The sequence below is a fragment of the Nonomuraea sp. NPDC050733 genome (assembly GCF_040654215.1).
GTDB lineage: Bacteria > Actinomycetota > Actinomycetes > Streptosporangiales > Streptosporangiaceae > Nonomuraea.
This window is the reverse complement of record NZ_JBFAHO010000018.1, coordinates 1-55,639: the sequence shown is the minus strand read 5'-3', so window position 1 is coordinate 55,639 and position 55,639 is coordinate 1. Positions and strand designations below refer to the sequence as shown.

The 55,639-nt window shown below is 72.5% G+C and carries 56 protein-coding genes and 2 pseudogenes (1 of these 58 cut by a window edge); 35 read left to right on the top strand and 23 right to left on the bottom strand.

The genetic code is table 11. The features are described 5' to 3' along the window. Positions 1-565, top strand: partial view of an aspartyl protease family protein gene (locus AB0H64_RS25860; protein ID WP_357629379.1) — the 3' end only. 626 nt of this gene lie to the left of the window's left edge; only the last 565 of its 1,191 coding nucleotides appear in the window; its start codon lies beyond the left edge, outside the window; its stop codon occupies positions 563-565. 16 nt (positions 566-581) lie between these two features. Here AB0H64_RS25860 and AB0H64_RS25855 read toward each other — a convergent pair whose 3' ends face one another. Next, positions 582-1,115, bottom strand: a complete 534-nt coding sequence (locus AB0H64_RS25855) for a CGNR zinc finger domain-containing protein (RefSeq protein WP_357629168.1) — start codon at positions 1,113-1,115, stop codon at positions 582-584. Positions 1,116-1,184: 69 nt separating this feature from the next. Between AB0H64_RS25855 and AB0H64_RS25850 the strand changes: the two genes are divergently transcribed. Next, complete coding sequence (locus AB0H64_RS25850; RefSeq protein WP_357629165.1) at positions 1,185-2,045, top strand: arginase family protein; 861 nt, start codon at positions 1,185-1,187, stop codon at positions 2,043-2,045. Between the two features lie 6 nt (positions 2,046-2,051). Here the strand turns inward: AB0H64_RS25850 and AB0H64_RS25845 are convergent, their stop codons facing one another. After that, the gene (locus AB0H64_RS25845) at positions 2,052-3,251 is read right to left on the bottom strand and encodes an ROK family transcriptional regulator (protein ID WP_357629162.1); all 1,200 of its coding nucleotides are present in this window, start codon (positions 3,249-3,251) and stop codon (positions 2,052-2,054) included. Between the two features lie 79 nt (positions 3,252-3,330). On the opposite strand from AB0H64_RS25845, the gene xylA reads away from it, so the two are divergent. The 5 genes from xylA to AB0H64_RS25820 all read left to right on the top strand — a co-directional run bounded on the left by xylA (position 3,331) and on the right by AB0H64_RS25820 (position 7,575). Continuing rightward, complete coding sequence (gene xylA / locus AB0H64_RS25840) at positions 3,331-4,494, top strand: xylose isomerase (RefSeq protein WP_357629159.1); 1,164 nt, start codon at positions 3,331-3,333, stop codon at positions 4,492-4,494. Next, on the top strand, positions 4,491-5,237 hold the full coding sequence (locus tag AB0H64_RS25835; protein ID WP_357629156.1) for a sugar phosphate isomerase/epimerase: 747 nt from the start codon (positions 4,491-4,493) through the stop codon (positions 5,235-5,237). Before xylA ends, AB0H64_RS25835 begins: the two co-directional genes overlap by 4 nt. Further along, on the top strand, positions 5,234-6,337 hold the full coding sequence (locus tag AB0H64_RS25830) for a Gfo/Idh/MocA family oxidoreductase (protein WP_357629153.1): 1,104 nt from the start codon (positions 5,234-5,236) through the stop codon (positions 6,335-6,337). Before AB0H64_RS25835 ends, AB0H64_RS25830 begins: the two co-directional genes overlap by 4 nt. A gap of 136 nt (positions 6,338-6,473) precedes the next feature. Further along, a complete protein-coding gene (locus AB0H64_RS25825; protein WP_357629151.1) occupies positions 6,474-6,776 on the top strand; it encodes an antibiotic biosynthesis monooxygenase family protein in 303 nt (100 codons plus the stop codon). A gap of 46 nt (positions 6,777-6,822) precedes the next feature. After that, positions 6,823-7,575: an AraC family transcriptional regulator gene (locus AB0H64_RS25820; RefSeq protein ID WP_357629149.1), complete on the top strand. Its 753-nt coding sequence runs from the start codon at positions 6,823-6,825 to the stop codon at positions 7,573-7,575. 27 nt (positions 7,576-7,602) lie between these two features. Here AB0H64_RS25820 and AB0H64_RS25815 read toward each other — a convergent pair whose 3' ends face one another. Beyond that, entirely contained in the window at positions 7,603-9,618 is a 2,016-nt protein-coding gene (locus tag AB0H64_RS25815) for a DUF4434 domain-containing protein (protein ID WP_357629146.1), read from the bottom strand. 241 nt (positions 9,619-9,859) lie between these two features. Between AB0H64_RS25815 and AB0H64_RS25810 the strand changes: the two are divergent. Continuing rightward, positions 9,860-10,030: pseudogene (locus AB0H64_RS25810) on the top strand (helix-turn-helix domain-containing protein); the annotation flags it as partial. Between the two features lie 150 nt (positions 10,031-10,180). On the opposite strand, the gene AB0H64_RS25805 reads toward AB0H64_RS25810, so the two are convergent. Continuing rightward, on the bottom strand, positions 10,181-10,528 hold the full coding sequence (locus tag AB0H64_RS25805) for a hypothetical protein (RefSeq protein ID WP_357629384.1): 348 nt from the start codon (positions 10,526-10,528) through the stop codon (positions 10,181-10,183). A gap of 275 nt (positions 10,529-10,803) precedes the next feature. Here AB0H64_RS25805 and AB0H64_RS25800 point away from each other — a divergent pair, with 275 nt between their 5' ends. Beyond that, positions 10,804-12,153, top strand: a complete 1,350-nt coding sequence (locus tag AB0H64_RS25800; RefSeq protein ID WP_357629143.1) for a protein kinase — start codon at positions 10,804-10,806, stop codon at positions 12,151-12,153. Between the two features lie 37 nt (positions 12,154-12,190). Here AB0H64_RS25800 and AB0H64_RS25795 read toward each other — a convergent pair whose 3' ends face one another. Next, positions 12,191-14,209 carry a family 10 glycosylhydrolase gene (locus tag AB0H64_RS25795; protein ID WP_357629376.1) on the bottom strand — a complete coding sequence of 673 codons (2,019 nt, stop codon included), beginning with the start codon at positions 14,207-14,209 and terminating at the stop codon, positions 12,191-12,193. A gap of 228 nt (positions 14,210-14,437) precedes the next feature. On the opposite strand from AB0H64_RS25795, the gene AB0H64_RS25790 reads away from it, so the two are divergent. The 13 genes from AB0H64_RS25790 (at position 14,438) to AB0H64_RS25730 (ending at position 30,211) form a co-directional block, all read left to right on the top strand. Continuing rightward, on the top strand, positions 14,438-15,952 hold the full coding sequence (locus tag AB0H64_RS25790) for an N-acetylmuramoyl-L-alanine amidase (protein ID WP_357629140.1): 1,515 nt from the start codon (positions 14,438-14,440) through the stop codon (positions 15,950-15,952). 123 nt (positions 15,953-16,075) lie between these two features. Further along, positions 16,076-18,217, top strand: coding sequence for an ATP-dependent RecD-like DNA helicase (locus AB0H64_RS25785; protein WP_357629139.1), 2,142 nt, complete (start codon positions 16,076-16,078; stop codon positions 18,215-18,217). Between the two features lie 80 nt (positions 18,218-18,297). Then, complete coding sequence (locus AB0H64_RS25780; RefSeq protein WP_357629136.1) at positions 18,298-20,298, top strand: heparinase II/III family protein; 2,001 nt, start codon at positions 18,298-18,300, stop codon at positions 20,296-20,298. Beyond that, positions 20,295-21,743 carry a substrate-binding domain-containing protein gene (locus tag AB0H64_RS25775; protein ID WP_357629134.1) on the top strand — a complete coding sequence of 483 codons (1,449 nt, stop codon included), beginning with the start codon at positions 20,295-20,297 and terminating at the stop codon, positions 21,741-21,743. Before AB0H64_RS25780 ends, AB0H64_RS25775 begins: the two co-directional genes overlap by 4 nt. Before the next feature lie 186 nt (positions 21,744-21,929). Beyond that, positions 21,930-22,937, top strand: a complete 1,008-nt coding sequence (locus tag AB0H64_RS25770) for a hydroxyacid dehydrogenase (RefSeq protein ID WP_357629131.1) — start codon at positions 21,930-21,932, stop codon at positions 22,935-22,937. 39 nt (positions 22,938-22,976) lie between these two features. Continuing rightward, on the top strand, positions 22,977-24,284 hold the full coding sequence (locus tag AB0H64_RS25765) for a sugar ABC transporter substrate-binding protein (RefSeq protein WP_357629129.1): 1,308 nt from the start codon (positions 22,977-22,979) through the stop codon (positions 24,282-24,284). Positions 24,285-24,390: 106 nt separating this feature from the next. Then, a complete protein-coding gene (locus tag AB0H64_RS25760; protein ID WP_357629126.1) occupies positions 24,391-25,311 on the top strand; it encodes a sugar ABC transporter permease in 921 nt (306 codons plus the stop codon). Further along, entirely contained in the window at positions 25,308-26,210 is a 903-nt protein-coding gene (locus tag AB0H64_RS25755; RefSeq protein ID WP_357629123.1) for a carbohydrate ABC transporter permease, read from the top strand. The genes AB0H64_RS25760 and AB0H64_RS25755 overlap by 4 nt, the downstream gene beginning before the upstream one ends. Further along, positions 26,207-26,917 (top strand): hypothetical protein, encoded by a 711-nt coding sequence (locus AB0H64_RS25750; protein ID WP_357629120.1) that lies wholly within the window; start codon positions 26,207-26,209, stop codon positions 26,915-26,917. Before AB0H64_RS25755 ends, AB0H64_RS25750 begins: the two co-directional genes overlap by 4 nt. A 127-nt stretch (positions 26,918-27,044) precedes the next feature. Continuing rightward, positions 27,045-28,496, top strand: coding sequence for an MFS transporter (locus tag AB0H64_RS25745; protein ID WP_357629119.1), 1,452 nt, complete (start codon positions 27,045-27,047; stop codon positions 28,494-28,496). Between the two features lie 34 nt (positions 28,497-28,530). Next, positions 28,531-28,719 (top strand): hypothetical protein, encoded by a 189-nt coding sequence (locus tag AB0H64_RS25740; protein WP_357629117.1) that lies wholly within the window; start codon positions 28,531-28,533, stop codon positions 28,717-28,719. 10 nt (positions 28,720-28,729) lie between these two features. Further along, on the top strand, positions 28,730-29,140 hold the full coding sequence (locus AB0H64_RS25735; protein WP_357629115.1) for a metalloregulator ArsR/SmtB family transcription factor: 411 nt from the start codon (positions 28,730-28,732) through the stop codon (positions 29,138-29,140). An 84-nt stretch (positions 29,141-29,224) separates the two neighbouring features. Next, on the top strand, positions 29,225-30,211 hold the full coding sequence (locus AB0H64_RS25730) for a cation diffusion facilitator family transporter (RefSeq protein WP_357629113.1): 987 nt from the start codon (positions 29,225-29,227) through the stop codon (positions 30,209-30,211). Here the strand turns inward: AB0H64_RS25730 and AB0H64_RS25725 are convergent. Then, positions 30,202-31,116: an SDR family oxidoreductase gene (locus AB0H64_RS25725; RefSeq protein WP_357629110.1), complete on the bottom strand. Its 915-nt coding sequence runs from the start codon at positions 31,114-31,116 to the stop codon at positions 30,202-30,204. The genes AB0H64_RS25730 and AB0H64_RS25725 overlap by 10 nt on opposite strands. A 106-nt stretch (positions 31,117-31,222) precedes the next feature. Here AB0H64_RS25725 and AB0H64_RS25720 point away from each other — a divergent pair, with 106 nt between their 5' ends. The 4 genes from AB0H64_RS25720 to AB0H64_RS25705 all read left to right on the top strand — a co-directional run bounded on the left by AB0H64_RS25720 (position 31,223) and on the right by AB0H64_RS25705 (position 34,820). After that, on the top strand, positions 31,223-32,140 hold the full coding sequence (locus tag AB0H64_RS25720; protein WP_357629108.1) for a hypothetical protein: 918 nt from the start codon (positions 31,223-31,225) through the stop codon (positions 32,138-32,140). Positions 32,141-32,213: 73 nt separating this feature from the next. After that, complete coding sequence (locus tag AB0H64_RS25715) at positions 32,214-33,458, top strand: hypothetical protein (protein ID WP_357629105.1); 1,245 nt, start codon at positions 32,214-32,216, stop codon at positions 33,456-33,458. Positions 33,459-33,669: 211 nt separating this feature from the next. Then, entirely contained in the window at positions 33,670-34,455 is a 786-nt protein-coding gene (locus AB0H64_RS25710; RefSeq protein ID WP_357629103.1) for a hypothetical protein, read from the top strand. A gap of 41 nt (positions 34,456-34,496) precedes the next feature. Next, positions 34,497-34,820, top strand: a complete 324-nt coding sequence (locus AB0H64_RS25705; protein WP_357629100.1) for a putative quinol monooxygenase — start codon at positions 34,497-34,499, stop codon at positions 34,818-34,820. A 39-nt stretch (positions 34,821-34,859) separates the two neighbouring features. Here the strand turns inward: AB0H64_RS25705 and AB0H64_RS25700 are convergent, their stop codons facing one another. Beyond that, positions 34,860-35,162, bottom strand: coding sequence for a 4a-hydroxytetrahydrobiopterin dehydratase (locus AB0H64_RS25700; RefSeq protein ID WP_357629098.1), 303 nt, complete (start codon positions 35,160-35,162; stop codon positions 34,860-34,862). A gap of 172 nt (positions 35,163-35,334) precedes the next feature. Between AB0H64_RS25700 and AB0H64_RS25695 the strand changes: the two genes are divergently transcribed. Continuing rightward, positions 35,335-36,135 (top strand): alpha/beta hydrolase, encoded by an 801-nt coding sequence (locus AB0H64_RS25695; protein ID WP_357629095.1) that lies wholly within the window; start codon positions 35,335-35,337, stop codon positions 36,133-36,135. A 16-nt stretch (positions 36,136-36,151) separates the two neighbouring features. Here AB0H64_RS25695 and mltG read toward each other — a convergent pair whose 3' ends face one another. Then, a complete protein-coding gene (gene mltG / locus AB0H64_RS25690) occupies positions 36,152-37,159 on the bottom strand; it encodes an endolytic transglycosylase MltG (RefSeq protein ID WP_357629092.1) in 1,008 nt (335 codons plus the stop codon). Next, on the bottom strand, positions 37,156-37,668 hold the full coding sequence (locus tag AB0H64_RS25685) for a SigE family RNA polymerase sigma factor (RefSeq protein WP_357629089.1): 513 nt from the start codon (positions 37,666-37,668) through the stop codon (positions 37,156-37,158). Before AB0H64_RS25685 ends, mltG begins: the two co-directional genes overlap by 4 nt. Before the next feature lie 225 nt (positions 37,669-37,893). Between AB0H64_RS25685 and AB0H64_RS25680 the strand changes: the two genes are divergently transcribed. Genes AB0H64_RS25680 through AB0H64_RS25660 form a run of 5 tightly spaced genes read left to right on the top strand, consistent with a single transcriptional unit; the run spans position 37,894 to position 40,790 of the window. Next, complete coding sequence (locus AB0H64_RS25680; RefSeq protein ID WP_357629086.1) at positions 37,894-38,574, top strand: SDR family oxidoreductase; 681 nt, start codon at positions 37,894-37,896, stop codon at positions 38,572-38,574. Next, the gene (locus AB0H64_RS25675) at positions 38,571-38,765 is read left to right on the top strand and encodes a hypothetical protein (RefSeq protein ID WP_357629083.1); all 195 of its coding nucleotides are present in this window, start codon (positions 38,571-38,573) and stop codon (positions 38,763-38,765) included. The genes AB0H64_RS25680 and AB0H64_RS25675 overlap by 4 nt, the downstream gene beginning before the upstream one ends. After that, positions 38,762-39,328 carry a cysteine hydrolase family protein gene (locus tag AB0H64_RS25670; protein ID WP_357629080.1) on the top strand — a complete coding sequence of 189 codons (567 nt, stop codon included), beginning with the start codon at positions 38,762-38,764 and terminating at the stop codon, positions 39,326-39,328. The genes AB0H64_RS25675 and AB0H64_RS25670 overlap by 4 nt, the downstream gene beginning before the upstream one ends. A gap of 46 nt (positions 39,329-39,374) precedes the next feature. Continuing rightward, positions 39,375-40,529, top strand: a complete 1,155-nt coding sequence (locus AB0H64_RS25665) for a diaminopropionate ammonia-lyase (protein WP_357629078.1) — start codon at positions 39,375-39,377, stop codon at positions 40,527-40,529. A gap of 30 nt (positions 40,530-40,559) precedes the next feature. After that, positions 40,560-40,790 (top strand): hypothetical protein, encoded by a 231-nt coding sequence (locus AB0H64_RS25660; RefSeq protein WP_357629075.1) that lies wholly within the window; start codon positions 40,560-40,562, stop codon positions 40,788-40,790. 64 nt (positions 40,791-40,854) lie between these two features. Here the strand turns inward: AB0H64_RS25660 and AB0H64_RS25655 are convergent, their stop codons facing one another. From AB0H64_RS25655 to AB0H64_RS25630, 6 genes are all read right to left on the bottom strand, one after another. After that, complete coding sequence (locus AB0H64_RS25655) at positions 40,855-41,013, bottom strand: hypothetical protein (protein WP_357629072.1); 159 nt, start codon at positions 41,011-41,013, stop codon at positions 40,855-40,857. Positions 41,014-41,152: 139 nt separating this feature from the next. Further along, a complete protein-coding gene (locus AB0H64_RS25650; protein ID WP_357629070.1) occupies positions 41,153-41,539 on the bottom strand; it encodes a VOC family protein in 387 nt (128 codons plus the stop codon). Positions 41,540-41,604: 65 nt separating this feature from the next. After that, positions 41,605-42,249, bottom strand: coding sequence for a phosphatase PAP2 family protein (locus AB0H64_RS25645; RefSeq protein ID WP_357629068.1), 645 nt, complete (start codon positions 42,247-42,249; stop codon positions 41,605-41,607). A gap of 115 nt (positions 42,250-42,364) precedes the next feature. Beyond that, positions 42,365-43,798 (bottom strand): MFS transporter, encoded by a 1,434-nt coding sequence (locus AB0H64_RS25640; RefSeq protein ID WP_357629065.1) that lies wholly within the window; start codon positions 43,796-43,798, stop codon positions 42,365-42,367. Positions 43,799-43,929: 131 nt separating this feature from the next. Next, on the bottom strand, positions 43,930-44,205 hold the full coding sequence (locus tag AB0H64_RS25635; RefSeq protein ID WP_357629062.1) for a heavy-metal-associated domain-containing protein: 276 nt from the start codon (positions 44,203-44,205) through the stop codon (positions 43,930-43,932). A gap of 386 nt (positions 44,206-44,591) precedes the next feature. Next, a complete protein-coding gene (locus AB0H64_RS25630) occupies positions 44,592-45,587 on the bottom strand; it encodes a helix-turn-helix domain-containing protein (protein ID WP_357629060.1) in 996 nt (331 codons plus the stop codon). 52 nt (positions 45,588-45,639) lie between these two features. Here AB0H64_RS25630 and AB0H64_RS25625 point away from each other — a divergent pair, with 52 nt between their 5' ends. Next, positions 45,640-46,035: a cupin domain-containing protein gene (locus tag AB0H64_RS25625; RefSeq protein WP_357629058.1), complete on the top strand. Its 396-nt coding sequence runs from the start codon at positions 45,640-45,642 to the stop codon at positions 46,033-46,035. A 125-nt stretch (positions 46,036-46,160) separates the two neighbouring features. Here the strand turns inward: AB0H64_RS25625 and AB0H64_RS25620 are convergent, their stop codons facing one another. The 7 genes from AB0H64_RS25620 to AB0H64_RS25590 all read right to left on the bottom strand — a co-directional run bounded on the left by AB0H64_RS25620 (position 46,161) and on the right by AB0H64_RS25590 (position 50,832). Then, entirely contained in the window at positions 46,161-46,589 is a 429-nt protein-coding gene (locus tag AB0H64_RS25620) for a hypothetical protein (RefSeq protein WP_357629055.1), read from the bottom strand. 348 nt (positions 46,590-46,937) lie between these two features. Then, positions 46,938-48,185, bottom strand: a complete 1,248-nt coding sequence (gene fmdA / locus AB0H64_RS25615) for a formamidase (protein ID WP_357629053.1) — start codon at positions 48,183-48,185, stop codon at positions 46,938-46,940. A gap of 79 nt (positions 48,186-48,264) precedes the next feature. Beyond that, positions 48,265-48,930 (bottom strand): AmiS/UreI family transporter, encoded by a 666-nt coding sequence (locus tag AB0H64_RS25610; RefSeq protein ID WP_357629374.1) that lies wholly within the window; start codon positions 48,928-48,930, stop codon positions 48,265-48,267. Between the two features lie 175 nt (positions 48,931-49,105). After that, the gene (locus tag AB0H64_RS25605) at positions 49,106-49,384 is read right to left on the bottom strand and encodes an FmdB family zinc ribbon protein (protein ID WP_357629051.1); all 279 of its coding nucleotides are present in this window, start codon (positions 49,382-49,384) and stop codon (positions 49,106-49,108) included. Positions 49,385-49,670: 286 nt separating this feature from the next. Then, entirely contained in the window at positions 49,671-50,045 is a 375-nt protein-coding gene (gene crcB, locus AB0H64_RS25600; protein WP_357629048.1) for a fluoride efflux transporter CrcB, read from the bottom strand. Next, entirely contained in the window at positions 50,042-50,386 is a 345-nt protein-coding gene (locus AB0H64_RS25595) for a DUF190 domain-containing protein (RefSeq protein WP_357629045.1), read from the bottom strand. Before AB0H64_RS25595 ends, crcB begins: the two co-directional genes overlap by 4 nt. Beyond that, on the bottom strand, positions 50,383-50,832 hold the full coding sequence (locus AB0H64_RS25590; RefSeq protein WP_357629043.1) for a CrcB family protein: 450 nt from the start codon (positions 50,830-50,832) through the stop codon (positions 50,383-50,385). Before AB0H64_RS25590 ends, AB0H64_RS25595 begins: the two co-directional genes overlap by 4 nt. A 327-nt stretch (positions 50,833-51,159) precedes the next feature. Here AB0H64_RS25590 and AB0H64_RS25585 point away from each other — a divergent pair, with 327 nt between their 5' ends. Beyond that, positions 51,160-54,318, top strand: a complete 3,159-nt coding sequence (locus AB0H64_RS25585; RefSeq protein ID WP_357629040.1) for a BTAD domain-containing putative transcriptional regulator — start codon at positions 51,160-51,162, stop codon at positions 54,316-54,318. A 62-nt stretch (positions 54,319-54,380) separates the two neighbouring features. Here AB0H64_RS25585 and AB0H64_RS25580 read toward each other — a convergent pair. Beyond that, a pseudogene (locus AB0H64_RS25580) lies at positions 54,381-54,563 on the bottom strand (ATP-binding cassette domain-containing protein); the annotation flags it as partial. A 184-nt stretch (positions 54,564-54,747) separates the two neighbouring features. Between AB0H64_RS25580 and AB0H64_RS25575 the strand changes: the two are divergent. Continuing rightward, a partial coding sequence (locus AB0H64_RS25575) for a cytochrome P450 (RefSeq protein ID WP_357629037.1) occupies positions 54,748-55,639 on the top strand: 892 nt, incomplete at its 3' end.

The following is a 55,639-nucleotide window of genomic DNA, read 5'->3' as shown; positions in this document are numbered from 1 at the left end:
CGTCTGGTACGACCTGAGAATGCCGGACCTGCCGGACGGCTCTCGCCCGTCGGGTGTCATCGGGACCACGCTGCTCTACCACTTCCTGGCCACGATGGACTACGCGAACCAGGCGCTCGTCCTACGGCGGAAGACGGGAGCACAACTGCGCGACCTCCGGGCGGAGGCCGGGCGCGCAGGGGCCGACCGCCTGCCGTTGTGGCTGGCCGGCGACCACGTGCCCTGCACGCTGGGGAGCCTCAACGACTACGGGCCACGGGTGGCCTCCCTCGACACGGGAGGCATGGGCATGGGCGTCATGACGACCGAGGAGAACGCCAAGAAGGCGGGCATCGAGATCGACTACGCCCATCCGGACACGGGTGGCGGGATGACGGTCTACCCGATCACTCCCGCCAGGATGAGCCTCGGCAAGACCGTCGGCCGGAACGTCCCCGGTGTCGTCGGCGGGTGGCCCTGGCTCCAGCTCTTCGGGTTCGAGACGATCGCCAACTTCACGCACGAGTTCTTCAAGCCCCACGCCATCACCTTCGACTACGCCGGCATGAACGTCTACATCGCCTGAGTCGCCCAAACAGGTGTCAGGGGCGGTGGCGGGCGCGGGAGGCGGCGGCGTGGGCGCGGTTGGCGCAGCGGGTGGAGCAGAACTGGCGCTTCCCCGGGCGGCTGCGGTCCACGAACGCGTCCCGGCAGGGGGCGGCGGCGCACATCCGGACGCGGTCCCAGGCACCCTCCGCCGCGAGGTCGAGCAGTTCCTGGACGGCGCGTACGGCGAGGCGGTCGGCGAGCGGGGCGCCGGGTGCGGGGGCCAGGCGGAGCCGGGGGGCGCCGTCCGCGTCCTCGACGGCCGGGCGCAGCGGGAGGTCGGCCGCCCAGCGCGCGAGGGCGTGCGCTCGGTCCTGGGCATCGGCGGAGAGCACGGCGCGTAGCCGCTCGCGTGTCGATCGGACCGCCTCCAGGTCCTCCGGCCCGTACGCGTCCCCGTCCACCCGCAGCGCCGCGCAGAAGCGGCGCAGCGCGTCCGCGTCCGGCAGGCGCTCCGGGTCGTCCAGGTACGCGTCCCAGGTGTTGGCCAGGTCGAGGGCCACCAGGCCCGTTTCCGCGAAGTCCCGCATTCCGCCATCCCGTCATCCCGTGCTACCGTCAGGAGTATGAGCAGTATAACAACTGACAGAAGCCTTGTCGTGCTCGACGCCCCGTCCAACCTCGGTCTGCGGCCGCCCGCGCCCGACACCGTCCCCGGCTGCTACAAGGCCCCGTGGGCGTTGCGTGACGCCGGGCTGCTCCAGCGGCTCGGCGCGAGCGACGCCGGCGCCGTGGTGCCGCCCCGGTACGTGGCGACCTGGCAGCCGGGCGACGGCGTGCGCAACGGCCGGGCCATCGCCGCCTACACCCTGAAGCTGGCCGGGCGCCTCGCCGGGCTGCGCGGCGAGGGCAAATTCCCCGTGGTGCTGGGCGGCGACTGCTCGATCGTGCTCGGGGCCGCCCTGGCGCTGCGGCGCGAGGGCCGGTACGGGCTGGCCTACCTCGACGCGCACGCCGACTTCCGGCACCTGGGCAACTCCCCGCACGTCGGCGCGGCGGCCGGCGAGGACCTGGCGCTGGTGACCGGGCGGGGCGACGACCACCTGACCGACATCGACGGGCTGCGGCCGTACGTGCGGGACGAGGACGTGGTCGTGCTGGGCGTCCGGGACGACGAAGATCTGCGGGACATCGCCGGCTCCGGCATCGCGTACGTGCCCGCCGGCGAGGTTGCGTCCCGGGGCGAGGAGGCGGCGGCGGAGGTGCTGGCCCGCGCGGAGCTCGACGGGTTCTGGATCCACGTGGACGCCGACGTGCTCGACTCGTCCGTGCTGTCGGCCGTCGACTCCCCCGCACCCGGCGGCCTCTCCCCCGACGAGCTGGTACGGCTGCTGCGCCACCTGCTGTGCCTGCCGGGCGCGGCGGGCCTGCAGCTGACGATCCTCGATCCCGACCTGGACGAGGACGGCTCGCAGGCGGCCCTGCTCGCGGACGTCCTCACCCAGGCACTGGCCGCCTGAACGAGATCAGAGGGCGAGGGCGCCCGCCGGGTCCGCGATCACCCGCTGCATGGCCAGGCCCGCCGCACCCAGGATCGCCGCGTCCGCGCCGATCGCCGAGACCGCGAGCCGCGGCGCGGTGCGCCGCATCTGCCGGAGCCGGGCCGACAGGACGTCCGAGACGGGCCGTTCGAGCCAGGGGAACAGCCGCGCGAACGCCCCGCCCAGCACGATCGTCCCCGGGTCGAGCAGGTGGACCGCCGAGGTGAGCGCCAGGCCGAGCGCCTCCCCCGCCTGGCCGGCCGCGGCGAGGGCCGACCGGTCGCCCGCCTCCAGCAGTGACACGAGCCCCTCGATGGAGGCGGAGGCCGCGGGCATGGCCGCCGCCGCGCCGGGCAGCGCCGCGACGCGCCCGCGCATCGGCACCACGGCGCCGAGCAGCGCGTCCTGCCCCGCGTACACCTCCAGGCAGCCCCGGCCGCCGCAGCGGCAGGCGGGACCGTCGGGCACGACGACGACGTGCCCCAGCTCGCCGGCCAGCCCGTACGTGCCGCGGAACAGCGATCCGTCGACCACCAGCCCCGCGCCGATGCCGATCTCCCCCGAGACGTAGAGGAAGTCGGTCTCCCCGGAGCCGAACCACAGCTCGCCGAGCGCCGCCAGGTTGGCCTCGTTGTCCACCTCGCACGCCAGGTCGTGCAGGCCCAGCAGGCCGGCCACGCCGAGGTCGCGCCAGCCGAGGTGGGGCGCGTTGCGCAGCAGGCCGTCCTGGACGGGGCCGGGCACGGCCAGGGCGGCGCCGGTGATGCGCAGCCCGGCGCGCTCGGCCTCGGCGACGGCCTGCGCGGCCAGCTCGCGCAGGTCGGCGAGGATGGCCTCCGGGCGGGAGCCGCGGTTGTCGGCGAAGCGGGTGCGGCGCACCCGGACCGCGCGGGTGAGGTCCACCACACAGGCGGCGAGGTAGTCGACGTTGATCTCCAGGCCGAGCGTGGCGACCCGGTGGCCGCTCAGGCTCACGGCGACGCCCGGCCGGCCGCGCTCGCCGTCGCGGACGGCGCCGTTCTCGACGACCACACCGGAGTCGAGCAGGTCGGAGACCAGCTTGGACACGGTGGTCTTGGTCAGCCCGGTCAGCTCGGCGAGGGCGGCCCGCGTGAGCGGACCCGCCGCGCGGATCTCACCGAGCACGACGGCGAGATTGCGGGCGCGCATGGAATCGTGCCGCACGCCTCTTGACGATGCCACATCTGCCTCCGAGGATTATGTGCAGATTGTGGACTTAATCCTAGACCGGCGAGAGGGCACCATGAGCTCGTTCAATCCAACCCCCGATGATCGCTTCACCTTCGGCCTGTGGACGGTCGGATGGCAGGCTCGTGACCCGTTCGGTGACGCCAGCCGGCCCGCGCTCGACCCCGTGGAGACCGTACACCGCCTGGCGGAGCTCGGCGCCTACGGCGTCACCTTCCACGACGACGACCTGCTGGCCGTCGAGCCCGACCGGGACAAGGCCATCGAGGCGTTCCGCAAGGCCCTGGGCGAGACCGGGATGAAGGTCCCCATGGCCACCACGAACCTCTTCACCCACCCGGTGTTCCGCGACGGCGCGTTCACCAGCAACGACCGCGACGTCCGCCGGTACGCCCTCCGCAAGGTCATGCGCAACATCGACCTCGCCGCCTCGCTGGGCGCGACGACGTACGTGTGCTGGGGCGGGCGCGAGGGCGCCGAGTCCGACGCGGCCAAGGACGTGCGCGCGGCGCTGGCCCGCTACAAGGAGGCGCTCGACCTGCTCAGCCAGTACGTCATCGAGCAGGGCTACGACATGCGCTTCGCCATCGAGCCCAAGCCGAACGAGCCCCGCGGCGACATCCTGCTGCCGACCATCGGGCACGCGCTCGCGTTCATCAACGAGCTGGAGCACCCCGAGATGGTCGGCCTCAACCCCGAGGTCGGGCACGAGCAGATGGCCGGCCTGAACTTCGTCCACGGCATCGCGCAGGCGCTGTGGCAGGGCAAGCTGTTCCACATCGACCTGAACGGCCAGCACGGGCCGAAGTACGACCAGGACCTGGTGTTCGGCCACGGCGACGTCAAGAGCGCGTTCTTCCTGGTGGACCTGCTGGAGCACGGCGGCTACGACGGACCGCGCCACTTCGACTACAAGCCGCTGCGCACCGAGGACCCCGAGGACGTGTGGGTCTCTGCCGCGGCGAACATGCGGACGTACCTCATCCTGCGCGAGAAGGCCCGCGCCTTCCGCGCCGACCCGGAGGTCCAGGCGGCGCTGGCGGCCTCCCGCGTGGACCAGCTCGCCGTGCCCACGCTCGCGCCCGGCGAGACGCTCGCCGACCTGGCCGCCGACGAGTTCGACCCGGAGGCGGCGGCCGAGCGCGGCTACCACTTCACCCACCTCAACCAGCTCGCGCTGGAGCACCTGCTCGGCGTGCGCGGCGGGGTGGCGCGATGACGAACCCCCTCGCCTTACAGCTCTACACCGTCCGCGACGCGATCGCCGCCGACCGCGACGGCGTCCTGCGCCGCGTCGCCGAGCTCGGGTACGGCGCCGTCGAGCCGTTCGACCCGACCACCGACCCGAAGGGGTTCCGCCGGGTGGCGGACGACCTCGGGCTGTCCGTGCCGATCACGCACGCGTACGCGCTGCTGAGTGAGGAGCCGGCGGCGGTGTTCGACGCGATCGCGACGATCGGCGCGGAGCTGGTGGTCATCCCGGGCGGCATCGCGCACGAGGAGTTCACCACCCGCGACGGCCTGGCCCGCACCGCCGACCTGCTGAACGGGCTGGCCGAGCGGGCCGCCGCCCACGGGATGCGGCTCGGCTACCACAACCACTGGTGGGAGATCGAGCCGCAGGTCGGCGAGCGGCACGCGCTGGAGGAGCTGGCCGGCCTGCTGGCGCCGGAGGTGTTCCTGGAGGTGGACACGTACTGGGCGGCGGTCGGCGGCGCGGACGTGCCCGCGCTGCTGCGCCGCCTCGGCGACCGGGTCAGCGCGCTGCACGTCAAGGACGGGCCGGGCGGCAAGGAGGCGCCCCACACCGCGGTCGGCGCGGGCGTCATGCCGGTGCCGGAGATCCTGGCGGCGGCGCCCGCCGGGGCGTGGCGGATCGTGGAGCTCGACCACTGCGCGGGTGACGTGTTCGAGGCGCTGGCGGCCAGCCACGCCTACCTGCGCTCCTTGGACCACGCGTGAGCGGCGGGCCGGTCGGCGTCGCCCTGGTCGGCGCGGGTGTGATCAGCGGCCAGTACCTGCGCAACCTCACGGCGTTCCCCGACGTGCGGGTGCTGGGCGTCGCCGACCTCGACGAGGGCCGCGCGGCGGAGGTCGCCGGGCAGTACGGCGTGCCGGTCTCGGGCGGCATCGACACGGTGCTCGCGCTGCCCGAGGTCGAGATCGTCGTCAACCTCACCGTCCCGGCCGCGCACGCCGCGGTGGCGCTCTCCTGCTTACGGGCGGGCAAGCACGTGTACGGCGAGAAGCCGCTGGCGCTGGACGCCGAGGAGGCGGCCAAGGTGCTGGCCGTGGCCGCCGACCTCGGGCTGCGCGTGGGCAACGCCCCGGACACGTTCCTCGGCGCCGGCATCCAGTCGGCGCTGCGGGCGCTGCGCTCGGGCCTCATCGGCGAGCCGGTCGCGGTCACCGCGGCCACCCAGGGGCTCGGGCCGGAGTCGTGGCATCCGAGTCCCGAGTTCTTCTACCAGCGGGGCGGCGGGCCGCTGTTCGACCTCGGCCCGTACTACCTGACCACGCTGGCCGCCCTGTTCGGCCCGGCGGCGCGGGTCTCGGCGCTCACCAGCCGGGCCCGGGACGTGCGGGTCGTCGGGTCGGGGCCGAAGGCGGGCACGATGATCCCGGTGGAGGTGCCGACGCACGTCGACGCCCTCATCGACTTCGCGGGCGGCGCGGGGGCGGGGGCGACGTTCAGCTTCGACTCACCGGTCCCCAAGCGGCTCATCGAGATCGTCGGCACCGAGGGCGCGCTGTCGCTCCCCGACCCCAACACCTTCGAGGGGCCGCTGCTGGCCCGCGGGCTCCACGACGCCGACTGGCGGGAGCTGCCGGTGGAGGGGACGGTCGCGGGGCGCGGCATCGGCGTGCTCGACCTCGCCCGGTCGATCCGGGCGGGCACGCCGCACCGCGCGTCCGGCGAGCTGGCGCTGCACGTCCTGGAGATCATGACGGCCGTCACGGAGTCCGGGGAGCGGGGTGAGTTCCGGCGGGTCCGCTCGGCCCCCGCCGTGCCGGAGCCGCTCCCGCCGGACTGGGACCCTCACGCCGCGACCCTGAGCTGATCCGGGGGACGCCGGCGGTGGGCGTGTCCGTTGGAAGCGTGAACGCGTCCGGCTGACGGAAGCCGGCCGGACCGGGTCGGCGCGAGGATCGGGACATCACCTCGCGGCAGCCGCCGCCCCGATCCAGGAGAATCACATGATCATTGCCATGGTCGACTTCGACACCGCCGCTTCCGACCGCGCGGCGGCCCTGGCCCACCTCGACGGCGGCCGCGACCAGGTGCGCGCGATGCCGGGCAACCTCGGCTTCCGGGTGTACGCCTCCAGGGAGGACGAGACCCGGGTGACCGTGATGCACGAGTGGGACGACGAGGAGTCGTTCGCCGGCTACCTGAAGTCCGACCTCTTCGCGCGCTCCGGCGCGGTGCTCCGGCCGATGATGACCGGGTCGCCCGTGAGCCGGCGCTTCCGCGCGGAGCTGATGGAGACCGTCGCCTGACCGGCGTCATGGCGGCTCCCTACGATGGGCTCATGCGAGAGCGCGGATGACCCGGAAGGCGTACAGCTTCGTCCGCGCGTTCCCGCGCGAGCCCGCCCGCGCGTTCACGGTGGACCGCCACTACCTGCTCTGCGCCTCGGCCGGCGCCCTCCGGCTGGAGGCGCAGGGTCAGGCGTGGCTGCTTCCGCCGGCACGGGCCGCGCTGATCGAGGCGGGCACGGCGATACAGGTGAGCGTCCCGCAGCCGGCCACGACCGCGTCGGTGCTGTTCGACACCGGATTCGTCCCGGCCCCGCCGGCGCCGCTTACCGTGTTCGACCTGAGTCCCCTGGCCCGCGCGCTGGTGAGCGAGTGTGGCGCCTGGGGCGAGAGCGACGAACCTCTTCCGGCCTACGCCGAGACGCTCTTCACCGCGCTCGCCGCGGTGAGCCGGCGGCTCGCCGAGCAGCCGAGCCCGGTCGTCGTCCCGGCGGGACGGTCCCCGGAACTGCGCCGGGCCCTGCGGCTGACCGAGCAGCGGCTCGGCGGGGACATCCGCTTCGAGGACGTGGCGGACGAGGTGGGGCTGGCACCACGGTCGCTGGCCCGGCGCTTCGAGGACGAGACCGGCATGACGTGGCGGGCGGTCCTGCGCCGGATGCGGGTGCTGCACGCGATCGAAGAGCTGGCCGCGGGGGACGCCCCGATCACGCAGATCGCGTTCACGGTCGGCTACACCTCGCTGTCGGCGTTCAACGCCGCGTTCCGGCAGCTGACCGCGCGCACGCCCACGGAGTACCGCGCCAGCTTCCGGCCCTGACGCGCGGTGGGCCCGCGCGTCCCGCGCTCACCGGAAGGTGAAGCCCGCGCTGCTGGTACGGCCCGCGCCGTTCACGGCCGTGACCATGAGCCAGGGCCGGTCAGGGGCGATCCCGGCCGGGTCGAACGGCGCCCAGACCGTTTCCCGGGCCACCCCGCCCGACCGGTCGTCCCGGCCCTCGCCGTCGTGGTCCGACCGGCCGTCGTGGTCCGACCGGCCGTCGTGGTCCGACCGGCCGTCGTGGTCCGACCGGCCGTCGCCTCGCGCGTCGTCTCCGGGCTCGGAGGTGTCGCCTCGACCGCCGGCTCCGGGCTCGGGGGTGAGGGTGGCCGTCCTCACCGCTCCCCCGGCCTCCTGATAGGTGACCCGCAGCGTGCCGCCCCCGACGTTGAGCCCCCGTACCTCGATGCCGTCGCGCCCTCCCACCGTCCTCCGCGTCGCGTCCATGACGAGGGGGTCGTTCCACCCGGCCGTGATCGCGTCCGCGAGCGAAGGCGCGCCGGGCCGGTCCTGGCAGGTCAGGAACGGGTCCCAGCCGTAAGAGATGATCTTCGTGGCGTACCGGCCGACGGCCATGACCTGCCGGTCCACCCGGCTCTTCGCGGCCCGCCCGCGCAGCGGCAGCGGGTCGGTCCTGCCGCACTCGCCCGCCACCGGGGTGGGCTCGAAGACCTCGACGTTCACCCACAACTCGACGCCGTGTCCCGCGCGGCGGGCCGCGGCGGCGACGTAGTCGGCGGTCGAGCCGTAGTACGCCTGCCGGTACGGCATGGCGCCCACCACGGGAACGAGCCGGGCGTCGACCGGATCGCCCTCCCGGCCCGCGTCGTACACCGGGACCTTGCCGACGCCCCGGCCGTCCTGGATGGCGATGACCATCGGCAGGCCGGCCCGGGTGGCCGTGATGTCCGCGAACCCCTCGCCCACCACACTCGGCGGGAAGCCCCGCGACCGGCGCGCGTCCCAGTATGGGCTGACCGCGATCGTCCGGCCCGGCAGCACGGAGGCGACCACGGTGTGCTGCGCCCGGTAGAGCGCGAGCACCGGGTCCCGGGGTCCCCGGTCCCGCATGGCCAGCTCGAACGACTGGTAGACCCCGGCCAGCGCCGGCGACGTCCCGAACCGCTGCCGGTAGCCGGTCAGCACCCGCTCGGTGAAGGCGTTCAGCGCGTCGGTCAGGGCGGCGTCCGGCTGCCACGGCTTGGCCGGGTCCTGCGGCGCGGCGGGCAGCCCGGGGAAGACCCGCATCCCGTACGCGGCGGCCTCCTCCAGCAGGTTGCCCACGCCGTCGCCGTCGGTCGCGACCAGCACCAGGTCGTACGGCCCGCTCTGGCACGACGGTCCCAGCAGCAGCCGGTAGTAGACGCGCTCGCCGCCGTCGATCCGCCGGTCGAGCGCGGGGCAGCGCAGCGCGCCCGGCCCGAGGCTCTCGCTGGTCACGTACGTGAAGACGCGGCGGATCTGCTGACCCCGGGCGGCGTCCCGGGCGGCGAGGTAGCACGGCCGCCTCTGCTCGACGCAGCCGGCGAACACGGGGTCGACCGCTCCGGGACCGCCGGACGACACGGGGGCGCCGGACGCGGGAGCACCCGACGCGGACGTGCCGGACGCGGGCGTTCCGGATGCGGGCGCTGTGGATGCGGGCGTTCCGGACGCGGGATCGCCGGACGGCGGGTCGGACGGCGGGTCGTCGGACGCGGGGTGGGGGCGCTCGCCGCTCCCGGCCGCAGCCAGCACCCGGCCCTCGTCGTCCACCCGTGCGGCGCTGAAGCGCGGCCCGAACGTGATGATCGTGTCGCCGCCGGCCGCGTGGATCGCCTGGAGGGTGCGCCGTGTGTCGCACCGGTCGGCACGGGGGTCCATCCAGTAGCCGCTGATCGCGTACGGCGCGGTCACGCGGGTGTCGCGGACCGGACAGGCGGGCGCCGGAGCCTCGCGGCCGGCGCCGAGACCCCAGGCCAGGCCGGCCACCGCCACCACCGCCACGGCCGCGCAGGCCGCCACCGACTGGAGGACGAACCGAGCCCGGTGCCGCACAGCCACCCCGCATCCCACCGCGCCCCTCCGCGTTGCCGCCCGCGCCGAGGTCGCCCATCACCCTATCCACCGGCACTCCGGAAATGCGTTGGTTGGTCTCGGAGGTCGGGAGGATTTCGGTGGCGGGGTCGCTGGGGTTGTTGTTCAAGACCCTGGGAGGGTTCCGCCCGCGCCCCGGACGACCACCTCGGCCGTCTGTGGACTTCACCTCCGGGCAGCCCCATCGCCACGGGACCACGGGGCGCCCGTGGTCCCGTGGACCGCGTCGGCCACGCTGGACTGCGGCAACGCATGCCTCGACCAGATCACCGTCATCGGAGGACGACGCGCCGCTGTGCTCGGCATCGACCGCGGCGCCGTCTACGACGCGGTCCGCCGCGGCGAGCTGCCCGCGCTGCGTATCGGCCGCAAGATCCTCATCCCGACGGCGCCCGTCCGGGCCATGTGTGGCCACGACCCGTGCCCGCTCCGAGCCTCTCCCCGGCCCACGCGGAGAGAGGCGTCGAAGGGACTGCGATCGACGAGGCCCAGATGCTGGACCTGGACGATGTCCGCTGGGATCCCGGAGTTACCACTTCTCCCACTCGCTGGTCTCGAAGCACTTGTGCACCCACCACGTGAGCTTCGCCATGCCCGTCCAGCCCAGGTAGGGCCCGTGCCCTTGCAGGCATCGCGCCTGCTTGGCCACCCTTGGTTCCCATCTCTTGCCGTTGGAGCACTGGGGGATGTACTTCTTCACGATCGGCTTGTCGCAGAGCCACTTGATGTTGGGGGTCGGCCTGCTCATGGACCCGACGGCGCTGGATGTCGCTGCGGGGGTCATGGCCTCGGTTGCCGCCTGCGCCGTCCCGCCGGCGAGCACCAGGGCGAACGTACCCGCCGCGACTACGGTGCTGAACTTGGCGATGGCCTTCATGTCGTCTCCTTCGCTCGTGAACCCGCTCGTATCCGAACGGGGTTGCAGGAGTGAAGCTATGCCGCGCCTCGTTGAGGTTCTGTTGAGGATCCGTGAAGCGGCATGGAGACCGCCGGCACCCACGAGGACCGGCCGAAGCTACGCGCCACCATCGAGCGGATGCACGCCGGCGACACCCTTGTCTTCCTGCGATCCTTGATCGCGAGGGCGGGACATCCCGACCGCCGCGCTGGTAGCTTCTTACCCCTGCCTGTTGACGCGTTCGGGGGGCCCGGGTGATCCAGCCGTTGGTGGAGGACGATCCGCGTCGGCTGGGCCCGTACGACATCGCCGGACGTCTCGGGCAGGGCGGCCAGGGCGTCGTCTACCTGGGGCGGACGGCGTCCGGCGAGCAGGTCGCCGTCAAGCTGCTCCACCACGGCCTGCTGGCCGAGCCCGACGCGAGGAGCAGGTTCCTCCGCGAGGTGGAGATCGCCCGGCGGGTGGCCAGGTTCTCCACCGCGCCCGTGCTCCATGCCGACCTCGCCGGCCAGCGGCCGTACATCGTCAGCGAGTACGTGCCCGGCCCCTCGCTGCGCGACCTCGTCACCGTCGAGGGGCCGCGGCGTGGCGCCGCGCTCGACCGGCTGGCGATCAGCACCGCCACCGCGCTGGCCGCCATCCACCGCGCCGGGATCCTGCACCGGGACTTCAAGCCCGCCAACATCCTGATGGGACCGGAGGGTCCCGTCGTGATCGACTTCGGCATCGCCCGCGCGCTGGACGCGCCGGGCACCAGCACCTCGGCCGGATCGCTGATGGGGACGCCCTCCTACCTCGCGCCGGAGCAGCTCGGCGGGGAGACGGTGACGGAGGCGGCCGACGTCTTCGCGTGGGGGGTGACCATGGTGTTCGCCGCCTCGGGGCGGCCCGCGTTCGGCGCGGACTCCACCCCCGCCGTGATCAACCGCATCCTCAACCAGGAGCCGGTGCTCTCCGGGCTGGACGGGCCGCTGCTCGACCTCGTCACCGCGAGCCTGTCCAAGGACCCGGCCCGGCGGCCGAGCGCCGACGACCTGGTCGCCACGCTGACCTCACAGCCCTCGCGACCCTCGCACCCGCCCCAGCATCCGCCGGCGCGCGGGCGCCGCCGTCCGGTGGTCCTGACGATCGCCGGCTGCGCGGCGGCGGCGCTGCTCGTCACGGGCGGCGTGCTGATCAACGTGGGCGGCCACCCGGCGGTGACACCCGCCGAGGGGGAAGCGACATCCCTCTCGACCGTCCGCCCGACTGCCGCTCCTACCGGGGCTCCCACCACGGTCCCCGCCCTCGCCACGGCACTCGACACGTCCCGCACGACGTCCCGCACCACGTCCGGCACCGCAGCGCCGTCGCCGAGCAGGGCAGCCGGGCGGCGGACGTCGCCCCCGGCCGCCGAGCCGACGCCCCGCCGCAGGACGTCGGCGCCGACCGCCAAGCAGGTTCGCACCGGCAACCCGGCGGGCACGCCGGTCGGCCAGGAGCCGAGGAAGGAGCCGGCGCCCGACCCGGGCGACGAGTCCACCCCGCAATCAGCCGAGACGACCTCCCTGCCCTACCCGACCCCTCCCCCGAACCCTTTCACCTGCATTCCCTCGACGTGCTGACCCCGAGGGCGGCCGGCGGACCGGCCGCCCGGGGTGTTCACACCTTGGTGATGCGGACCGCGTCGGCGATGACGTAGCCGGTCGTCGTGGTCCAGCGGCTGACGCCGACGACGTCGTACGTGCCCGCGTTCAGCGTGTACGTGCCGAGCGTGCGCCACGCCCCGCCGCCCGTGCGCTGGTCCACCGCCACCGTCTGGTTGCCGCCGCTCGCGGCCACGATGTACGGCGTCGCGCTGTTGTACCCCGCGTTCGAGGGGTACCAGACCTCCACCTTGTAGCTGCCCGCGCTCGGGATCGCGGCCTTGAACCAGGCGGGGTCGCTGGCGGAGACCGGGTCGGCGAAGCGGTAGTCGGTGCCGTGGAGCTGCGAGGAGTACGTGGAGGTGCCCCAGGACGAGCCGGCCGTGAAGCCGGCGTCCGCGTTGTCCACCGTCACGGTGAACGACGTGCCGCTCCCGGCCACCGCCTTGCCGGCGCTCGGGCCGCTCTCCTGGTGGGTGCGGGTGAGGGCGGTCACGTAGTAGGTGTAGGCGGCCGTGGCCGAGGCCGTGGCGTCGGTGAAGGTGGTCCTGCGGGTCGTGGTGAGCAGGTTGCGGGCGTCGGCGAAGGCGCACGGGTCGGCGGACGTGGGTGAGCCGTCCACGCGGTAGACGGCGTACGCGGTGCCCGAGCCCTGCCAGGTGAGGGCGACGCCGCCCGAGCCGCGCGTGGCCGCGCTGATCGTCGGCGCGGAGGGGGCCGCGGCCGTGCCGCGCGCCGTGAGCAGCGCCGGCCTGGTGTAGTGGGTGGCGACGACCTTGGTGAAGCTGCCGATCCGGTCGGCCTTGACGTCCTTGGCCGAGAAGTAGACGTCGCCGGCCACCTCGGGCCGGGTGCGGTTGTAGGTGAGGTGGTCGCTCAGCTCGGCGGCGTCCTGCCAGGCCGCGTCCTGGCCGGAGGCGCCCGCCCGGTAGGCGGCCTGGCCGATGACGAGCTGCACGTCCGTGCCGCGCACCACGTCCGCCCACCAGGCGGTGAGCACCTTGTAGTCGGCCGCGCTGTTGCCGATGTGCCAGTAGATCTGCGGCGCCAGGTAGTCGACCCAGCCCTGCTTCACCCACTGCCGGCTGTCGGCGTAGATCGAGTCGTACGCCTGGAGGCCGGAGGTGGCCGAGCCGAGCGGATCGGTGGAGGAGTTGCGCCAGATGCCGAACGGGCTGATGCCGAACGTCACCCAGGACTTGGCGGCGTGGATGCGCTGGTCCATCTCGCGGACGAGCTGGTTGACGTTGTCGCGCCGCCAGTCGGCGATGCCGGAGAACCCGCCGCCGTACTGCGCGTACGTGGCCGAGTCGGGGATCGTCTGGCCGCTGACCGGATACGGGTAGAAGTAGTCGTCCAGGTGGACGCCGTCGAGGTCGTAGCGGGTGACGGCGTCCATGACGGCGTCCTCGATGAAGGCGCGCACGGCCGGGATGCCGGGGTTGTAGTAGAGCTTGCCGCCGTACGCGAAGCGCCAGCTCGGGTTCTGGCGGGCGGGGTGGGTGGAGACGAGCTTGGTGGGATCGTCGTGGTTGGCGATCCGGTACGGGTTGAACCACGCGTGGAACTCCAGGTTGCGCGCGTGTGCCTCGGCGACCATGAACGCGAGCGGGTCGTAGCCGGGGTTCTTGCCCTGGGTGCCGGTCAGCCACTGCGACCACGGCTCGTACGACGAGGGCCAGAACGCGTCGGCCGTGGGCCGGACCTGCACGACCACGGCGTTCATCCGCTTCCGCACGGCCAGGTCGAGCCAGGCGCGGAACTCCGCCTGCTGGGTCGCGACGCTCAGGCCGGGCGCGCTGGGCCAGTCGATGTTGGCCACCGTGGAGATCCACATGGCGCGGAGCTGCCGCTTCGGCCTGGCCGGGTCTGTGGTGCAGGCGGCGGTGACGGCCGTGCCCGTCGCAGCGGCGGAGGCCGGCAGCACGGGTACCAGCAGGGCGGCGACGGCGACGACGACTGCCACGGCGGCGTGTAACGAGCGGGGGGCGGGGGGCGACGCGGTGAGCCGGCTTGACAGGCTCCCGTAGTGCATGGTCACGAAGAGAAGTTTCAGCGACCGCATCTCGGAGCGCAATAGTCTTCACCGATCCGAGGGGGCCCAACTTCGGGCCGTCCCTGGCGCGGACAAGATCCCCCAAATCCTGACAAGTCCATCGCACGGGCGAAAAGTTTCTTCTAACCGACAAGTAATGTCAATTATCGACATTGGGGATGGAATGCGTTTACTGTGCGACCGTCACCCCCAACGAGGGAGCCCCCCATGACGTTCGCTCGCACGCGATTAGTCGCTCTCGTCACCTCAGTCCTCCTCGTGACCCTCACCCTCGGCGCCGGCCCCGCACTGGCCGCCAAGGACACCCCCCTCCAGGCGGCCTTCGCCAAGGCCGCCGCCCAGCACGACGTCCCCCGCGACCTGCTCATCGCCCTCGGCTACGCCGAGACGCACCTCGACAACCACAAGGGCGAGCCCAGCGCCAGCGGCGGCTACGGCGTCATGCACCTGGTCAGCAACCCGACGAACCACAGCCTGGAGAAGGCCGCCGAGCTCACCGGGCTGCCGGTCGAGAAGCTGCGCGCCGACGACGAGGCCAACATCCTGGGCGGCGCCGCCGTCCTGCGCTCCCTCGCCGACGAGCAGGGCCTCGACGAGGCCGCCCGCAAGGACGCCGGCCGCTGGTACAAGGCCGTGGCGGCGTACGGCAACGCCTCCTCCCCCGAGCTGGCCCGCCTCTACGCCGACGCCGTGTACGAGCTGCTCGGCCTGGGCGTCCAGGCCAAGGGCGTGAGCGTGAAGCCGCAGGAGGTCACCGCCGACCGCGGCGACCTGGCCAAGGCCCGCGACCTCAGCGCCCAGGCCGAGGCGGCCAGCCCCGACTACCCGAACGCCACCTGGGTCGCCGCCAACTCCGGCAACTACACCGCCTCCAGCCGGGAGTCCTCCTACGCCATCGACCGGGTGATCATCCACGTCACCCAGGGGTCGTACGCGGGCACCATCTCCTGGTTCCAGAACGCCAGCGCCAACGTCTCGGCCCACTACGTGGTCAAGTCCTCCAACGGCGCCATCACCCAGATGGTGCGGGACAAGGACATCGCCTGGCACGCCGGCAACTGGGACTACAACACCCGCTCCATCGGCATCGAGCACGAGGGCTACGTCAGCGAGGCCTCGTGGTTCACCGACGCCATGTACCGGTCCTCGGCCGCGCTGACCCGCTACATCTGCGACAAGTACGGCATCCCGAAGGACCGCACCCACATCATCGGCCACAACCAGGTGCCCGGCTCCGACCACACCGACCCGGGCCAGTACTGGAACTGGACCACGTACATGAACTACGTGACCGGTGGCACCGGCACGCCGTCGTGGACGACCACCGTCGACAACTCGACCTCCGGCCAGTTCACCGCCAGCGCCAACTGGGGCACCTCTACCTACTCCAGCCAGCGTTACGGCGCCGACTACCGCTTCGCCGGCCCCGTGGCCTCCAGTGACGTCGCCTGGTACCAGGCGAACATCCCGAGCGCGGGCAGCTACAAGGTCGAGGTCTACTACCCGGCCGACGCCGGCTACAACAGCTCGGCGCCGTACATCGTGGCGACGTCGAGCGGCAACCAGACCGTGTACGTCGACCAGCGCTCAGGCGGCGGAGCCTGGCGCAGCATCGGGACGTTCTCCCTGAACGCCGGCACGGCCAACGTGGTCGGGGTGAGCCGGTGGACCTCCGGCACCGGCTACGTCATCGCGGACGCGGTCCGCATCAGCCGGTCCTGACGACGGCTCCAGCGGTCCGGGCCGGGCGTCGTGCCCGGCCCGGACCGCCTCGCGTCCACGGCACGATCTGTCGGTCCCTTCTCCTAAGCTGCCAAGCGGTACAGGGATGATTGGATCTTTGCCGTGGAAGCCTCGGTCGAGCAGCTCGTCTACGTCCGCGACGACGGCTACACCGTCGCCCGGATGAGCTCCGACACCGGTCCCGACACCGGTCCCGGCCCCGTCGCGGCGACCTTCGTCGCGTCCGGCCGGGCGCTCGCCGGCGTGCAGCCGGGCGAGACGCTGCGGCTGGCCGGCGAGTGGGGCGAGCACCCGCGCCACGGCGGCCGGTTCCAGGTCAAGGAGTGCGAGCGGATCGTCCCGTCCACCGTGCGGGCCATCCAGCTCTACCTCGGCTCGGGCCTGATCCGCGGCATCGGCCCGCGCCTCGCCCACGCCATCGTCAGCCACTTCGGCGAGCAGACCCTGACCGTCGTCGACACCGCCCCCGAGCGGCTGACCGAGGTGGTCAACATCGGCAGGACCCGCCAGGCGCAGATCGTCGAGGCGTGGCGGGAGCAGAAGGCGATCGCCGGGCTGATGGTCGTCCTCCAGGGCTACGGCGTCAGCCCGCTGCTCGCCGCCAAGATCTACCAGGTGTACGGCGCCGACTCGGCCGGGATTCTCGCCTCCGACCCGTACCAGCTCATCGGCCGGGTGCGGGGCGTGGCGTTCCACACGGCCGACCGCATCGCGCTCCAGTCGGGGGTGCCGCGCGAGAGCCCGCAACGGATCAAGGCGGCGCTGCTCGACCGGCTGGAGAACGCCGCGGCCGGCGGCGGCCACTGCTACCTGTCCATGACCGCTCTCGTCACCCAGGCCGCCGAGCTGGTCGAGCAGGACCCCGACCTGGTCCGCGCGACGGTCGACGCGCTCACCGCCGAGCGGCGGGTGGTCGTCGAGGCCGGTTCCGACCAGGTCGTCGTCTACGCCAAGGAGCTGCACGCCCGCGAGGTCAAGCTGGCCGGCGAGCTGGCCCGGCTCTGGCGGGCCCGCTCGACACTGCCCATGCGGCACTTCACCGAGGACCCGGAGCTGCACGACGACCAGCGGGCGGCCGTCACGATGGCGTTGACCAGCACCGTGTCCGTCCTGACGGGCGGCCCGGGGTGCGGCAAGAGCCACACCGTGCGGGTGATCGCGGCGACCGTGCGCGCGATGGGCGGCACGGTCACGCTGGCCGCGCCCACGGGCAAGGCCGCCAAGCGGCTGTCGGAGCTCACCGGCCTGCCCGCGATGACCGTCCACCGCATGCTGGCCCACGAGCCCGACCCCGACGCGCTGTTCGACCAGGCGCCGGCGCAGGCCGACCTCGTCGTGGTGGACGAGGCGTCCATGCTCGACCTGCACCTGGCGACCCGGCTGTGCTCGGCGATCCCCTCGGGCGGCCACCTCCTGCTCGTCGGCGACAGCGACCAGCTCCCCAGCATCGGGCCGGGCAGCGTGCTGGCCGACGTGCTGCGCGTGGAGGACATCCCGCGCGTCCGGCTCACCCACGTCTTCCGGCAGGCGGAGGACAGCGGCATCATCCGCAGCGCCCACCGCATCCGCGCGGGCGAGCTGCCCCCGCTGCCCGGGGGCGGCGGCTTCTGGTTCGAGGAGCTCGACGACCCGGCGGCCGTGGCCGAGCGCGTCGTCCACCTCGCGACGGTCGCCATCCCCCGCAAGCAGGGGGTCGAGCCGGGCCAGGTGCAGGTGCTGTGCCCGATGCGCAAGGGCGCCGCCGGCACCGCCGAGCTGGGCCGCCTCATCCAGGAGCGCCTCAACCCGGCCCGCGACGGCGCCCCGGAGCACTGGTCGGGCTCGTCGGTCTACCGGGTCGGCGACCGTGTCATGCCGATCCGCAACAACTACGACAAGGGCGTCTTCAACGGCGAGACGGGCACCGTCACCCGCGTCGTCCCCGAGGAGCGCCTGCTGGAAGTCCGCATCGACGACGGCGACACGGTCACGTACGGGTTCGACGAGCTCGACGACCTGACCCACGCCTACGCGATCAGCGTGCACCGGTCGCAGGGCAGCGAATACCCGTTCGTGGTGGCGCCGATCGTGGTGGAGGCGGGGGGCGTCATGCTGCGCCGTCGGCTGCTCTACACGCTGGTGACGCGGGCCCGGTCGTGGGTGGTGCTCGTCGGGGAGCGCAAGGCGCTGGAGCTCGCCGTCCACCGCCTGGGCGGACGCCGCAACACCGCCCTCCCCCGGCGCCTGTCCTTCGCGATCGCCTGACCGCGCTCCGGTCCCCAAAGGGCTAATTGATTCAACTTCGATCACTTTCGATCGCTACTATGGGGGCGGCGAGGAGGACTATGACCAACACCGTGACCGGTCCGGGGCGCTCCGACCGGAAGGCCGGACCCCTGCTGGCGGCCTGGGGCGCGGCGGCGACGCCGGACGCGCTGGCCGGGACACTGCTGCCCCCCGACGCGGCCCTGCCCGTGCCAGGCGGTGGAGGCTCCGCGGGCTTCGGGGAGCTGCTTCGGGCGTACGGCGCGCGGGCGCTGCGGGCCGTACGGGAGCGGGCCGAGGCCGAGGCGGGCACGCCGTGGCCGCAGCCGCTGGCCTCGCAGTACACGCGCTACTTCCGCGACGGCAACCGGACCGCGTACGAGGCGCAGGTGTTCGAGCGCCAGGACCGGCTCACCCGCGCGGTCCTCATGGCGCTGGACTCACGCGGTGGTACCAGGGCGGCCCATGGTGACGGCGGGGCGACGGACGGCGACGGCGGGGCGGCCGAGCGGTGGCTGGACGAGGTGGCCGACGGCATGCTGCTGCTGTGCGAGCAGAGCTCGTGGTGCTGGCCCGCGCACGAGGACACGTGCCGGCCGCGCGGCACGGTGCTGCCCGACCCGGCCGCGCCGTGTCTCGACCTCGGCGCGGCCGACGTCGCCGCGCAGCTCGCCTGGGCCGACCACGTGCTCGGCGACCGCCTGGACGCCCGCTACCCCGGCCTGCGTGAGCGGGTCCGCCAGGAGGCGCGGGCGCGGGTGCTGCGGCCGTTCATGGAGCGGCGCGACTGGCACTGGCTGGGGCTCGACGGCGACGTCCACAACTGGTGCCCGTGGATCTGCGGCAACGTCCTGGTCGCCGCGCTGCGGTTCGGCGTGCCGGGCGAGGAGCGGGCGTCCCAGGTGGCCTGGGCGGTGGCGGGCCTCGACCGCTACCTGGCGGCCCTGCCGGAGGACGGCTCGATCGACGAGGGGTACGAGTACTGGTGGAACGGGGCGTGCCGGGCGCTGGAGGCCCTGGACGTCGTCGAGCACGCCACCTCCGGCGCCCTGACGGCGGCCGCGGTGCCGGTGGTGCGCGCGACGCTGCGCTTCCCGCACCTCATGTGGCTCGGCGGCCCCTGGTACCTCAACCTCGCCGACGCGCGGGCCCGCCCGCCCGCCGACCAGCCCTGGCACGTGCCGTACCGGTGGGGGGCGCGGCTGGGCGAGCGCGACGCGGTGCGGCACGCCCGGTCGCGGCGCTCCGGCGAGATCGCGGCCACGGCGGAGCTGGGCCGCGCCCTCCTGGAACTCGCCGACCCGCAATGGCACTCACCAGGGGGTGATCCGGCTCCGGGCGGTGAGCCGCTGGTGGCGGCCGTGTGGCTGCCCGGCACGCAGGTGGGGCTCGCCCGTGAGGTCGCCGGCGGCGCCCGCGGGCTCACGCTCGCCGTCAAGGGCGGCCACAACGCCGAGAACCACAACCACAACGACGTCGGCTCCGTCGTCGTCGCCGTGGACGGCGTGCCGGTGCTCGTGGACGCCGGGCGGCCGACGTACACGGCGCAGACCTTCGGGCCCGACCGCTACGCGATCTGGACGATGCAGAGCTCCTGGCACAACGTCCCCGAGGTCCGGGGCACGCCCCAGGGCCAGGGCCCCGGGTTCCGCGCCCGCGCCGTCGAGGTCGCCGACGAGTCGGCGCGCTTCGCTGCCCGCATGGACCTGGCCGCCGCCTACCCCGTCCCCGGGCTGGAGCGCTGGTGGCGCACCGCCCGCCTCGACCGCCGGGCCTCGCTCGTGACCGTCGAGGACGCCTGGGCCTTCACCGCCGACGGAGAGCCGAGCGTGCTCCACTACCTGCTGGCGGGACAGGTCGAACGGCACGAGGACGGGCAGGTCCTCGTACGACCGCCGGACGGCGCGCGGGCCGCGCTCGTCACGTGGGACCCGGCGGTCGCCGCGTCCGCCCTCACCGTCCGCGCGCTGGACGATCCGATGCTCTCGGAGGTGTGGGGCGAGCGCCTGACCCGGCTGGAGCTGCGTCTCCCCGGCATCGCGCGCGGCTCCTTCGAGCTCCGGGTGGAGGTACACCCATGACCGTCCACGACGACCCGTCACTCGACGCCCCCGCGCCCGGCGTCTCCTCCGCCGTTCCGCCGCAACCGGGGCCGGGTCCGGCCGGGCCGGAGTCCGCCGAGCGGCGCGCGCAGGCCGTTGAGCTGCTGCCCGACGAGCGGCGCGCGCAGGTGGTGGAGCTGCTGCGGCGGCGCGGCGTCGTGCGCGTGAACGAGCTGGCGGCCGAGCTGGACGTCTCGGTCATCACCGTCCGCCGCGACATCGCGCTGCTGTCCTCCCAGGGCCTGGTGCGCCGGGTGCGCGGCGGCGCCGTGCTGCACGACGGCCCCGTGGCCGACACCCTGGCCGGGCGCGCCCCCACCGGCCCGCCGGGAACCGTCCCCGGAACGGGCCCCCTCCCGGCCCCGGGCATCGCTCAGCTCGCGGCGCCCGCGCCCGCCCCGGCCCACCGCGCCGGACCAGGCGCCGGACCAGGCGCTGGACCAGGCGCCGAGGCGAGCATCGAGGCGGCTGCGGCGGTCGCGGTGGGCGCGGGTGCCGCCGGCGCCAGACCGGGAGGAACGCCCTGGAACTCGGGTGCGCGTCCGGGTGGGGAGGAGGCTCAGGTCACGTTCGGCATGGTGGTGCCCTCGCTCGACTACTACTGGCCCGACGTGATCCGCGGCGCCCGTGAGGCCGCCGCCGCGTCCGGGGCGCGGCTCGTGCTGCGCGGCGCCAGCTACCAGGCGGCCGACGAGCGCCACCAGCTCGCCCGGCTGGTCGAGACGGCCGGGGTGGACGGCCTGCTGGTGGCGCCGACCACGACCGGCGACGAGGGCGAGCAGCTGGTGCGCTGGCTCCAGGGCGCCGGTGTGCCGGTGGTGCTCGTGGAACGGGCGGCCACCGTCGGCCCGCACCAGGAGGCGATGGAGTCGGTGGTCAGCGACCACGTGTTCGGCGCGGCGATGGCCGTGCGGCACCTGGCCACGCTCGGCCACCGGCGGATCGGCGTGGTGACCACGACGCAGAGCCCGACGGCCCCGCACGTGCGGCGCGGCTGGCGGCAGGCGTGCGTGGAGCTGGGCCTTCCCTTCGGCGACAGCCTTGACCTGACGACCGTGGACCAGCGCGATCCCGGCTGGCCGGAGGCGCTCGACGCCGTCCTGGACGTGTGCGCCGCCTCGGGCACGACCGCGCTGCTCGTCCACTCCGATCCGGAGGCGATCCGGCTGGTGGAGCGCTGTCAGGAGCGCGGCATCCGGGTTCCGGGCGATCTGTCGGTGGTGACGTACGACGACGAGGTGGCGGAGCTGTGCGACCCGCCGCTGACGGCGGTCCGGCCGCCGAAGGCGGCGATCGGGCGGGCCGCGTACCGGCTGCTCGCGGAGCGGCTGGCCGACGAGGACCCGCAGCGTCCGACGCACCGCGTCGTCATCGAGCCCCGGCTGATCGTACGGGCCTCCTCGGCTCCCCCGGCGAACGCGTGACCCGCGAGCCGGAGATTGTCGACCGCGGACGGTCCGCGTGCCCGGCATGCCACCGATACCGCACAGGAACGATCAATATCGATCAGATAAACGTGATCGACATGATTAACAAGGTATTGACGTGATCGTAACGATCGGACAGGATCGGCGGCACTGGTAAGCGCTTGCCGCCGAAAGGGACGCCGAGTGAGACGGCCACACGCCCTGCTGGTCATGGACCCCACCACGTTCAGCACGATGTTCGAGGAGCCACAGCTCCACCGGTTGCGACAGCTCGCCGAGCTCGGCGAGCCCGTCGTCACCGACGACCTCGACACCCCGCTGGTACGGCGGCGGCTGCGCGAGGTCGAGGTGCTGGTGACCTCCTGGGGCTGCCCGCAGCTGACGGCGGAGCGGCTGGCCGACGCGCCGGGGCTGCGGGCGATCTTCCACTGCGCCGGCACCGTCCGCACGTTCGTCACCGACGAGGTGTGGCGGCGCGGAATCCTGGTGACCAACGCCGCCGACGAGAACGCGGTCCCGGTGGCCGAGTTCACGCTGGCGGCGATCATCTTCGCCGGGAAGAAGGTCCCGTTCCTCGCCCAGGACGCGCGGCTGCACCGCGCGGACTGGTCGTACGCGACGAGCCGCGGCGAGCTGAGCAACCGGGGCCGTACGATCGGCGTCGTCGGCTACTCCCGCGTGGGCCGCCGGGTCGTCGACCGGCTGCGGGACCTGGAGGTCGACGTCCTCGTCGCCGACCCGTACGCCGACCCGGACGAGGTGGCCGCGGCCGGCGCCCGCCTCGTCGAGCTGCCCGACCTGCTGCGGCGCAGCGACGTGCTCACCCTGCACGTCCCCGCGCTCCCCTCCACCCGGCACCTGATCGGTGCCGCGGAGCTGGCGCTGCTGCGCGACGGCGCGACGGTCATCAACACCGCGCGCGGCGCCGTCCTCGACACGGCCGCGCTGGAGCGCGAGTGCGTCAGCGGCCGGCTCGACGCGATGCTCGACGTCAGCGACCCCGAGCCGCTGCCCGCCGAATCACCCTTGTACGACCTGCCCAACGTCATGATCACCCCCCACGTCGCCGGGTCCCTCGGATCGGAGACCCGGCGGATGAGTGAGAGCGCGCTCGACGAGCTCGAACGCTACCTGGACGGCCGGCCGCCCCGCGCGGCCGTCACAGCCGATGAGTTCAAGGTCAGCGCCTGAGCCCCGCGACCGGCTCGACAGGAAAGGAGACCGGATCACATGATCTCTTCTGACACCTCGGCGAGGGCCAGAGGGCGACGCCACCTCATGAAGTCCCTGGCGGCCGTGGCGGCACTGTCGCTGGCGGCAGTGGCCTGCGGCTCGGGCGGTGACTCCGCGAAGGAGTCGGGCGACGGGAACGTCACCCTCAGCGTCACCGTCTGGAACATGGCCAAGACGCCTGAGTTCAAGGCCATGTTCGACGCGTTCGAGCAGGCCAACCCCGGCATCAAGATCAAGCCGGTGGACATCCTCGCCGACGACTACGCCGACAAGATCACCACGATGCTGGCCGGCGGCGACCACACCGACGTCATCACCATGAAGAACGTCACCGACTACTCCCGCTACTCCAGCCGCGGCCAGCTCGCCGAGGTCACCGACCTGGCCAAGACGCCCGACGCGGCCACGCTCGCGGGCCTGGACGCGTACGACGTCGGCGGCAAGTACTACGCGCTGCCGTACCGGCAGGACTTCTGGCTGCTCTACTACAACAAGAAGCTGTTCGACCAGGCGGGCGTCAAGTACCCCGGCGCGCTGACCTGGGACGAGTACGCCAAGCTGGCGCAGCAGCTCACCAAGGAGGAGGGCGGCAAGAAGGTCTACGGCACCTACCACCACACCTGGCGGTCGGTGGTGCAGGCCATCGCGGCGGCGCAGACGGGCGGCGACCAGCTCGGCGGCGACTACTCCTTCTTCGCCGACCAGTACGCCACGGCGCTCAGCATGCAGAAGGCCGGCGCGACGCTCGACTTCGGCACCGCGAGCGCTCAGAAGTCGGACTACAAGACGCTGTTCGAGACCGGCGCGACCGCCATGCTCCCCATGGGCACCTGGTACATCGCGGCCATCCTGGACGCCAAGGCCGCCGGGAAGACCGACGTCGACTGGGCCATCGCGCCGATGCCGCAGCGGCCCGGCGCCACGGGCGTGACGACGTTCGGCTCGCCGACCGCGTTCGCCGTCAACAAGAAGGCCGAGCACGCCGACGCGGCGAAGAAGTTCGTGCAGTTCGCGGCCGGCAAGGCCGGGGCCGAGGCGATCAGCAAGGTGGGCGTGGTCCCGGCGCTGAAGAGCCCCGAGATCACCGAGGCGTACTTCAAGCTCAAGGGCATGCCCACGGACGAGACGTCGAAGAAGGCGTTCCAGCCCGACAAGGTCATGCTGGAGATGCCGGTCAGCGACAAGACCGCCGACGTGGACACCATCCTCAAGGAGGAGCACGAGCTGATCATGGTCGGTGAGAAGTCCGCCGCCGACGGCATCCGCGAGATGAGCGAGCGGGTCAAGAGCGAGGTCCTGAACTAGCGACCGCGGTGGCGGGCCCGGAGCGGTCCGGGCCCGCCATATCCTCCCCTTTCACCATGAACACACCAAACGCCCCGAAGGCTCGCAAAGGACGCCCATGGCTCAGGTGATCACAAAACCGGCGCCGACCGCGCCGCGGGCTCGGCCCCGTGGGCGGCGCGCCTGGCGCGACATCCTTGTCGGCTGGAGCTTCATCCTCCCGAACTTCGCCGGCTTCCTGCTGTTCACGATCATCCCGATGCTGGCGGCGTTCGCGCTGGCGTTCCTCGACTGGGACTCCTACAGCGACCCGGAGTGGGTGGGGCTGGACAACTTCGCGCGTCTGCTGACCGACCAGAACTTCCACGTCGCCCTGCGCAACACCCTCTTCTACGCGGCCGGCCACATCCCGCTCACGCTGGCCGCCGCGCTCGGGCTGGCCATCGCGCTGAACCGCAAGCTGCGCGGCGTGCCGTTCTTCCGCACCGCGGCGTTCTTCCCGTACATCACCTCGCTGGTCGCGGTGGCGGTCGTGTGGAACATGCTGTTCAACCCGACCGCCGGGCCGATCAACCAGGTGCTGGAGGCGATCGGCGTCTCCCACCCGCCGCGGTGGGTGGCCAGCACCGACTGGGCGATGCCCGCTGTGATCATCACCAGCGTGTGGCGGGACATGGGCTACTACATGGTGCTCTATCTGGCCGGGCTGCAGACGATCCCCAAGGAGTACTACGAGGCGGCCCGCGTGGACGGCGCCAACGCCTGGCAGCGCTTCTGGGGCATCACGCTGCCGTCGCTGCGGCCCACGACGTTCTTCGTCGTGGTCATGCTGACCATCCAGAGCTTCAAGGTGCTCGACCTGATCCTGGTCATGACCGACGGCGGGCCCGGCCGCAGCACGCTCGTACTGGCCCAGCTCATCTACCGGGAGGGCATCACCGAGGGCAAGTTCGGCTACTCGTCGGCGATCGCTCTCGTGCTCTTCGTGATCGTGCTGACCGTGACGGTCGTCCAGTTCCGCATCAACGAACGGAGGAGCGCCTCATGACCGCCCTGCGCGATGCGCCCCCGGCCGAGCCCGCCACCCGGCCGGGCCAGGCGCCGCGTCCCTCCGGCGACAGCTCCGCCGCCGCCGTCGTCCGGCGGGTGCTGGCGTACGTGGCGCTGACCGTGGTGGCGGCGCTGGTGCTGGTGCCGTTCGCGTGGATGCTGTCGGCGTCGCTGAAGCGCGACAACGAGGTGTTCACCGTGCCGATCGAGTGGATCCCGCACGAGCTGCGCTGGTCCAACTTCGTCGACATCTGGGACCGCATCCCGCTGCTCACCTACCTGGGCAACTCGGCGTTCCTGTCGGTGTCGGTCACGCTGCTGCAGCTCCTCAGCGGCAGCTTCGCGGCGTACGGCTTCGCCAAGGTGCGCTTCCCCGGCCGTGACGCGCTCTTCCTGGCCTACATCGCGACCATCGCCGTCCCCTGGCAGGCGTACATGGTGCCGCAGTACATCATGATGCAGAAGGCCGACCTGACGAACACGCACCTGGCGATCATCCTGCTCCAGGCGTTCGGCGCGTTCGGCGTGTTCCTCATGCGGCAGTACTACATGTCGATCCCGGACGAGCTGTGCGAGGCGGCCCGGATCGACGGGCTGAGCGAGTACGGCATCTACTGGCGGATCATGCTGCCGCTGTCCAAGCCGGCACTGGCCAGCCTGGCGCTGCTCACGTTCGTCAACACGTGGAACGACTACATGGGGCCGTTCATCTACCTGACGGACAACGACCTGTGGACGGTCCAGCTCGGCCTGCGCTCGTTCGTCGGCCAGTACGACGCCGAGTACGCGATGATCATGACCGGTGCGGTGCTGTCGGTGCTGCCGATCCTGGCGGTGTTCCTGCTGGGGCAGCGCTACTTCATCCAGGGCATCGCGACGAGCGGGCTCAAGGGATGAGCGGGCAGCCGCCGGCCCCCGGTGTGCGGAGCCTGCTGCGGCCGGCGCGGCAGACCACGTACGAGAAGGTGTTCGCCGCCGCCTACACCGGCCTGGCGGTGAACGCGCTGCTCGCCGTCGCGTGCGCGCCGCTGCTGGCGGCGCTCGCGCTCGTGCGCGACCCGCTGGGGTCGTGGCCGTTCTTCGCGGTGCTGTCGCTGGTGTGCGCGCCGGCGCTGGCGGGGGCGTTCCGGTGCTTCGCCGCGCTCGGCTCCGGCTCCACCTCCGTGGTCCGTACGTTCTGGAACGGCTACCGGCGCGGGGCCGGGCCGGCGCTGATCGTGTGGACGGCGGGCGCTGCGGCCGTGAGCGTGCTGGTCCTGGACGCGATCGTGGTGGCGCGCACGGCGTGGGGGCCGGCGCTCGTGCCGTTCTTCGCCATGGCCGTGGTGCTGGTGGTGGCCACGGTCGTCGCGCTGATCACGCTGGTCGCCGAACCGTCCGACGGGCCGGTGCGGCTGCGTGCGCTGGTCCGCCCGTGCCTCTACCTGGTGGTGCGGCGGTGGTACCTGGCCGCGGCGAACACCGTGGTCCTCGGTCTGGCGGTGACGGTCGTGCTGGCCAGGCCGGTGCCGGGCCTGCTGCTTGCGTGCGCGCCGCTGCTGTACGCGGTGTGGGCCACCACCCGGTTCGTCCTCGCCCCGATGCCCCCGCGCGAGGCCGGCTGAGAATCCCTTCCCCCTGGACCGGGCCCCCGGAGCTCCCGCCTCCGGGGGCTCTCTTGTGCCCTGGACATGCGCTACGGGGGTATGGTCTCCTTAACTCGTACATAGGTGTTCAAGTTAAGGAGATCTCGTGAGCCACGGACACGTCACGCCCGCGCCCCCGGACACCGGGCGCGCCTCCGGCGGGTGGGCCGCGCTGACCCTGCTCTGCCTGGCGCAGTTCATGCTCATCGTCGACATCACGGTCGTGCAGGTCGCCCTGCCCAGCATCGGGGCCGACCTCGGCCTCGGCCGCGAGGCGCTGACCTGGGTCGTCACGACGTACACGCTCTGCTTCGGCGGCCTCATGGTGCTGGGCGGGCGGCTGGCGGACACGCTCGGCTCGCGGCGCACGCTGCTGGCCGGGCTGGCGGTGTTCACGCTGTCCTCGCTGGTCGCGGGGCTCGCGACGAACGGCGCCATGCTCATCGCCGGCCGAGGGCTCCAGGGCGTGGGGGCGGCGCTGATGTCCCCGGCGGCGCTCGCGATCATCACGGGCGCCTTCCACGGCGAGCGGCGCAACCGGGCGCTCGGGGTATGGGCGGCCATCGGCGGCTCCGGCGCCGCGGCCGGCGTGCTCCTCGGCGGGCTGCTGACCGCCGGACCCGGCTGGACCTGGGTGTTCTACGTGAACGTCCCGATCGGCGTGCTGGTCTTCGCCGCCCTCCCGGCCGTGGTCCCCGGCCGGGCTGACGGCTCGGCCGGCGCGCGGCCCGGGATCGACGTGCCCGGGGCCGCGGCGGTGACGCTGGCCACCGCGCTGCTCATCTACGGGCTCGTCGGCGCGGGCGACGCCGGCTGGGCCTCCGTCCGCACCCTGCTGCCCCTGGCCGCGTCCGCCGCCCTCTACGCCGTGTTCGTGCTGGTCGAGCGGGCCGCGCGGGCGCCGCTGATGCGCGTCGAGACGCTGGGCCGCCGCCCGGTGCTCTCCGGCGTGTTCGTCATGCTCATGGCGACCGGGCTCATGCTGGGCCTGTTCTTCCTCAGCTCGCTCTACCTCCAGCACGTGCTGCGCCTGAGCGCGCTGGAGACGGGCCTGCTGTTCCTGCCGGTGGCCGTGGCCATCACGGCCGGCGCGCAGCTCGGGGCGCACCTGATCGGCCGAGTCGGCGGGCGGGCGGTCGCCGTGGCGGCGTTCGCGGTGACGGCGCTCGGGGCGTGGCTGATGACGCGGATCGACCCCGGCGCGAGCGCGTACACGACGCTGCTGCCGGGCTTCGTGGTGGCGGCGCTCGGCATCGGGCCCGCGTTCGTCACGGCCACGACGACGACCATGGCGAACGTTCCGCACGGCGAGGCCGGTGTGGCGTCGGGCGTGGTCAACACCTTCCACGAGCTGGGCGGCTCGATCGGCGTCGCGGTCGTGTCGTCGCTCGCCGCGGCGAGCCTGGCGCCGGGGGCCGTGGGTGTGGGCGGCTTCACGACCGCGCTGACGGCGTGCGCGGTCGCTGCGGGGGCGGCGGCCGTGGTGTCGCTCGGCCTGGTGCCGGGCGGGAGGCCGTCGGGGACGTTCGTCGGCCACGGCCACGGTCACGGTCACTGAGGGGGCGGCGTAGCCTCCATACCCCCTTCTGGGCATGGTGATCGGCACCGCCGCCGGCCTGCACGACGCCGGCACCGTGGTGCTGGTGGTGTTCGTGCTCACCACGCCGGTCAACCGCCGGCTGATCGCCCGGGGCAAGGGGCACGCCGTGGTCCACCAGTACCACCACCCGGGCCACCGACCAGCCGCCCGACCGCTCGACGCCTGGCATCCGCCCAGCTAGGCTTGGTTATATGAACAGTTCTTCACAGGAACAGGTGACCGCACTGGAGAGCTGCGCCACCCGGGTGGTCGACGCCGACCGGGTGGCGAGCGTCAGCTCCCGCATGCCCGCCGAGGCCGACCTCGTCGACACGGCCGACATCTTCGGACTGCTCTCCGACCCCGGACGGTTGCGGCTCCTGCTGGCGCTCCTCGACGGAGAGCTGTGTGTGTGCGACCTGTCGGTGGTGACCGGGCTGAGCGAGTCGGCAACCTCCCACGCGCTGCGCCTGCTGCGCGCGCACCGCGTCGTCGCCGTACGGCGGGCGGGCCGCATGGCCTACTACCGCCTGGACGACGCCCACGTCCGCATGCTGCTGGACCTGGCCGTGGCGCACACCGAGCACACCGAGGCCATCCACCTCGAACACAAGGAGTCATAGCCGCGCGGCTTGACAGGCGCGCGAATCTCGTCCATAAACTCCACATATGAACAGTCATTCAGATGTTGAGGAGGCGGCGACCCCATGACGGACCGCGAGCGGGGGCACGGGCATGGACACGGGCATGCCGTGGGTGTGGCGGGCGACCGCCGGTACCTGACCGGTGCCCTGGCGCTGATCGTCGGGTTCATGGCGGTCGAGGTGGTCATCGGGTTCGTCGCCGGGTCGCTGGCGCTGATCTCCGACGCCGGTCACATGCTCACCGACGCCATCGCCATCGTCTTCGCCCTCGTCGCGATGCGGATCGCGGCCCGGCCGCCGCAGGGCGGGTTCACGTACGGGCTCAAGCGGGCCGAGATCGTCTCGGCGCAGATCAACGGCGTGACGCTGCTGCTGCTGAGCGTCTACTTCATCGTCGAGAGCGTGCGCCGCTTCGCGAACCCGCCCGAGGTCGAGGGGCTGTACGTGGTGGTGACCGGCCTGGCCGGCATCGCGGTCAACCTCCTGGCCACCTGGCTGCTGACCCGGGCCAACCGGACGAGCCTCAACGTCGAGGGCGCCTACCAGCACATCCTGAACGACCTGTTCGCGTTCATCGCCACGACCATCGCCGGCGCCGTGGTGTGGCTCACCGGCTGGACCAGGGCGGACGCGGTGGCGGCCCTGGTCGTGGCCGCGCTCATGCTCAAGGCCGGGTGGGGGCTGGTGCGCGACTCCGCGCGGGTGTTCATGGAGGCCGCCCCCGTCGGCATGAACCCCGCCGAGATCGGCCGCGAGCTGGCGTCCCTGGACAAGGTGGTCGAGGTGCACGACCTGCACATCTGGGAGGTGACCTCCAACTACCCGGCGATGTCGGCGCACGTGCTGGTCACGCCGGGCGACGACTGCCACGCCGTACGGCTGGCGGCGGAGCGGCTGGTCCACGACAGGTACGGGATCGAGCACACGACGCTGCAGGTGGACCACGCGCCGGCGGACGTGCTGACCATCGGCGAGCCCGACCGCCACTGCGCGGACGCCCACGGCCCGTCACACCGCCCCGGTCCCGGCCCCGGCGTGACTCAGCGGTAGCCGGTCGCGTCGGCGGGCCGGCCCGCGTCCATCACCTCCACCAGGTAACGCCAGCAGTCGGGCCGCGACCCGTCCACGTCCGTGAACCCGTACTCCCCGGCCAGCTCCCCGCTCGACAGCGACCGCCCGCTCCACCGCATGACCTCCGGGTCGGCGGCCAGCGCCGCCACCGCCCGGCCGGTGAAGCGCGGCGACTCCGAGATGACGAAGTGCGGCTGCGCGGCGGTGGCGTCCCGCCAGTTGTCCTCCGTCACGCCGAAGATGTCCAGCATCATCTCCGAGCGCAGCCACCCGGGCGTCAGGGCCACGGCTGCGCAGCCGAACGGCTTGAGCTCGTGCGCCTGCGCGTACGCGAGCCGGATCACGGCGATCTTGGCGAGGTCGTAGAAGAACGAGACGCGGTAGTTGCCGTCGTTGTACTCCTTGGTGCCGTCGGTCATCTCGACGACCAGCCCGCCCGGGGCCCTGGTGAGCAGCGGCAGCGCGTAGTGGCTGGTGACGATGTGCGTGTCGACGGCCAGGCGCAGCAGCCGCAGCCCGCCGTCGAGGTCGTGCTCCCACAGCGGCGTCTCCCACTGGGCCAGCCGCTCGCCGCCCCACACGTCGTTCACCAGCACGTCGAGCCGCCCCTGCTCGCGGTCGATCCGCTCGACCAGCTCGCGGACCCGGGCGTGATCGAGGTGGTCGACCTGAACGGCGATGCCGTGGCCGCCGGCCGCGCTCACCAGCTCCGCGGTCTCCTCGATCGTCTCCGGCCGGTCGTACTCGGACCGCTCGCTCCGCGTCGTGCGGCCTGTCACGTACACGGTCGCGCCGGCCGCACCCAGCTCCACCGCGATGCCCCGCCCAGCGCCCCTCGTCCCACCGGCGACCAGCGCGACCTTCCCCTTCAGCGTTTCTTTCATGACGCCAAGGCTGACACCGAAACCCGACACGTCATGTCATCTTTTCCCCGGCGAGGCGTCCGATTCCGACAAGACCCGGGCCCTCCTCCGTGGGCAGGATGAAGGCATGAGCATCGACCTCTCCGCGGCCGCGGCCTTCATGGCCACCCATGCGCGCGTCCTGGACCGTCGCCGCTTCCAGCTGCTGACCGGGCTCCTGTCCGGGACCTCCGGAGGCTCGGCGCCGGAAACGACGCCGGTGCTGTCGGCCCTCGACGGCTACCGCAACGCCGACGGCGGCTACGGCTGGGGCCTGGAGCCGGACCTGCGCTCCCCGGAGAGCCAGCCGGGCACCGCCCTGCACGCGTTCACGGTGTTCGAGGAGGCCGGCCCCCTCACCAGCCCGCGGGCGGCCGAGCTGTGCGACTGGCTCCAGGCCATCTCGCTGCCGGACGGCGGACTGCCCTTCGCCCTGCCCGCCACGCTCGCCGCCGGCACCGCGCCCTGGTGGGCCGGCGCGGACCCGGCGACCTCCTCTCTGCAGATCACCGCGATCTCGGCGGCGGCCGCCCACCGCGTCGCCGCCCACGACCCGGCCGTGGCCGCCCACCCGTGGCTGGAGCGCTCCACCGCGTACTGCCTGGCCGCCATCGAGGCGATCGACCGGACGCCGCACGCGTACGAGCTGGCCTTCGCGGTGCGCTTCCTGGACGCCGCGCACGCCGCGCGGCCGCGACGCGTCGAGGAGCTGGTGGAGCACCTGCGCCCGCACGTCCCGCCGGACGGCACGATGCCGGTCGAGGGCGGCAAGGAGGACGAGCGGCTGAGCCCGCTGGACTTCTCCCCGCTCCCGGGAGGGCCCTCGCGCACGCTGCTCACCAAGGAGGCGATCGACGCGGACCTGGACCGGCTGGCGGCCGGCCAGAAGGAGGACGGCGGCTGGACGGTCGACTACGCCCACTTCTCGGCGGCGAGCCCGCTGGAGTGGCGCGGTCACGCCACCGTCGACGCCCTGCGCCTCCTCCACCACAACACCCGCCTCTGACCCTTTTCGGACAGGCCGAAGAGGGCCCCCTGGTTGACGCCCGGCGGCGGCACCGGCAAGATCATCCGGGCCGTTGACGGACACGACTCGGGAACGCCGGTTGTCCTCACTGACTCCCCTCTCCGCCACCCGCCTCTCCTCCACCCGCCTCTCCGCCACCCGCCGCCCCCACACGCAGTTGCCCGTCATCCTGACGGCCGTCGTCGGCGCCGCCGTGGTGGCGATCGCGGGGGTGGTCGCGCTCGGGCCGCTGTTCGGGGAGCCGGCCGAGCCGCCGCGGGCCGCCGACGGCACGCCACGGCTCGCGCTCGCGCTCTCCGGTGACCGGCTCGTCGTGGTCGACCTCTCCGGCAGGACTCTCCCCGTCGGAGTGCCCGCGCCCGGCGCACCGTTCATCCAGTTCACCGCCATCGCCCGCGACGCCCGGCCCGGCCGCTATCTGGCGGCGGTGACCACTCCCGGCGACGGCGGCTACGGCGGCCGCGTGTCGCGCGTCCACCGCGTCAGCCTGAACGGCTACGACGGCGCGAGGCTGGGCGAGCAGGTCGGCGGCGACCTCGACGGGATGGTGACGGACCTGGCGGTCTCCCCTGCCGGGCGCGTGGCCTACAGCCGCGTCGTCCCCGCGTCCGACAGCACGGGCAGCATCGGCACCACGTACGTCGGCGTGACCGGGCCGGCCGACGGGCGAGCGGGCCGGCTGCTCCGTGAGTGGTCCGCCCCGGGCGCGCACGGGAGCACGCGCGACGCGGCCCTCGGCCTGCACTGGCGGGACGCGGACACCCTCGTGTTCCACGCCCGGTCCCCGCGCGCCCGCACGCCCCGTCTCGCCTCGCTCGACACGAGCAGGCCCGGCGCGGCCCTGCTGCCCGGCGAGACCGTGCGCGTGCTGAACGCCTTGACCGACGGCCCCGCCCTCACGACCCCGGGGACAGGCACCGGCACCGGCGGGATGGTGCTGGCGGAGGCCGGGCCCGGCCCCGGCCCGTGGAGCCGGCTCCTGCTGCTGGAGCCCCCCGCGAAGCGCCCCTCGGGAGTGGCGTTCACGGAGCCGCGTGGCGGCGTCACCGCGTTCACCCTGGACCCGTCCGGCCGGTACCTGCTGGTCGCGGTGCGCGCCGCGCAGGGCATGACCCTGGGCGGCTCCCCGGGGTGCGGGAGCGGGGGATCGTCCGAGCTGGTGCGGGTGGACCTGCGCCCGCCTCCCGGCGCACGCTCCCCGGTTCCGGGCCTGCCGGCGTCGGACGTCCCCTCGCTCGACCTGCCGTCCGCGTGCCTGTGGCAGGGGGACGACCCGCTGACCGGGCTGGCCTGGTGAGGCCGTCGCGAGCGGGCGGCCGCCGGCGCTGGGCGAGGGCAGGACCGGCGCCCGGACCGCCGGCCGTGGCCGGGACCGCAGGGCCGGGCTGCCCCGGCAGGAGAGAGGGCAGTGTCGTCCCGGATAGTGACGGAGAGCCGAGTGCGCCGCTCACTCTGGTAGACGTGACCTGGCAACCGAGCGCTTGCTGACCATGGGTGACGCTCGCGCGGTGACCGAGCGGCACCTCGGCCTCTTCCGGAACGTACCGGCCGCGCGGCCCGGCCTCTGCCGCGTCTGCCACTCCGCTCCGGCGGGACCCCACGCGCCCGCCCACCTGTGCGCGGGCTGCCATCGCGCCACGACCGGGCTCCACCGGCACACCCCGCACGTGGTGCCCATCTCGCTGTGCGCGCGGACGGGTGACGACCGGCGGCTGTACGACCTGGTGACCCGCCGCCGCTCCCCGCCGGGCGAGCCGACCGGCGCGGCGTTGCTGGCCGCCACCGTGGCGCGCTTCCACCGCGCCCACCTGCCCTGCCTGACGAGGCCGGCCGGAGGACCGTTCACGCTGGTCACCACGGTGCCCGGGGCCGGCGCCGAGCGGCCCGTCGAGGCGTTCGACCTCATGCCACGGGTCGTCCAGTGGGTCGCCGGGCTGCGCGACCTGCACCGGCCCGTTCTCATGCCCGGCGGCGACCGCGCCGCCGAGGAGGCGCTCGCCCGGCACGTGCCGGACGAGCGGGCGTTCGAGGTGCTGGGCCGGCTCGACGGCGAGCGGGTGCTGCTGCTCGACGCGCTGTTCGCCTCCGGGGCCCGCGTGCAGAGCGCCGCCTCGGGCCTGTACCGGGCGGGCGCCGAGGCGGTGGTGGCGCTGGTCGTCGCCCGGCTGGTGGACCCGTGGGCCGACACGCGCGTCGCGGACGCGTGGGCCCGCCCCTACGACTTCGGGCGCTGCTGCCTTTGCGACCCCGTGGCGCGGTCGTCCTCGGACACCGGGCGGGCCCTGCTGGGTTAACCTCGTGTCGTCCACCAGTGCCGACGCCCCCAGAGGACATCATGATCTTCATCACCGCGAAGTTCCGCGTCCTGCCGGAGCACGCCGACCGCTGGCCCGAGATCACCGCGGACTTCACCCGGGCGACGCGCGCCGAGCCCGGCTGCCTGTGGTTCGACTGGTCGCGCAGTGTCGAGGACCCGCACGAGTACGTCCTGGTGGAGGCGTTCCGCGACGACGAGGCGGGCGCCGCGCACGTGCGGTCCGAGCACTTCCGCGCGGCTCAGCGCACGCTCCCGCCGCACCTGGCGGAGACGCCGCGCATCGTCAACGCCGGCGTCCCGCAGGATGACTGGTCCGAGCTCGGCGAGATGGCCGTCTCCTGACCGTGCCCGGCCCGCCCCGCCTGCCCGTCTGCTCCGCGTTCAGCCCCGGTCGCGGGCCGCTCCGCTGAGCACCTGGTCGATCCGGGCGGCGAGCTCCACGTCCTTCTCCGTCACTCCGCCCGAGCTGTGCGTCCACAGCCGGAACCGGACACCGTCGCCGGTGCGCTCGATCTCCGGATGGTGGTCGAGCGCGTTGGCCTCGTTCATCACCGCCTCGCTCAGCCAGCCGTAACTGTCGGGCGTGATCGGCACGTCCTTGAGCAGCGCGTCGTCCTCGTACCGCCACCCCTGCAGGGCCGCCAGCGCGGTGTCGATCTCGTCAACGGTCAGCCGCTCGGCCATATCGTCCCCTTACGTCCGGTTTATCGCTCCGTTGATGGCTTACCACCGGAGCGCGCCCTCACACCCCCGGGTCCGTCGGCGAAAAAATCCCGCCCCAGGACCGACGAATCCGGCCCGGCGGCGGAGTCCCACTTCCGTAAGGACCATCACCCCAGGGAAGGACTCACCGGCCATGACCACCACCCACACCCTCCGCGTCCCCGGCGCGCGCCTGCGCTACGAGGTGCGCGGCGCCGGCCCCGTGCTGCTCGTCTTCGGCGCCCCGATGTCCGCCGCCGCCTTCACGCCGCTGGCGGAGGCCCTCGCGGGCGACCACACCGTCGTCACCCACGACCCGCGCGGCATCGCGGGCAGCGTCCTCGACGACCCCGCGCAGGACTCGACCCCCGACCTGCGCGCCGACGACGTCGCCGCCCTGCTGGACCACCTCGGCGCCGACACGGCCGACCTGTTCGGCAGCAGCGGCGGCGCGGTGACGGGGCTGGCGGTGGCCGCCCGGCATCCCGGCCGCGTGCGGACGCTCGTGGCGCACGAGCCTCCCCTGCTGGAGCTGCTGCCGGACGCGGCCGAGCGGCGCGCCGTGGTGGACGACATCGTGGAGACGTTCCGGCGGGAGGGGCACGGGGCGGCGTGGATGAAGTTCATGACCACCTCGGGGTTCGACGTGGACGGCGCGGCCCCGCCGCAGGGCGAGTTCTCCGAGCAGGACCTCGCCGACAGCGCCCGCTTCTTCCTGCACGAGCTGCGCGGCACCACCCGGTACGTCCCCGACGTGGCCGCCCTGAAGGCCGGGCCCGGCCGGGTCGTGGTCGGCATCGGCGCGGAGTCGCGCAGGCTGCTCACGTACCCGACCTCCACGGCGCTGGCGGAGCTGCTCGGCACGCCGCCGGTGGAGTTCCCGGGCGAGCACGGCGGCTTCGTCACCCACCCGGAGCCGTTCGCGGAGGTCCTGCGGAAGACCCTGGCGGGCTGACGGCCCGCCAGGGTCATCACGACGCGCCGTTGCGCTTGCGCACCAGGTCGTCGAGCAGCCGCCGGTATTCCGCGTCGGAGCCCAGGAACCGGGTCTCGCCCGTCGCCGGGTCGACCGCCACGTAGTACAGCCACGAGCCGGTGGCCGGGTGCAGCGCCGCCTCGACGGCGTCCCGGCCCGGGTTGCCGATGGGGCCGGGCGGCAGGCCGGGGAAGCGGTAGGTGTTGTACCTCGACGGGCTCCTGAGCTGATCCGTCGTGGCGTGGACGCCGTACTTGCCCAGGGCGTACAGGAGCGGGCTGTCCACATGGAGCTTCATCGGCGGCCTGTGGTCCAGGCGGTTGTAGATCACCCGTGCGATCTTCGGCATGTCGGCCGCGCGGGACGCCTCCGCCTGCACGATGCTGGCGGTGATCATGATCTCCCGGGGGGTACGGCCGGCGCGGCGGGCGGCGTCCTCCAGATGGACGTCGTCGGCGGTCCGGTTGAAGCGCGTCACCATCGAGGCGAGGACCTCCTCGGCACTCGACCCCGGCGAGATCCGGTAGGTGCCGGGGAAGGCGAACCCCTCCAGGGAGCCGTTCGCGTAGGCGGGCAGGCCGAGCGCCGCGCCCTTCCTCGCCGCGCGCTCGAACTCCTCCAGCGGTCTGCCGCTCGCCTTCGCGAGCTTCGGCAGCACGTCGGCGAGCCGGAGCCCGTCCTTCATGACCACGACGGCGCCGCCCGGTTCGCGCTCGGCGCTCGCGGCGACATCGCCCGAGGGGCGCGTCGCGGGCCCGGTGGGGACGGCCGGGGCCGGCCGCTCACCGGACAGCCCCTGCACCCCCACCACCGTCCCCGTCGCCAGCACCACGACGGCCGCCGCGGCCGCCAGCGCCATCCCACGTGGCGTGCGCGCCGCCGGCCGCATCCCACGCGGCCCCGGATTCGGTGCCGCCGCCCGGAGGAACCGTTCCGCCGGAGGCGGTGGCTCCTCGTGCGCCATGTCGGCCAGAGTGTCGCGCAGCACATCCTCGATCTTCATCCGAACTCCCTCACAGCACTCAGTTCGGGCGCCGCCTGCTTCAGGCGCTCCAGTGACCGGTAGATCTGGCTGCGCACGGACCCGACCCTGACCCCGAGCAGCCGGGCGATCTCGGTCTCCGACAGGTCCTCGAAGTAGCGCAGCACGAGCATGGTGCGCTGGCGGGGCGTGAGCCTTGCCAGCGCCGCGCGCATCACCAGGCGCAGGTCCACGACGTCGGCGTGCTCGCCGCCGGCCTGGTCGGGCAGCCACCCGGTGGAGACCTCCGTGACCCGGGAGCGGCGCCGCCACCAGCTCACCTGCTCGTGGTACATGGCGCGCCGGACGTACCCCTCGATGGCCCCGCGGTCCCGTAGTCCCCTCCACCGCGCGGCCGTCTTGGCCAGGGCCGACTGCACCAGGTCCTCGGCCGCGTGCCGGTCGCCGGTCAGCAGGTACGCGGTACGGAACAACGCCGCCGACCGCTCGACGACGAACTGCCGGAAGTCCGCCTCAAATCCTGGATCCACCCGTCCTCCTCGCGATGTCACCAGGCAAGGACGCACCCGGGACGACAATCTATGCCTCCGCGCCCCGAATCAGATCAGGGTGGGCCGCGCCCGGCACCCCGCTCATGACCCGGCGAGAGGCGACCGGCGGTTGTCGCCTCGGCTATTGGACATCCGAAACCCCCTGCCCCAGGATGACCACGTCCGGCACAGGGCCGGGCCGAAGGTCATCGAGGGGAGCCGGTGATGATCGCACTGGTCACGGGCGCGAACCGGGGCATCGGGCGGGAGGTGTGCCGCCAGCTCGCCGCGGCCGGCCACACCGTCGTGCTCACCGCCCGTTCCCTGGAGCCGGCCACCGCCGCGGCCGCCGAGCTCGGCCCCGACGTGCACCCCCTTCTGCTGGACGTCACCTCCGACGAGAGCGTCGCACGGGCGGCCGAGGCGGTCGCCGAGCGGTTCGGGCGCCTGGACGCGCTGGTCAACAACGCCGCCATCGCCTACGACACCTGGCAGCGCGCCGAGAACGCCGACCTGGAGGTGGTGCGGGAGGCGGCCGAGACCAACCTGTACGGGCCGTGGCGGATGGTCCAGGCGTTCCTGCCGCTGCTGCGCGCCGGCGGGCACGCGCGGGTGGTCAACGTCTCCAGCGAGGCCGCCTCGCTGACCGGCATGGGCGGCGGCACACCCGCGTACACCACCACCAAGGTGGCGCTCAACGCCCTGACCCGCATGCTCGCCGCCGAGCTGCGCGCCGACGGGATCCTCGTCAACGCGGTCTGCCCGGGCTGGGTCGCCACCGACATGGGCGGCGCCGGCGGGCGTCCGGTCGCCGACGGCGCCGCCGGAGTGGTGTGGGCCGCCACCCTGCCCGACAACGGGCCCACCGGCGGCTTCTTCCGCGACGGCCGTCCCCTGCCCTGGTGATCCTCACTCCGGAGGAACGGGAAATGATCCTGGTATCGGGCGCCACGGTCAACGTGGGCGCCGAAGTGGTCCGGGAGCTGGCCGAGGCCGGCGCGCCGGTGCGGGCGCGGGGCCGCGGCCCGCTGTTGTCGGTGGCCGGGCCTAGTGTGGGGCGACGCGGGACCCGCGACGAGAAACAGGAGGCCCCATGACGACCCTGCCTGATCGCCCGAGCACGGCACTGCTGGTCATCGACGTGCAGAACGGGGTGATGGCCGGCACCCACGACCGCGACCGCGTGATCGCGAACATCGGCGCGCTGGTCGACAGGGCCAGGGCGGAGGACGTGCCCGTGGTCTGGGTGCAGCACTCCGACGACAACATCAAGCGCGACAGCGAGAGCTGGCAGTACGTGCCGGAGCTGGTCCGTCTCGACCCGGAGCCGCTGGTCCACAAGAGCTACGCGGACGCGTTCGAGGGCACGGAGCTGGAGGCGGTGCTCGCCGGGCGCGGGGTGGGCCGGCTCGTCGTCACGGGCGCCCAGACCGACGAGTGCATCCGCTCCACGATCCACGGGGCCTTCGTCCGCGGATACGACGTGACGCTGGTCGGCGACGCGCACACGACGGAGGACCTCAGCGAGTACGGCGCGCCGGCCCCGGACAAGGTGATCGCGCACACCAACCTCTACTGGCAGTGGGCAAGGGTGCCGGGCCGCCGCGGCGAGACGGTCGGCACGGCCGAAGTGACCTTCGCGACGCCTGACGCGGGCTGACCTCGGGCGCTGGACCGACGGCCCGGTGTGCCGACAGGCTGGTCACGTGCACAACAGCTCCCCTTCCCCCCGTCCTTCCTCCCCCGGCGCTTCTTCCGGACGTACGCCGGCGTGGTTCTCCCGGCCCGCCGCCCGGACGTGGCGCTGCGCGCCCGCACCCGCCGAGGTGCGCGACTTCCACGCGGCGCTGCCCGGCTACGCCCCCACGCCACTGGCCGAGCTCCCCGCGCTCGCCGCCGAGCTGGGAGTCGGGCGGGTGTTCGTCAAGGACGAGTCGTCCCGGCTGGGGCTGCCCGCGTTCAAGGCGCTCGGCGCGTCGTGGGCGGTGCACCGGGCCCTCGCGGAGCGGGCGGCGGCGGACGGCGGCGCCCCGGCCGGCCCGGTCACCCTCGTGACCGCCACCGACGGCAACCACGGCCGCGCCGTGGCGCGCATGGCTCGGCTCATGGGCCAGCGGGCCCACGTCTTCGTCCCCCAGGGCGTTCACCCGGAGGCCGCGGCGGCCATCGCCGCGGAGCGGGCCGAGCTCACCCGGGTCGCCGGGCCGTACGACGAGGCCGTGCGCCTGGCGGCCGAGACCGCCGCCGCCCCCGGGGCGCTCCTCGTCCAGGACACCGCCTGGCCCGGCTACGAGCGGGTCCCCGGCTGGATCGTCGAGGGCTACTCCACGCTCCTCGCGGAGATCGACACCCAGCTCGCCGCCGCCGGAGTCGCGCGCCCGGACCTGGTCGCCGTACCCGTGGGCGTGGGCTCGCTCGCCCAGGCCGTCGTCACCCACTACCGCAGCCGTCCGGGGGGACACGCCCCGGCGCTGCTGGCGGTGGAGCCCGAGACCGCCGCCTGCGTCCTGCACAGTCTCACGCGCGGGGAGCCGGTCTCCGTCGTCACCGGCGAGACGACCATGGCGGGCCTGAACTGCGGCACCCCGTCCAGCATCGCCTGGCCGTACCTGCGGGGCGGCCTGGACGCCGCCGTCGCCGTCACCGACGCCGACAGCGCCCGCGCGGCCGGCGACCTGGCCGCGCTCGGCATCTCCTCCGGCCCCTGTGGCGCCGCCTCACTCGCCGGCGTCCGAGCCGCCCTCACCGACGACGGTGACGGCGGTGGGCGTCGTGCGGCCCTGGGCCTGGGCCCCGCCTCGGTGCTCGTGCTGCTCAGCACGGAAGGCGCCGCGGCCAACCCGCACGCCGTCCTCCCCTGACCCCCGGCCCGCCATGCATGGACCCGTTCATTGCTGCTTCCTTATAGTGCGGCCGTCGTCTGGGAACTGCCGCAGCGCGACCTCGGCGGCCTGCTGCCCGACTGGGACGAACTGTGCGAGCAGGTCGGCCGGGTACGTTCGGCGTCCGAGCCCGGCCGATGCGCCTTCGAGGTCAGCGTCGGCGAGAACGCCATGGAGTTCACCCCCGACGAGGTGGTCGGCCTCGTTCGCGACGTGCTGGCGCGCGCCGCCTCCCTCTAGGCCCTGCCGGTGTCGTCCGGTCAGGCCCGCCCGCCTGGGCACGCCGCTCCACCGCTCCCCGACCTCACTTGTTGCCGGGCTCGTGAGTACGGGTGTCGAACTCGGTGTGACCCTTCGGGCACTTCGGGATCTTGTCGCCCCCCTTCACCGACACCTTCTCCCCGCATGTGGCGCAGTGGAACACACCGCTCTTCTGTGCCTTCTCGCCTGCGTGCGCCGTCATCGCCACCCCCCCTTCGGCCGTGGCCGTCCCTACCCGCACCCCTGCCAGGCAAGCGATGGCCCAGGAAAAATCCCCCAAAAGGGACCGCGCGGCGTTGGAACTCGTCGAACCGCGTGCGGTCGAACGCGAACCGTGCCGGTCAGGATGACCCGCCGGAGCCGTAGGGACGGGTGATGATCTCCAGGCTGTGGCCGTCGGGGTCGGACCAGTACAGGCCACGGCCGCCGTCGTTGGTGTTGATCCGTCCCGGCTCGCGATGGAACGGGTCGGCCCAGAACTGCAGCCCGCGCTCCTTGATCCGGCTCCAGATCTCGTCGAACTCCTCCTCGGTCACGAGGAACGCGTAGTGCTGCGGATGAACGGTTTCGGCCTGGGCGACGTCGAGGGAGATGCCGTTGGCCATGTCCACGACGCGGAAGGGGCCGAAGAGGGAGGCGGGCGGCAGCCCCAGGAGGTCGGTGAGGAACCGGGCGGTCTCCTCCCGGTCAGTCGCGTGCACGATGGTGTGGTTCAGCTGCACCGGCATGTCGTTCTCCTTCCGCGGCCCCGTCTGGTCCGCCTTTGTTGTCCTGCCCGTCGGAGGCGACGGGCTCACCGCGCTCGCACCGAGGGAGCCGGGCGGCCTGCCAGCCGCCGGACGCCCCAACCGCACAGGCTCCCGACGGCGGCACCGGCCACGACGTCGGAGAGGTGGTGCACGCCTGTGTGCACCCGTGAATAGGCGACGGCCACGGCCGCCGCCAGCACCGGGACCCGGACGACCGGCTCGGCCACCCCCAGGGCGGAGGCGAAGGCGAACGCGGACGCGGCATGCCCCGAGGGGAACGACGTCGACGTCGGACGCCGTACCCATCGCGAGAGCAGCGCCGGACGGTGATCCGCCGGAGCCGGCCGCCCACGCCCGGCCAGCGGCTTGAGACACAGATGCGTCAACGCCGACGCCACCCCGATGGCCAGCACCCCCTGACGGGCCGCCCGCCGGCCCGGCCCGCCTCCCAGGACCGCCAGCACGGCCGCGGTCAGCAGCCAGAGCCGTGAGTGGTCGGCCGCGTTGGACGCGCCCACCAGCAGCCGGTCCAGGCCGGGCGTCGGCGTCCCCGCGACGGCGTCGAACACGGCCCGGTCCACGGCACCCACCTTCGTCCGCATCTCGGTCGTCCACCGCTCGCGGCCTGCGCCGCTGCCCCCTTTCCGCATCGCCGCCCGCCTCCGCGCGCGCACGATCGATCTCTTCATGAACGACTGCTTACCGCAGGCCTGCCGGCGAAAACCGCACCCGCTCCCGTATCCCCCGTGGAACGCGGAGATTCCGCGTGGAGGCGTGTCCGCCTCCACGCGGTCCGGTGCCGGATCAGGACTTGAGGGGCTGAGCGTCCGGCTGGGCGGCCGCCGCGGCGGCCGGCTTGGGCCGGCGCATGAGGACGAGGACGAGCAGGCCGCCGACGGCCGCCACCACGGCGGCCCCGACGAAGGCGGCCTGGAAGCCGTCGGTGAGCCTGGGCAGGCTCCCCAGCTCGGCGGCGCCCTGGGAGGTGGCGACGGCGGTCATGACCGCCAGGCCGAGCGCCGATCCCACGTTGTAGGTGGTGTTGACGATGCCCGAGGCCAGCCCGCTCTCCTCCGGGCGCACCCCCGACATGGCCGCCATCATCGCCGGGATGTAGGCCAGGGACATGCCCACGGCGGCGACCAGCGAGGCCGGCAGCACGTCGACGGCGAAGGCGCCGTCCGGCCGGACCAGCGAGAGCGCCCCGACGCCCGCCGCCAGCACGAGCAGGCCGAGCACGATGAGCGGCTTGGCCCCGAGGCGGCCGAGCAGCCGCGGGGTGACGGCGATCATGAAGATCATGATGGCGACCGTCATCGGCAGCAGCGCGGCGCCGCTGGGGAAGGCCCCGTAGCCGAGGACCTGCTGCAGGTAGAGGTTGAGGAAATACCACATCGGGATCCATGCGGCCCCGAGCAGCGCCATCGCGAGGTTGGCGGTGGCCAGGCCAGGGGTGCGCCAGATGCCGAGCGGCATGATCGGCTGCCTGACCGTCCGCTGGACGATCAGGAACGCCGCGAGCAGCACGGCCGCGCCGGCGAGCTCCAGCAGGGTGACGGGCGAGCCCCAGCCCTGCTCCGGAGCCTGGACGATGGCGAACACGGCCAGGGCGATGCCCGCGGTGACCGCGACGGCCCCGAGCACGTCGACCGAGCCACGCCTGCCCTGAACGGCGGGAAGCAGCGCGGGCACCGCCGCCAGGGTCGCCAGGCCGATGGGGACGTAGAGGATGAACACCCACGGCCAGCTCAGGTACTCGGTGACGACGCCGCCGAGGAACACCCCGGCGGTGCCCCCGGCGGGCGCGGCCGCGCCGTACAGCGCCATGGCCTTGCCGAGCTCACGGGAGTCGTGGCCGAAGAGCATCATGAGCAGCGTCATCGCGGCGGGCGCGATGAGCGCCCCGCCGACGCCCTGGACGGCCCGCCCGAGGATCTCCACCCAGGCGCTTCCGGCGGCCGCGGCGACCACGGAGCCGGCGACCAGGACGATCCAGCCCGCGGCGAAGATCTTGCGGGCGCCGAGCAGGTCCGACAGCCGGCCGCCGAGCAGCAACAGACCACCGAACGCGATCACGTAGGCGTTGAACACCCACTGGAGACCGCCCTGGGTGAAGCCGAGGTCACGCTGCATCTCCGGCAGCGCGACGCCGATGATCGAGGTGTCCATGATGACCATGAACTGTGCGGCGGCGAGCACGATCAGTGCCCACCACCTGCGGGGATTGACGGCGTTCATTGCCGTACTCCTGATTCCTCGCACCGTACGATGCGATGTTGGGGTCTGGGTGATGGTCGAATCGGACCGGACCCGCCGGTGGGCGTGCATGCCAGTGCACGCCCACCGCTCGCTTTCTCAGGGCCCGATCTTCAGGACGCGGTCCCGGCCAGCCGGTAACCGGCACGCTCGACCGCGGCGCGGATCTCCTCGCCGGAGAATCCCGTGCCGGTGACGGTGACCGTGCCGGTGGACAGCTCGACGGCAACGCCGGCGACGCCGTCCACCTTGCCGATCTCAGCCGAGACCGACGAGACGCAGTGGCCGCAGGTCATGCCGCTCACCGAGTAGACGCTCTGGTCGCCGCTGTCCGTGGTGGCGGTCGCCGCCGCGGCCTGTTCGGTCCCGCACGCACATGCCGTGCACATGTCGCCCTCCTCGCTATACCCAGGGGGGGTATCTCTCGCCGTGGAAGTTAACATACCCCCGGGGGGTTTGCAAGACCGAGCAGCCGGCGCAAGAGTGGGGGTATGAGGCGGCGGCGTAGATCGCGCTAGGGGACTTCCGGCATCTGGACGGGAGACGGACGGTGAGACGGACAACGGCCCGATGACCTCACGCGTCGCGAGGCATGCTCCTCGTGCTGCTCACGGTCGCGGCGAAGACCCCTTCCACGGCGAACGCGGCGGGATGGCCGCCTCGACGCCGATGGACCGGGCCGGGCAACGGGTGGTCGGCGGCACCTGCTGCGCCGGCGGGCACCTGCCCATGCTCGACCTGCCCGGGTACGGCCGTCACCGGATGAGCAGACCGGTCACCGGCCCTGCCCCGGTCCGAAACGGCGCCGGTACTCCAGGGGCGTGAGCCCGGTCTTGCGACGCATCAGCCCGCGCAGATTGGCTGCGGTGCCCAGCCCGCTGTGCCGTGCGACCAGCTCGAAGCGGGACTCGCCGCGCTCGATCAGCCGGCACGCCTGGGCGAGCCGTTCCCCCGTGAGCCACGCCAGCGGTGTGGTGCCCAGCTGCGACTGGAAGCGGCGATGCAGGGTCGCCGGGCTGACCGAAGCGCGCGCCGCGAGATCGGACACCGTGAGCGGGGCGTCCAGCCGTTCCTGGGCCCAGGCCAGGACGGGCGCCAGGGATTCGTCCGGCACCTCCGGCACGGGCCGCTCCACGAACTGCCGCTGCCCGCCGTCGCGGTGCGCGGCGAAGACGAGCCGCCTGCTCACGGAGTTGGCGATCTCCGCGCCATGGTCGCGGCCGACGATGTACAGGCCGAGATCGAGCGCGGCCGCGCTCCCCGCGGCCGTGAGAATGTCACCGTCGTCCACGAACAGCACGTCCGTTTCCAGCCGGACGGAAGGGAAGCGGCCCCGGAAGGAATCCGCCCACTGCCAGTGCGCGGTCGCCCGCCGCCCGTCCAGCACGCCGGCCTCCGCCAAGGTGAAGGCGCCGCTGCAGAGACCGACGAGACGTGCGCCGCGCTCGTGCGCCCGCCGGATGGCCTCGAGCACGGCGGGGCGGCGGGGCACCTCGACGTCGGGACGGTTGGGCACGATCAACGTGTCCGCCGACTCGGCCGCGTCCAGGCCGGCGACACCCGTGAGCGTGAAGAACCCGTCCCGCATCAGCGTGCGCGGCTCGGGAGAGCACAGGCGGAAGTCGTACAGGTCACGCCCGATCTCGGGCCGGCGCAGGCCGAAGACCTCGGTCGCGCAGCCGAGCTCGAACGGGTTGGAGTTCTCGTCCACGATCACGACGACGCGGTGCGGGCGCCCCTGGTGAACGGGTTGCGAGGATTCTTGCGCCATGTGCGATTCCTAGCACTCACGCCGGACCTGGACAAACGACCAGGATGTCCCCATGAGCACCGAACCCATCGCCCTGAGCAGCGCCCTTGCCTCGTTCGACGCCCTGTGGAGCCCCCGCATCGTCACGCGCGTCAACGACTACGACGTGCGCGTCGCCAAGGTCGAGGGCGAGCACATCTGGCACGCCCACGACGACACCGACGAGTTCTTCCTGGTGCTCGACGGGGAGCTCCTCATCTCCTTGCGCGAGCCGGCCGGGGAACGCACGGTCCGGCTCCCCCGGGGATCGGTCTTCACCGTCCCCCGGGGCACGGAGCACAGACCGTCGGCTCCCCACGGGGCCACGATCCTCATGTTCGAGCCCACCGGCACGTCGTCGGTCGGCGACCGCCACGACGAGATCGCCGGCCACATCGACGCGACGACGGGGCACGCGCTCGGCTCCTGAGTCGCGAGCGGGCATGGCTGTCCAGATCGCAGGGCGGCATGGACATGCACGCACCCGTCCGGGTCACGTGGTGGCCGACAAGGGCAGCAGCCCCCGCGGCATCCGCGCCGGAACGCCGAGCGTTGTCAGGGCTTGCCGCCGATCGCGCATGCCCGGCACGGAGGCTGCCCGCAGGTGCACTGCATGATGGCGTCGAGCACGTCATGGTCGTGGTACAGGCACTGGTCCTGACAGGTGTGGCGCGGAACGAACCCTGGCTGGATCTCGTCGGGCCACGGCTCGTGCCCCTCGCGACATCGGACGAACTGCGCGGGGTCCGACGATTGCAGTCCCTGCATGCGGGCGCGAGCCTGGCTTTCCAGGGTCCGCGCCTCCGCCGCCATGGTCCTCAGCTGAGCGGCGAGATCGGAATACTGAGCGTCGCCGGTTCGCACGTGCGCTGCCCGGAGTGCCATCACTGCGTTGCTCAGGAATCGGACAGCGTCCTGGAGGTCTGTGGTGTGGTGCAGTTGTATGCCTGTCACGCCTCGGACCCACACGGCGTCGTTGTGCATTGATCAACCTTTCGAGCGCTGGGGGTTCACACCGGTCCTGGCGCCGCGCCGGCTCCTTCATGCACGTCGGCGTTCACGGCTACGCCAGAGGACAACGGGCGCTTTACGGGGTTTTCGTACCTTATATGCCGATTTGACGGTTGGCGAAGTCGTAAGCCATGAGGGCAAAGCCCCTATTGGCGTCTCCGCGCACCGCGCTGCCCGCCCCGCACTTGGGAAACGAAGGTGGGAGCGGCGAGTCGCTCATGCGCGGAAGGCGGAAAGCTTTCTGAAGATTTTGCCGAAAGATGGTTCAGGGCGGCAGAGATGGCCGGGGCGTGCGCCCCGGCCACCTCTGCCGCCCTGCTGTCAGCGCGTCACGGCGCACTGGCCGCGGTCCTGGCTGACAGGTCCCTCCTTGTTCGGACGTACGTCGAAGTCGAAGATCGCGGTGGGCAGGTAGAGCGAGCAGCATGCGTTCGGGATGTCGACGATCCCGCTGACCCGCCCTTCGATGGGCGCCGAGCCGAGGAGCAGGTATGCCTGCTCGCCGCTGTAGCCCCACCTCTTGAGGTACTCCACGGCGTTGAGGCAGGCCCTGCGGTAGGCCACCGTCGCGTCGAGGTAGTAGTTGGTGTCGGTGTCGTGGTCGACCGAGATCCCGATGAACGTGAGGAACTCGGAGTAGCGCGGCTCGACGTTGCCCGGCATGAAGATCGGATTGGTGGTCACGCCGTACTTCTCCATGCCGCCCTTGATCAGGTCGACGTGGAAGTCGATGTAGCCGCCCATCTCGATCGCGCCGCAGAAGGTGATCTCTCCGTCACCCTGGCTGAAGTGCAGGTCACCTCCGGAGAGCTTGGCGTCGTTGACGTGGACCGGGTAGAAGACCCGGGAGCCGCGGGTGAAGTTCTTGATGTCGTGATTGCCGCCGTTCTCCCTTGCGGGCACGGTTCGGGCTCCCTCTGCGGCGATCCGCTCCGCCACCTCGCCGCTCGCAGTGCCGGCGATGGTGTTGTCCGTCAGCGGTGGCAGGCCGAGCGGCGGAACACGTTGCGGGTCGGTGTCGATGAGCGCCTGTTCCCTGCGGTTCCAGGAGCTGAGCAGCTCGGCCGACGGCGCGGTGCCGAACAGGCCGGGGTGGGTGATGCCGGTGTACCTGACTCCGGGCAGGTGCCGCGAGGTGGCGACCTGGCCGTGGAAATCCCAGATGGCCTTGTACGACTCAGGGAAGTAGTCGGTCAGGAACCCGCCGCCGTTCTCCTTGGCGAAGACGCCGGTGTATCCCCATCCCTCTCCGGGTGCCTCTCCGACCTGCTGTGGAACGGGTCCCAGGTCGAGGATGTCGACGATGAGGAGGTCTCCGGGCTCGGCGCCCTCCACCCCGATGGGCCCGCTCAGCACGTGCGCGACGCTCAGGTCGACGTCCCGTACGTCGTTCGCCGAATCGTTGTTGCCTATCTGGGCGTCCGTCCATTCGCGGCACTCGACGCGGAATTCGTCTCCGGGTCGCACCATTTCCGCCACGGGAATGTCCGGGTGCCAGCGGTTGTGCCCTGGAGTCGCCTGGTCGCGCATCGACTTCGACTGGTCGATGCTGAATACCACTTTCGGCATGACAATACCCTTCTCTGGTAAATGACTCCTTTCGAGAGAACCGTTTCACCTCACCTCTTCTCCAGTTCGGCCGGCTCCGTCAGGTCCAACGGGGGCGATGCGTACGATCTCCGGCCCTCGTGGGCTCTCCGCTCTCGCTCGGCGTCGTGCCGGCGGGCTCCCTCCTCCGCGTGAGCGGCCACAGCGCGATGAACACCACCACGCCGAACACCGCCAGGATGGTCGCGAGGAGGTCGGTGTTGCGCCAGAACCCGGAGAGGATCATGAATGCCGGAATCGCCGCCGTCACCCAGCCCTCGATCGCCGTGACCCAGCCCGTGTACCTGGTGATCTGCGTGCGCTTCAGACCCAGCAGCACGAAGAACAGTCCCCACAGGAAGGACCAGTACAGCCAGATGACTCCGAAGGCGGGGTCGCCGAGAATCGTGAAGTTGGCGTAGGAGTATCCGAGCGCCATGATGGCGACGAAAAGCGAGAAGTAACCCACCCCGGTCGTGTCGAAGCCGCCGAGCAGATTGATCCCCACATAGAGATAGGTGAACCCGAACAGGTAGATCCCCGACGCGCCCAGGAGCACGGCCGTGTCGTCGAGATTAGTGATGATCAGCACTGTGGGAGTGATCACCTGCAAGGCTCCCACGAAGAGATTGAAGATCCCGGCCGCGCGGGCTTCGACCTTTCCCAGGAGCATCAAACCGTTAAGGAAGAGCACCGCGCCCACGTACAGCAGTCCGACGGCTCCCATCAACGACGCACCTCCTCATGCCCAGGGTGGGCGGTACGGCTCACGGAGCGCCACGGGCCGGGAACGTGCCTGCGGTGCAACGGTCACCGTGGCCGTATCCGAGAACCCTCGGGTTGTCGCGCGGAGGCATGATGCGTGGCCGGTCCGGCCGCCCGCGAACGCGATGTTATGTTGATCAGGACCGAGGCAGGCGTGACAGCGCCGGATGCGGCGGTTTCTGCCGCCGCCGCTCTGAAGGCACGCTCGTGACCACCTCGGGTACTTCCTGGCTCTTCTGCTCGCGGGTGAGTGCGGCGGACATCGCCGGGGGCACGCGGGTGAGGCTCGGCGCGGTGAAATGGCGTCGAGCCGAAGAGCCGCACACCGGGCAGTCGCGAACGGCCTCAGCCGTCCCTATGGGCAAGCGCACCTCGAATGGTCCGCAGCCCACACACCGGTACTCATAGGTCGCCATTGGCATCCCCGCGAGAGATCTGAGCCTTGTTCCGCGCCACAGCACCGCCCTCATCCTGATCTGCGGCGATATGACCCATGTCTTCAGGCAACGCCTCCCGCAATCATCATGTCAAGATGGGCATCCGGGCGCCCGCGACAGAAAAAGGGCCGCCGAACAAGGCCTTTGGACGCGACGCCGTATCAGGCACCCGTGAAAGATGGCCGTATCTTTAAGACGGCGGCCGACGATTTCCGGGCGGACGCCGGGACTTGCCAGAAGTTTGATGCTCCACGATCGGCGGAATTCATCCCAAGGCCGCCTGAGCGATCACGAGACCGATGTACACCGCGCCAAGACCGGCGACGACCGAGGCGACGACATTGGCGGCTGCGAGAAGGCGTGCGCCCGTCTCGGCCAGTCTCAGAGTCTCGTACGAGAACGTCGAGTACGTGGTCAGCGCCCCGCAGAAGCCGGTGCCCACCAACAGCCGCACGTCACCGCCCGCCGCCCCCGCCAGCACCGCGCCGGTGAGCGCGCCCAGGACCAGTGAGCCGATCATGTTGGCGGCGAAGGTGCCCCAGGGGAAAACAGTGTCATGACGGGCCTGCACGGCCCGGTCGATCAGATACCGCAACGGCGCACCGACCGCGCCGCCGAGCAGCACCAGCAGCCAGTTCATGCCGTCGCCTGCCGGCCTTGGTAGTGCACGACCTCGACCGGCTCCAGGACGATCAAGCCCTCGATGCGCAGTTCCTCCAATTGGGGCAGGAAGCCGCGGATCTTCTCTTCGGCGTCGACGATGACCACGGCGACCGGCAGGTCGTCGGCCATCGACAGCAGTCGAGTGGTGTGCACGACGTGGCCTGCGCCGAAGCCCTCCATGCCGCGGAACACCGACGCCCCGGCCAGACCGGCGGCGTGGGCACGATGCACGATCTCGGTGAACATGGGATGGTGGCGCCAGGTGTCTGTGTCGTCGACGAAGATCGTCAGCCGCAGGGCCCGTCCGGACAGCGTCATCGCCCGCCCCTTACCGTCTTCAGCCTCAGCAGCCGGCGGGTGGCCCACGCACCGGCCGTCACCGCGACCAGGGCCGCGACCACGGTGGCCGCCAGGTAGGCCAGCGCCAGGCCCGCCCGGTCGGCCGTTACCAGGCGTTCGATGTCCGCGCAGTACGTGGAGAAGGTCGTGAACCCACCCAGCACGCCAGTGGCGAAGAACGGCCGCACCCACATCGGCGCCGCCCACGCCTCGGTCAGAGCCACCAGGAAGACCCCGATCAGCAGGCACCCGGAGGCGTTGACGCCCAGCGTGGTCCACGGGAAGGAGGTGGCAGAGGTCGGCCACAGCAGAGCCGCCCCGTAGCGGGCGCCCGCGCCGATCGCGCCCCCCGCCGCGATGACCGCCAGCACACGACGGTGCGCGCGACGCAGTTCCCGGCGCCGGGCCGCATCGGCATCTGCCACGAACCTCACCTGATCCGGACGCATACCCCTCCCGACGCGCGACCTGCCCTGCGGATGCGGGCGCGAGCTGTCACGGGCGGAGACCGTCAGCGGATGCGGAGCAACGCGGTTCGAGTGCGGCGCGTCCGCCACCGCAGGGCACCCGTTGCACTGTCGCCGGCGTGGTGCCCTCACCTTCCTTCACCTTAGCGCCATCCCTTGGCGCCCTGAGAGGGTGACCAGCCCCGCCTCCGGTCCGCGACGGCTGATCGTGGATGAGGCAGCGGATCGTCCCCCACAAGTGGCCCCTGTGACGGCACCCGTCGGTGTCGCCACGGTTCGGCCATAATGACCGATGTGCGAGTCGAATTGCTCGGACCGTTCGAGGTCCGCAACCGTGACGGGGCCCTGGTGGAGGTTCCCGGGATTCGGCTGCGCGCGCTGCTCGCCGCACTCGCCCTCGAACCCGGCCGGGTCGTCACGCGGGCGAGGCTGGTGGACTGGATCTGGGGGCAACAGCCGCCCGCGGACGAAGTGAACGCCTTGCAGGCGTTGGTGTCCAGGCTGCGCAGGGTGCTGCCGGACGGTGTGATCGAGGCGGATTCCGGCGGGTACCGGCTGGCCGTGGCTCCTGAGGCCGTGGACGCGTGGCGATTCGAGCACCTGGTCGGTCAGGCCCGTGCCGCGGAGCCGGCGGCGCGGGCCGATCTGCTGCGCTCGGCCCTGGCATTGTGGCGCGGCACGGCCATGGCCGACATCGCACTGCGGGGCAGCGACGCGTTCGACGCCGTGGTCACGCGTCTCGACGAGCTCTACGTCACCGCGCTCGTGGACCGGGTGGATGCGGATGTCCGTCTCGGCCGTGGCTCGGAACTGGTCTCCGAGCTGACCGAGCTGGTCGCCACGTACCCGCTGCGGGAGGGGTTCGTGGCGGCCCTGATGCGGGCGCTCGCCGAGGACGGGCGTGGGACCGAGGCGTTGACCGTGTACCAGCGGACCCGCGAGCTGCTCGCCGAGGAGTTGGGCGTCGATCCGTCGGCCGAGCTCTCCGCGCTGCACACCGCGTTGCTGCGTGGCGAGCTGGGCGAGCGGGCGGAGAACCGCAGGACGAACCTGCGCGCCGAGCTGACGAGTTTCGTCGGCGAGGACGGTGACATCTCCGCGGTCGCCGCTCTGGCCGTCAAGCACCGGCTGGTCACCTTGACGGGGCCCGGCGGCTCCGGCAAGACAAGGCTGGCCACGGAGACCGCGCGGACGATGCTCACCGAGCTGCCGGACGGGGCGTGGCTGGTCGAGCTGGCTTCGGTACAGGCCGGAGGTGAGCTGGCGCAGGCCGCCCTCACCGCGATCGGCCTGCGTGACCAGGCGTTGCTCGGTGTCGCGCGGGGTGGGGAGCCGATGGATCGGCTCATCGCCGCGGTCCGGGAGCGCGCGATCCTGCTGATCCTGGACAACTGCGAGCACATGATCGAGGCGGCCGCGGCGTTCGCGGATCGGCTGCTGGGAGAGTGCCGCAGGCTGCGGATCCTGGCCACGAGCCGGGAGCCACTCGGCATCACCGGGGAGGTGCTGTGGCAGGTCGAGCCGCTCGCGCTGCCCGCGAAGGGAGCCGACTCCCCCGAGGTCGCCTCCTCGCCCGCGGTGCGGCTGCTACGGGACCGCGCGGGTCTGGTGCGCAAGGACATCGGCTCCGACGCGCACACCTTGTCGGCCATGGCGCGGATCTGCCGGGCGCTCGACGGGATGCCGCTGGCGATCGAACTGGCCGCGGCACGGCTGCGCACCATGTCCGTCGATCAGCTGGCACGCCGGCTCGATGACCGGTTCCGCCTGTTGACCAGCGGCAGCCGTACGGTGCTTCCCCGGCACAAGACGCTGCGCGCGGTCGTGGACTGGAGCTGGGACCTGTTGACCGAGGCCGAACGGGGCGTGCTGCGGCGGCTCTCGGTGTTCTCCGGCGGGGCGAGCCTGGAAGCGGCCGAACGGGTGTGCGGGGACGAGACGTTCGCCGGGGAGCAGGTGTTCGACGTGCTGAGCGCGTTGATCGAGAAGTCACTGCTGCTCACCGACGGCGAGGACACGCCGCGTTACCGGCTGCTCAACACCATCAGGGAATACGCGGCGCACCGGCTGGCCGAAGCCGGGGAGACCGAGCCGGCGCGCCGGGCGCACCTTGCCTACTTCACCGAGCTGGCCGAGACGGCCGAACCGCACCTGCGCCGGGCCGAGCAGCTGGAGTGGCTGTCCACGCTCGAGGCCGAGCACGACAACATCAGTGCGGCCCTGCGCGGGGCGATCGCCGCGGGATGGGCTCAGGAGGCGATGCGGCTGGTCGCGGCCGCGGGCTGGTACTGGTACCTCGGTGGGCACAGGGCCGAGGGCGCCGAGCTGAGCATCGCGGCGGCCTCGCTGCCCGGTGAGGTGCCCGACGAGGTGCGGTCGATGGCGTACCTCATGGTGACGATGTTCGTGACCTCCGGGGTCAGCGGCGACCAGTATCAGGCGCGGGAGTGGATCCAGGAGGCGCACCGGCTCGCCCAGCGCGGCGGGTCTCGGTCTCGCCACCCGCTGCTCGGGTTCGTCGAGCTGCTGGAGCGGACGCTGCGGGGCCCGGCGGAGCTCCTGCCCGCGTTCGAGCCGCTCATCGCCGACGACGATCCGTGGGTGCGCGCGCAGGCCAGGCTCACTCGTGGCCGATTGCGGCTCACGCTCGGCGGCGACGAGACCGACGTGGACACCGACGGCGAGATCGCCCTTGCCGAGTTCCGCACGCTGGGTGAGCGGATGGGGATCTCGTACGCGCTGACCTTCCTGGCCGATCGGCTCGCCATGCGCGGCGAGTTCGCCCGCGCGTGCGAGCACTACGAAGAGGCGGTCGTGGCGCTGACCGAAGTGGGCGCGACCGAGGACGTGGTGGGCATGCGGGCGCGGCAGGCCCAGCTGTACTGGCTGCTCGGCGATGAGGGATCCAGCACGTCCGCCATGGCAGAAGCACAGCGGATCGCCGACCGGATCGTCTGGCCGGACGCGCTCGCGGAGCTGGCGCTCTCGAAGGCGCAACTGGCGCGCTGGCGCGGCGAGCCGGACCAGGCACGCCGGCATCTGGCCACGGTGCGGGCGGTGCTGGGCGACGCGGACATGTCCGCCTCCATCCGCGCCGCGACCACGAACCTGTACGCCTACCTCACCGAGGATCTCGGCCAGGCCCGCGCGCATCGGACCGAGGCGCTCCGCGCGGCTGTGGAGCACGCGTTTCCGCCCACGCTCGCCGAGGTGCTGGTCGGGATCGCGGATCTCGCGCTGCGCCAGGGGCAGTACGAGCAGGCGGCGCGACTGCTCGCGGCGAGCGACGGCGTCCGCGGCACGCCGAACCGTTCGCACCCGGACGTTTCCAGGATCGCCGCGGACACACGCGATCGCCTCGGCGAAACCGTGTTCACCGAGGCGACCCGCGACGGACGGCGGCGGGACTGGCGGGAGCTGGCGGAGATCACGCTCGCTTCGTGAACGTCGCCCGCGCCCACAGGTAGCCGACCAGCGTGAGCCCGACACACCAGGCGATCGCCCACCTTCCCGGCGTCGGGGGTCAGCAGCGTGGTCAACACGTTCACCGTCGTGGTCTTCCCGGCGCCGTTGGGGCCGAGCAGGGCGAAGATCGTGCCGGTCCGGACATCCAGGTCGATGCCGTCGAGCACGGTCTTGTCCTTGTACGCCTTCCGCAGCCCCGAGGCCGCGATCGCTGAACCGTTCATGGCGTCCACGATCGCGGACCGCCCTGATACCGGGCCGTCGCCGGCCTGACGCGGCCGCTGACACGACAGACTGCGCTCAGCGGCGTCGTGTCAGCGGTCGCGTCAGCATCGCGACGGCCCGATGTCAGAGCGATCGGCGATCGTGAACACCATGAACGGTTCAGGGCCGATGAGAGGAACGACCATGGAGCACACCGTCACCACGATGCCGACCACGCGTCAGCCCGGCTGTCCCTTCGACCCGCCCAAGGAGCTGATCGAAGCCCGTGAGCACAGCCCGATCAGCCGCTTCCCCTTCCCCGACGGGCACCAGGGCTGGCTGGTCACCGGCTACGACCTGGTCCGGTCAGTCCTGGCCGACTCGCGGTTCAGCTCGCGCAAGGAGCTCATGCGCCACCACCCGCTGATCGACTACGGCGACATCGAGGTCCCCCCGGCGCCGCCCGGCGAGTTCCTGCTCATGGACGAGCCGCAGCACAGTCGCTACCGCAAACCGCTGGTGGGCAAGTTCACCGTCCGGCGGATGCGGCTGCTCACCGAGCGCGTCGAGCAGATCACCGCCGACCACCTGGACGCCATGGAGAAGGCCGGGCCGACGGCCGACCTGGTGACCGCGTTCGCCAAGCCCATCCCCGCCATCGTGATCTGCGAGCTGCTGGGCGTGCCGTACGCGGACCGGGACCGCTTCCAGGAGAACATCGACAAGTTCCTCGGCGGAGAGGTCGGCGACGAGGAGCTGTTCGCGGCCTACACCGCGACCCAGCAGTACCTCGCCGAGCTGGTGGCCGCCAAGCGCGCCAACCCCACCGACGACGTGCTCAGCGACCTGCTCGACAGCGATCTGACCGACGAGGAGCTGCAGGGGATGGCCCTGATCCTGCTGTCGGCCGGGTTCGACACCACCGCGAACATGCTGGCGCTGGGCACCTTCGCGCTGCTGCAGAACCCGGACCAGCTCGCCGCGCTGCGCGCCGAGCCCACCCTCACCGACCAGGCCGTCGAAGAGCTGCTGCGGTACCTGAGCGTCGCCAAGCAGTTCCACCGGGTCGCGCTGGAGGACATCGAGCTGGGCGGCC

Bases quoted from the DNA above. Each gene is read 5' to 3' on its own strand.
- AB0H64_RS25640 (WP_357629065.1), bottom strand. From the start codon at position 43,798: ATGAACGCCGTCAATCCCCGCAGGTGGTGGGCACTGATCGTGCTCGCC.
- AB0H64_RS25720 (WP_357629108.1), top strand. From the start codon at position 31,223: ATGAGCATCGACCTCTCCGCGGCCGCGGCCTTCATGGCCACCCATGCG.
- AB0H64_RS25735 (WP_357629115.1), top strand. From the start codon at position 28,730: ATGAACAGTTCTTCACAGGAACAGGTGACCGCACTGGAGAGCTGCGCC.
- AB0H64_RS25595 (WP_357629045.1), bottom strand. From the start codon at position 50,386: ATGACGCTGTCCGGACGGGCCCTGCGGCTGACGATCTTCGTCGACGAC.
- AB0H64_RS25775 (WP_357629134.1), top strand. From the start codon at position 20,295: ATGACCGTCCACGACGACCCGTCACTCGACGCCCCCGCGCCCGGCGTC.
- AB0H64_RS25645 (WP_357629068.1), bottom strand. From the start codon at position 42,249: ATGAAGAGATCGATCGTGCGCGCGCGGAGGCGGGCGGCGATGCGGAAA.
- AB0H64_RS25820 (WP_357629149.1), top strand. From the start codon at position 6,823: ATGACCCGGAAGGCGTACAGCTTCGTCCGCGCGTTCCCGCGCGAGCCC.
- AB0H64_RS25585 (WP_357629040.1), top strand. From the start codon at position 51,160: ATGACCGATGTGCGAGTCGAATTGCTCGGACCGTTCGAGGTCCGCAAC.
- AB0H64_RS25680 (WP_357629086.1), top strand. From the start codon at position 37,894: ATGATCGCACTGGTCACGGGCGCGAACCGGGGCATCGGGCGGGAGGTG.
- AB0H64_RS25650 (WP_357629070.1), bottom strand. From the start codon at position 41,539: ATGCCGGTGCAGCTGAACCACACCATCGTGCACGCGACTGACCGGGAG.
- AB0H64_RS25695 (WP_357629095.1), top strand. From the start codon at position 35,335: ATGACCACCACCCACACCCTCCGCGTCCCCGGCGCGCGCCTGCGCTAC.
- AB0H64_RS25765 (WP_357629129.1), top strand. From the start codon at position 22,977: ATGATCTCTTCTGACACCTCGGCGAGGGCCAGAGGGCGACGCCACCTC.
- AB0H64_RS25780 (WP_357629136.1), top strand. From the start codon at position 18,298: ATGACCAACACCGTGACCGGTCCGGGGCGCTCCGACCGGAAGGCCGGA.
- AB0H64_RS25805 (WP_357629384.1), bottom strand. From the start codon at position 10,528: ATGAAGGCCATCGCCAAGTTCAGCACCGTAGTCGCGGCGGGTACGTTC.
- AB0H64_RS25755 (WP_357629123.1), top strand. From the start codon at position 25,308: ATGACCGCCCTGCGCGATGCGCCCCCGGCCGAGCCCGCCACCCGGCCG.
- AB0H64_RS25670 (WP_357629080.1), top strand. From the start codon at position 38,762: ATGACGACCCTGCCTGATCGCCCGAGCACGGCACTGCTGGTCATCGAC.
- AB0H64_RS25700 (WP_357629098.1), bottom strand. From the start codon at position 35,162: ATGGCCGAGCGGCTGACCGTTGACGAGATCGACACCGCGCTGGCGGCC.
- AB0H64_RS25750 (WP_357629120.1), top strand. From the start codon at position 26,207: ATGAGCGGGCAGCCGCCGGCCCCCGGTGTGCGGAGCCTGCTGCGGCCG.
- xylA (WP_357629159.1), top strand. From the start codon at position 3,331: ATGAGCTCGTTCAATCCAACCCCCGATGATCGCTTCACCTTCGGCCTG.
- AB0H64_RS25620 (WP_357629055.1), bottom strand. From the start codon at position 46,589: ATGCACAACGACGCCGTGTGGGTCCGAGGCGTGACAGGCATACAACTG.
- AB0H64_RS25825 (WP_357629151.1), top strand. From the start codon at position 6,474: ATGATCATTGCCATGGTCGACTTCGACACCGCCGCTTCCGACCGCGCG.
- fmdA (WP_357629053.1), bottom strand. From the start codon at position 48,185: ATGCCGAAAGTGGTATTCAGCATCGACCAGTCGAAGTCGATGCGCGAC.
- AB0H64_RS25740 (WP_357629117.1), top strand. From the start codon at position 28,531: ATGGTGATCGGCACCGCCGCCGGCCTGCACGACGCCGGCACCGTGGTG.
- AB0H64_RS25635 (WP_357629062.1), bottom strand. From the start codon at position 44,205: ATGTGCACGGCATGTGCGTGCGGGACCGAACAGGCCGCGGCGGCGACC.
- AB0H64_RS25625 (WP_357629058.1), top strand. From the start codon at position 45,640: ATGAGCACCGAACCCATCGCCCTGAGCAGCGCCCTTGCCTCGTTCGAC.
- AB0H64_RS25655 (WP_357629072.1), bottom strand. From the start codon at position 41,013: ATGACGGCGCACGCAGGCGAGAAGGCACAGAAGAGCGGTGTGTTCCAC.
- AB0H64_RS25605 (WP_357629051.1), bottom strand. From the start codon at position 49,384: ATGGCGACCTATGAGTACCGGTGTGTGGGCTGCGGACCATTCGAGGTG.
- crcB (WP_357629048.1), bottom strand. From the start codon at position 50,045: ATGAACTGGCTGCTGGTGCTGCTCGGCGGCGCGGTCGGTGCGCCGTTG.
- AB0H64_RS25795 (WP_357629376.1), bottom strand. From the start codon at position 14,209: ATGCACTACGGGAGCCTGTCAAGCCGGCTCACCGCGTCGCCCCCCGCC.
- AB0H64_RS25790 (WP_357629140.1), top strand. From the start codon at position 14,438: ATGACGTTCGCTCGCACGCGATTAGTCGCTCTCGTCACCTCAGTCCTC.
- AB0H64_RS25730 (WP_357629113.1), top strand. From the start codon at position 29,225: ATGACGGACCGCGAGCGGGGGCACGGGCATGGACACGGGCATGCCGTG.
- mltG (WP_357629092.1), bottom strand. From the start codon at position 37,159: ATGAAGATCGAGGATGTGCTGCGCGACACTCTGGCCGACATGGCGCAC.
- AB0H64_RS25835 (WP_357629156.1), top strand. From the start codon at position 4,491: ATGACGAACCCCCTCGCCTTACAGCTCTACACCGTCCGCGACGCGATC.
- AB0H64_RS25610 (WP_357629374.1), bottom strand. From the start codon at position 48,930: ATGGGAGCCGTCGGACTGCTGTACGTGGGCGCGGTGCTCTTCCTTAAC.
- AB0H64_RS25855 (WP_357629168.1), bottom strand. From the start codon at position 1,115: ATGCGGGACTTCGCGGAAACGGGCCTGGTGGCCCTCGACCTGGCCAAC.
- AB0H64_RS25725 (WP_357629110.1), bottom strand. From the start codon at position 31,116: ATGAAAGAAACGCTGAAGGGGAAGGTCGCGCTGGTCGCCGGTGGGACG.
- AB0H64_RS25630 (WP_357629060.1), bottom strand. From the start codon at position 45,587: ATGGCGCAAGAATCCTCGCAACCCGTTCACCAGGGGCGCCCGCACCGC.
- AB0H64_RS25705 (WP_357629100.1), top strand. From the start codon at position 34,497: ATGATCTTCATCACCGCGAAGTTCCGCGTCCTGCCGGAGCACGCCGAC.